This window comes from Anaeromassilibacillus sp. Marseille-P3371 (assembly GCF_900169665.1).
In the GTDB taxonomy this organism is placed as follows: domain Bacteria; phylum Bacillota; class Clostridia; order Oscillospirales; family Acutalibacteraceae; genus Anaeromassilibacillus.
Map to the genome: position 1 here is coordinate 2,985,533 of NZ_LT835157.1, position 57,671 is coordinate 3,043,203.

Annotated in this window: 44 protein-coding genes (1 of these 44 cut by a window edge); 19 read left to right on the forward strand and 25 right to left on the reverse strand. The window is 48.0% G+C overall.

All coding sequences use genetic code 11. The annotated features are described in order from the left end of the window. The coding region (locus B9Y59_RS16070) for a hypothetical protein (protein WP_207651502.1) at positions 1 to 266 on the forward strand (266 nt) is incomplete at its 5' end. Positions 267 to 1,233: 967 nt separating this feature from the next. Here the strand turns inward: B9Y59_RS16070 and B9Y59_RS12560 are convergent. The 9 genes from B9Y59_RS12560 to B9Y59_RS12600 form a co-directional block, all read right to left on the reverse strand. After that, positions 1,234 to 5,499 (reverse strand): family 43 glycosylhydrolase, encoded by a 4,266-nt coding sequence (locus B9Y59_RS12560; RefSeq protein ID WP_085533831.1) that lies wholly within the window; start codon positions 5,497 to 5,499, stop codon positions 1,234 to 1,236. 87 nt (positions 5,500 to 5,586) lie between these two features. Then, a complete protein-coding gene (locus tag B9Y59_RS12565; RefSeq protein ID WP_085534636.1) occupies positions 5,587 to 6,903 on the reverse strand; it encodes an ABC transporter substrate-binding protein in 1,317 nt (438 codons plus the stop codon). 209 nt (positions 6,904 to 7,112) lie between these two features. Next, positions 7,113 to 8,888: a cache domain-containing sensor histidine kinase gene (locus B9Y59_RS12570; RefSeq protein WP_054323179.1), complete on the reverse strand. Its 1,776-nt coding sequence runs from the start codon at positions 8,886 to 8,888 to the stop codon at positions 7,113 to 7,115. Continuing rightward, positions 8,873 to 10,444, reverse strand: coding sequence for a response regulator transcription factor (locus B9Y59_RS12575; RefSeq protein WP_158089034.1), 1,572 nt, complete (start codon positions 10,442 to 10,444; stop codon positions 8,873 to 8,875). The genes B9Y59_RS12570 and B9Y59_RS12575 overlap by 16 nt, the downstream gene beginning before the upstream one ends. 1,141 nt (positions 10,445 to 11,585) lie before the next feature. Then, positions 11,586 to 15,155, reverse strand: a complete 3,570-nt coding sequence (locus B9Y59_RS12580; protein ID WP_085533835.1) for an FIVAR domain-containing protein — start codon at positions 15,153 to 15,155, stop codon at positions 11,586 to 11,588. A gap of 338 nt (positions 15,156 to 15,493) precedes the next feature. Further along, positions 15,494 to 17,131, reverse strand: a complete 1,638-nt coding sequence (locus B9Y59_RS12585; RefSeq protein WP_198945623.1) for a class I adenylate-forming enzyme family protein — start codon at positions 17,129 to 17,131, stop codon at positions 15,494 to 15,496. Positions 17,132 to 17,143: 12 nt separating this feature from the next. Then, positions 17,144 to 18,379 carry a beta-ketoacyl-ACP synthase II gene (fabF, locus tag B9Y59_RS12590; RefSeq protein WP_054323183.1) on the reverse strand — a complete coding sequence of 412 codons (1,236 nt, stop codon included), beginning with the start codon at positions 18,377 to 18,379 and terminating at the stop codon, positions 17,144 to 17,146. 452 nt (positions 18,380 to 18,831) lie between these two features. Beyond that, complete coding sequence (locus B9Y59_RS16650) at positions 18,832 to 19,038, reverse strand: tyrosine-type recombinase/integrase (RefSeq protein ID WP_411655257.1); 207 nt, start codon at positions 19,036 to 19,038, stop codon at positions 18,832 to 18,834. Positions 19,039 to 19,904: 866 nt separating this feature from the next. Then, on the reverse strand, positions 19,905 to 21,182 hold the full coding sequence (locus B9Y59_RS12600) for a PepSY1/2 domain-containing protein (RefSeq protein WP_054323184.1): 1,278 nt from the start codon (positions 21,180 to 21,182) through the stop codon (positions 19,905 to 19,907). Between the two features lie 171 nt (positions 21,183 to 21,353). Between B9Y59_RS12600 and murD the strand changes: the two genes are divergently transcribed. From murD to B9Y59_RS12625, 5 genes are all read left to right on the forward strand, one after another. Continuing rightward, a complete protein-coding gene (murD, locus tag B9Y59_RS12605) occupies positions 21,354 to 22,748 on the forward strand; it encodes a UDP-N-acetylmuramoyl-L-alanine--D-glutamate ligase (protein ID WP_085533836.1) in 1,395 nt (464 codons plus the stop codon). Between the two features lie 179 nt (positions 22,749 to 22,927). Next, on the forward strand, positions 22,928 to 23,947 hold the full coding sequence (locus tag B9Y59_RS12610) for a M42 family metallopeptidase (protein ID WP_242967311.1): 1,020 nt from the start codon (positions 22,928 to 22,930) through the stop codon (positions 23,945 to 23,947). A 1-nt stretch (position 23,948) separates the two neighbouring features. Then, positions 23,949 to 24,974: a M42 family metallopeptidase gene (locus tag B9Y59_RS12615; RefSeq protein ID WP_054323186.1), complete on the forward strand. Its 1,026-nt coding sequence runs from the start codon at positions 23,949 to 23,951 to the stop codon at positions 24,972 to 24,974. Continuing rightward, on the forward strand, positions 24,971 to 25,720 hold the full coding sequence (locus tag B9Y59_RS12620) for a GNAT family N-acetyltransferase (protein ID WP_085533838.1): 750 nt from the start codon (positions 24,971 to 24,973) through the stop codon (positions 25,718 to 25,720). The genes B9Y59_RS12615 and B9Y59_RS12620 overlap by 4 nt, the downstream gene beginning before the upstream one ends. Then, positions 25,717 to 25,902, forward strand: a complete 186-nt coding sequence (locus B9Y59_RS12625; RefSeq protein WP_085533840.1) for a DUF6440 family protein — start codon at positions 25,717 to 25,719, stop codon at positions 25,900 to 25,902. The genes B9Y59_RS12620 and B9Y59_RS12625 overlap by 4 nt, the downstream gene beginning before the upstream one ends. Here the strand turns inward: B9Y59_RS12625 and B9Y59_RS12630 are convergent. Continuing rightward, positions 25,871 to 26,317, reverse strand: coding sequence for a hypothetical protein (locus tag B9Y59_RS12630; RefSeq protein WP_143255316.1), 447 nt, complete (start codon positions 26,315 to 26,317; stop codon positions 25,871 to 25,873). The genes B9Y59_RS12625 and B9Y59_RS12630 overlap by 32 nt on opposite strands. A gap of 448 nt (positions 26,318 to 26,765) precedes the next feature. Here B9Y59_RS12630 and B9Y59_RS12635 point away from each other — a divergent pair, with 448 nt between their 5' ends. Continuing rightward, positions 26,766 to 28,043 (forward strand): methionine gamma-lyase family protein, encoded by a 1,278-nt coding sequence (locus B9Y59_RS12635; RefSeq protein WP_085533843.1) that lies wholly within the window; start codon positions 26,766 to 26,768, stop codon positions 28,041 to 28,043. A gap of 455 nt (positions 28,044 to 28,498) precedes the next feature. On the opposite strand, the gene B9Y59_RS16655 is transcribed toward B9Y59_RS12635, so the two are convergent. The 3 genes from B9Y59_RS16655 to B9Y59_RS12655 all read right to left on the reverse strand — a co-directional run bounded on the left by B9Y59_RS16655 (position 28,499) and on the right by B9Y59_RS12655 (position 31,181). Next, positions 28,499 to 29,566 carry a BclA C-terminal domain-containing protein gene (locus B9Y59_RS16655; RefSeq protein ID WP_198945624.1) on the reverse strand — a complete coding sequence of 356 codons (1,068 nt, stop codon included), beginning with the start codon at positions 29,564 to 29,566 and terminating at the stop codon, positions 28,499 to 28,501. Between the two features lie 856 nt (positions 29,567 to 30,422). After that, positions 30,423 to 30,776 (reverse strand): helix-turn-helix domain-containing protein, encoded by a 354-nt coding sequence (locus B9Y59_RS12650; RefSeq protein ID WP_085533847.1) that lies wholly within the window; start codon positions 30,774 to 30,776, stop codon positions 30,423 to 30,425. A 147-nt stretch (positions 30,777 to 30,923) separates the two neighbouring features. Continuing rightward, entirely contained in the window at positions 30,924 to 31,181 is a 258-nt protein-coding gene (locus tag B9Y59_RS12655; protein WP_085533849.1) for a helix-turn-helix domain-containing protein, read from the reverse strand. A gap of 201 nt (positions 31,182 to 31,382) precedes the next feature. Here B9Y59_RS12655 and B9Y59_RS12660 point away from each other — a divergent pair, with 201 nt between their 5' ends. Further along, positions 31,383 to 32,585: a hypothetical protein gene (locus tag B9Y59_RS12660; protein ID WP_085533852.1), complete on the forward strand. Its 1,203-nt coding sequence runs from the start codon at positions 31,383 to 31,385 to the stop codon at positions 32,583 to 32,585. A gap of 639 nt (positions 32,586 to 33,224) precedes the next feature. Here B9Y59_RS12660 and B9Y59_RS12665 read toward each other — a convergent pair. The 11 genes from B9Y59_RS12665 to B9Y59_RS12720 form a co-directional block, all read right to left on the reverse strand. Beyond that, entirely contained in the window at positions 33,225 to 35,012 is a 1,788-nt protein-coding gene (locus B9Y59_RS12665; protein WP_085533854.1) for an AAA family ATPase, read from the reverse strand. Next, entirely contained in the window at positions 35,009 to 35,329 is a 321-nt protein-coding gene (locus B9Y59_RS12670; RefSeq protein ID WP_085533856.1) for a hypothetical protein, read from the reverse strand. The genes B9Y59_RS12665 and B9Y59_RS12670 overlap by 4 nt, the downstream gene beginning before the upstream one ends. Further along, entirely contained in the window at positions 35,311 to 36,390 is a 1,080-nt protein-coding gene (locus tag B9Y59_RS12675; RefSeq protein WP_085533858.1) for an ABC-three component system protein, read from the reverse strand. The genes B9Y59_RS12670 and B9Y59_RS12675 overlap by 19 nt, the downstream gene beginning before the upstream one ends. A 164-nt stretch (positions 36,391 to 36,554) precedes the next feature. After that, positions 36,555 to 38,165 carry a recombinase family protein gene (locus B9Y59_RS12680; protein WP_085533860.1) on the reverse strand — a complete coding sequence of 537 codons (1,611 nt, stop codon included), beginning with the start codon at positions 38,163 to 38,165 and terminating at the stop codon, positions 36,555 to 36,557. Positions 38,166 to 38,180: 15 nt separating this feature from the next. Next, the gene (locus B9Y59_RS12685; RefSeq protein ID WP_085533862.1) at positions 38,181 to 39,011 is read right to left on the reverse strand and encodes a recombinase family protein; all 831 of its coding nucleotides are present in this window, start codon (positions 39,009 to 39,011) and stop codon (positions 38,181 to 38,183) included. A 2-nt stretch (positions 39,012 to 39,013) separates the two neighbouring features. Continuing rightward, positions 39,014 to 40,555 (reverse strand): recombinase family protein, encoded by a 1,542-nt coding sequence (locus tag B9Y59_RS12690; protein ID WP_085533864.1) that lies wholly within the window; start codon positions 40,553 to 40,555, stop codon positions 39,014 to 39,016. Between the two features lie 86 nt (positions 40,556 to 40,641). Further along, positions 40,642 to 40,821 carry a hypothetical protein gene (locus B9Y59_RS12695; RefSeq protein WP_085533866.1) on the reverse strand — a complete coding sequence of 60 codons (180 nt, stop codon included), beginning with the start codon at positions 40,819 to 40,821 and terminating at the stop codon, positions 40,642 to 40,644. 7 nt (positions 40,822 to 40,828) lie between these two features. Then, positions 40,829 to 41,263 carry a recombinase family protein gene (locus B9Y59_RS12700; protein ID WP_085533869.1) on the reverse strand — a complete coding sequence of 145 codons (435 nt, stop codon included), beginning with the start codon at positions 41,261 to 41,263 and terminating at the stop codon, positions 40,829 to 40,831. A gap of 15 nt (positions 41,264 to 41,278) precedes the next feature. Then, positions 41,279 to 43,234 (reverse strand): ATP-dependent DNA helicase, encoded by a 1,956-nt coding sequence (locus B9Y59_RS12705; protein WP_085533871.1) that lies wholly within the window; start codon positions 43,232 to 43,234, stop codon positions 41,279 to 41,281. 545 nt (positions 43,235 to 43,779) lie between these two features. Then, the gene (locus B9Y59_RS12715) at positions 43,780 to 44,205 is read right to left on the reverse strand and encodes an RNA polymerase subunit sigma-70 (protein ID WP_085533875.1); all 426 of its coding nucleotides are present in this window, start codon (positions 44,203 to 44,205) and stop codon (positions 43,780 to 43,782) included. 441 nt (positions 44,206 to 44,646) lie between these two features. After that, positions 44,647 to 45,081, reverse strand: coding sequence for a winged helix-turn-helix domain-containing protein (locus tag B9Y59_RS12720; RefSeq protein ID WP_085533877.1), 435 nt, complete (start codon positions 45,079 to 45,081; stop codon positions 44,647 to 44,649). Between the two features lie 526 nt (positions 45,082 to 45,607). On the opposite strand from B9Y59_RS12720, the gene B9Y59_RS12725 reads away from it, so the two are divergent. The 11 genes from B9Y59_RS12725 to B9Y59_RS12775 all read left to right on the forward strand — a co-directional run bounded on the left by B9Y59_RS12725 (position 45,608) and on the right by B9Y59_RS12775 (position 55,856). Beyond that, positions 45,608 to 46,234: a TetR/AcrR family transcriptional regulator gene (locus B9Y59_RS12725; RefSeq protein WP_085533879.1), complete on the forward strand. Its 627-nt coding sequence runs from the start codon at positions 45,608 to 45,610 to the stop codon at positions 46,232 to 46,234. Next, a complete protein-coding gene (locus tag B9Y59_RS12730; RefSeq protein WP_143255317.1) occupies positions 46,234 to 46,437 on the forward strand; it encodes a cysteine-rich KTR domain-containing protein in 204 nt (67 codons plus the stop codon). The genes B9Y59_RS12725 and B9Y59_RS12730 overlap by 1 nt, the downstream gene beginning before the upstream one ends. An 80-nt stretch (positions 46,438 to 46,517) precedes the next feature. Next, the gene (locus tag B9Y59_RS12735) at positions 46,518 to 48,275 is read left to right on the forward strand and encodes an ABC transporter ATP-binding protein (protein ID WP_085533881.1); all 1,758 of its coding nucleotides are present in this window, start codon (positions 46,518 to 46,520) and stop codon (positions 48,273 to 48,275) included. Beyond that, positions 48,268 to 50,028 (forward strand): ABC transporter ATP-binding protein, encoded by a 1,761-nt coding sequence (locus B9Y59_RS12740; RefSeq protein WP_085533883.1) that lies wholly within the window; start codon positions 48,268 to 48,270, stop codon positions 50,026 to 50,028. The genes B9Y59_RS12735 and B9Y59_RS12740 overlap by 8 nt, the downstream gene beginning before the upstream one ends. Continuing rightward, positions 50,025 to 50,969, forward strand: coding sequence for an ABC transporter permease (locus tag B9Y59_RS12745; RefSeq protein WP_085533885.1), 945 nt, complete (start codon positions 50,025 to 50,027; stop codon positions 50,967 to 50,969). Before B9Y59_RS12740 ends, B9Y59_RS12745 begins: the two co-directional genes overlap by 4 nt. Beyond that, positions 50,959 to 51,777 (forward strand): ABC transporter permease, encoded by an 819-nt coding sequence (locus B9Y59_RS12750; protein WP_085533887.1) that lies wholly within the window; start codon positions 50,959 to 50,961, stop codon positions 51,775 to 51,777. The genes B9Y59_RS12745 and B9Y59_RS12750 overlap by 11 nt, the downstream gene beginning before the upstream one ends. Positions 51,778 to 51,779: 2 nt before the next feature. Then, the gene (locus tag B9Y59_RS12755; protein WP_085533889.1) at positions 51,780 to 52,562 is read left to right on the forward strand and encodes an ABC transporter ATP-binding protein; all 783 of its coding nucleotides are present in this window, start codon (positions 51,780 to 51,782) and stop codon (positions 52,560 to 52,562) included. Next, a complete protein-coding gene (locus tag B9Y59_RS12760; RefSeq protein ID WP_085533892.1) occupies positions 52,556 to 53,335 on the forward strand; it encodes an ABC transporter ATP-binding protein in 780 nt (259 codons plus the stop codon). The genes B9Y59_RS12755 and B9Y59_RS12760 overlap by 7 nt, the downstream gene beginning before the upstream one ends. 23 nt (positions 53,336 to 53,358) lie before the next feature. Further along, the gene (locus B9Y59_RS12765) at positions 53,359 to 55,017 is read left to right on the forward strand and encodes an ABC transporter substrate-binding protein (protein WP_085533894.1); all 1,659 of its coding nucleotides are present in this window, start codon (positions 53,359 to 53,361) and stop codon (positions 55,015 to 55,017) included. A gap of 69 nt (positions 55,018 to 55,086) precedes the next feature. Further along, on the forward strand, positions 55,087 to 55,449 hold the full coding sequence (locus tag B9Y59_RS12770) for a metal-dependent transcriptional regulator (protein ID WP_198945625.1): 363 nt from the start codon (positions 55,087 to 55,089) through the stop codon (positions 55,447 to 55,449). Between the two features lie 5 nt (positions 55,450 to 55,454). Continuing rightward, entirely contained in the window at positions 55,455 to 55,856 is a 402-nt protein-coding gene (locus B9Y59_RS12775) for a winged helix-turn-helix domain-containing protein (RefSeq protein ID WP_242967385.1), read from the forward strand. A gap of 94 nt (positions 55,857 to 55,950) precedes the next feature. Here the strand turns inward: B9Y59_RS12775 and B9Y59_RS16300 are convergent, their stop codons facing one another. After that, positions 55,951 to 57,671: the 3' portion of a peptidoglycan DD-metalloendopeptidase family protein gene (locus tag B9Y59_RS16300; protein ID WP_242967312.1), read on the reverse strand. It continues 40 nt past the right edge of the window; 1,721 of the gene's 1,761 nt are visible here — the last part of the coding sequence; its start codon lies off the right edge, out of view — the gene reads right to left on this strand; the stop codon is at positions 55,951 to 55,953.

The window sequence follows — 57,671 nt, forward strand, 5'->3', positions numbered from 1 at the left end:
CAGAATCCCCGCTCCGGTTTCCCGGAGTGGGGATTCTGCTCTTTGCGAAAGGGGCTCCCTTCGCTCAATTTACTAAGATGTCCGCCAAGGATGGCTGGGCCATGCTCCTGTGGACGCACAGCGTCTTCCGCGCCTGCGGCGTCTCCTACGCAAGCTTTCTGCTATCAGCTGCCGGGTGCTTGATCGAATATGTACACGTTTATACCTTACACAAATTGCCCGGCGTTCAGCCAATGGTTACCGTGCAATGCAGCTTCGCATTCTGACCCGGCAAGGTGGTGTAAACACCTGTGCTCTGGTCCGGCGGACCACAGCGCCTTTCGGCCTGCAATCTTTTGCTTCCTTTTGGAAATTCCCATACATTTTATCTTTCGCTTACATCCCAAGTACACAAAGTCTCAAAGCCACAGAATCCCCGCTCCGGTTTCCCGGAGCGGGGATTCTGCTTTTTGCGAAAGGGGCTCCCTTCGCTCAATTTACTAAGATGTCCGCCAAGGATGGCTGGGCCATGCTCCTGTGGACGCACAGCGTCTTCCGCGCCTGCGGCGTCTCCTACGCAAGCTTTCTGCTATCGGCTGCCGGGTGCTTGATTGAATATGTACACGTTTATACCTTACACAAATTGCCCGGCGTTCAGACAATGGTTACCGTGCAATGTAGTTTTGCATTCTGGCCCGGAAGTGTGGTGTAAACACCTGTGCTTTGGCCCGGCGGACCACAGCGCCTTTCGGCCTGCAATCTTTTGCTTCCTTTTGGAAATTTCCATACATTTTATCTTTCGCTTGCATCCCAAGTACACAAAGTCTCAAAGCCGTAGAATCCCCGCTCCGGTTTCCCGGAGCGGGGATTCTGCTCTTTGCGAAAGGGGCTCCCTTCGCTCAATTTACTAAGATGTCCGCCAAGGATGGCTGGGCCATGCTCCTGTGGACGCACAGCGTCTTCCGCGCCTACGGCGTCTCCTACGCAAACTTTCTGCTATCGGCTGCCGGGTGCTTGATCGAATAGTACACGTTTATACCTTACACAAATTGCCCGGCGTTCAGCCAATGGTTACCGTGCAATGTAGTTTTGCATTCTGGCCCGGAAGGGTGGTGTAAACGCCTGTGCTCCGGCCCCGGTGGACGCACAGCGTCTTCCGCGCCTACGGCGTCTCCTACACAAGCTTTCTGCTATCGGCTGCCGGGTACTTGATCGAATAGTACACGTTTATACCTTACACAAATTTCCCGGCGTTCAGCCAATGGTTACCGTGCAATGCAGTTTCGCATCCTGGCCCGGAAGTGTGGTGTAAACACCTGTGCTCTGGCCCGGTGTGCCAACTGCATAAACTCTGTAGTAGTAGTCATTGCCGATCTGGGACACAAACTGCGTCTTCAGAACGCTTCCGTTGCCCACTGTGAAGCTCGGCGCCAGTCCGTTTCCATTGACTACGGTCATCTTGAAGGTGTACATGCTTCCTCTGTTCAGCGTGATGGCATTTGCCGCATCACTGCGCACACTTGCCGCTGCACTCTGGCTTGCGGAAACCACACCCGCTGCTCCATATGTGTTGCTTACATTTCTCGATGTGGAGCCGCTCTTCTTCGCTGTCGTCGTCTTTGTCTCCAGGTTCTGGATGCTTGCTTCCAGTGCTTCTACGGCACTCTTGACCTCTTCTTCGGTCGCTGCTTCATTGTTCAACACAACCTTTGCGTTGCTCAATGCCTTCTGCATCGCTGCCACGCTCTTTGCTGTGTACTTGCTGGTGTTCACTGCCTCTGCTTTTCCAATCAGGTCTTTCAAAGCGTCCTTGTTCGGAATCATACGCAGTGCTGTAATCGCATTGAGCAGTTCTTCGGCCTTCTCATCCACTGCCTCCTGGGTTGCATTGTCATTTTCCAACAGAGTTTCTGCATCGCCTAGGACGGTTTTAAAGGTAGCCCATGTTTCATCCTGGATGTACTTCGAAGCATTCTCTACAATTTTCTTGCCTTCTGCTACCAAAGCTTCCAGATCCGTCCTATCTGCACGGAAGACCAGTTTATTAAGCGCTTCATACAGTGCTTCTGCCGCTGCCTGGATGTCTGCTTCCAGTACTTCCTCGTCGTCCATCAGGTCCTCTGCCGCCTTGTATGCGTCGTCCAGCGCCTGTACGCTCTCCGGCGTGAAGTTCTCTCGATTGATGCTCTCTGCAATCTCCATCGGGATTTCCAGCTGGCTCTTGTCGCCCGCTGTAAAGCTCAGATACTGCAATGCCTCGATCAGCTCAAACATCGCGTTGTTGATCTCGTCCTGGCTTGCGGTCTTCTTTTCTTCGATCGCTTTCGCTGCCTGCAACGCATTCTTGTACTTCTTCTGTACCGACGGGACTGCCGCCGCTACCTGCGCTTTCACGCTCTCGCTCTCTGCGATCGTGATCACTTCGCGCAGATTTTCTTTATCTACGATCGTGAAGCCCAGTTCAATCGTGGTGTCTGCATTCGGCATTGCCAGGCTGTATACATACTCATTGACATCAAACGCCTCTACCGGCTCGCCATTGACTGTCACGCCTGCGATCTCTCTGCCTTCGACTCTCGGCTCAAAGGTCAGGTCGAGATTCGTGTTTGCCATTACGACGTCTTTATATGCACCGATCAGGTTTGCAATCGTCTGCTCTTCCCCGTCGATCGACAGCTTCACCGTTGTCGGATAGCTTACCGTCAGCATGTGTTCCGCTGGTTCTTCTTCAACTTCGCCAGTCACAGCAATCCAACTTAAAACCGGATCCGGATTGTTCGAATTCTGTCTCTGTACACTGATGGTGACATCGGCGTCATTTTCTACCGTAAACGGGAACAAATAGGCTTTTTCTCCGGAATTGGTAAACTGGCCGATGGTCGTTTCAATCTTCTGACCATCTTCCCCCTCATAGGAGACAACAATTTTCATCGGGCGGGATGTGCTCCACCACTCCTGGAAGCCAGCAGAAAGTTGATACTCGCCAGCCTTTAACGGCAGCTTATAATCAATATTCTTTCCGCTCTTTGCCCAGAAACCGCTCGTATATGCATCGAGACTTGTAGGATTCTTCGGCGCAATATCCTCATCCGTTCCGGTATAGCCCCAGCTTCCTTCCGTATAAGCCTGATCGTAGGCCTCTGTATTGACCAGATTCGGGGCCATTTCCTTAATTACGTCATATAGCTCGGAACCGCTAGATGCACCGCTGTCAATAAAATACAGCAAGTTGTCGGGAATGTCTACTACATTAGCGGTCACTGTCAAATCGTCCAATCCTTCCAGTGTACCGACTACATCTCTTTCTGCACCGGGAATCAGCGTGCTGAAGTCCCATGTGACGTTGACATCTTTCGTCTCCCAATGATCGTTCTCACGAATGCTGACATTTACCTTTTCGGGTAGGTTTTCAACGCCGTAGTAAACATCGTCCATTTCTGTGTTCAGCTTGATATTGTTGATGGAATCAAATACGCTCAGATCCCAATCATTGTATTCTTCGAGGCTGATATTTCCTCTGGCGTCGATCTGTACCGGCAGCCAAACGTAGCGGGAATCTGCAAGGGCTTCTGCACTAAAGTCCTCTACTTTACCATAGCCCCAACGGTCGCCCATATAGATGAACTTGCCGTTCTCCGGGTCTACCGGAATCACATTGGTGCTCTGGGTCCAGAAGGTTTTTCCATCGGTATCTCCGATACACGGATCGCCCATATCCGTCCACTCGCCCAGGATCTCATCCGCCTTCCAATAACGGGCCGGGTTCGGGCTCCAACCGGTTGCTCCGGAGGTAATCATATAGTAGGTTCCGTCATACTTGAACAGGGCAGGCGCCTCACGCTGACCGCCCGGGAATAGACGGACAAAGTCCACGCCATTTTTGGCGAGGCCGACTGGCTCCTGCGGAACATCGAGATCCGTGTATTCGTCGTTCAAACGGGAGATAAACATCGTGCGGTTCTCTTCGCTGGAATAGATGATGTAAGCTGTGCCGTCATCATCAATAAACAAATTCATGTCGCGGGCAAAACCGCGGTTCTGCGGCTCCTCATACCAATCGAGTACGCCGTTGTCCTCTAAGTACTCTTCATCTGTCAGCTGGTGCAGGCGGGAACGGCGGATAAAGGTAAACGGTCCATTCGGCGTATCACTGATCGCCATACCTGCGGCAGCAGCAGCATAGCTACTATCGGATTCTTCGGTAGGTCCGTCCGCATGGAACCAGATGATATACTTCTTGGTTTCCTCATTGTAGATCATCTTCGGACGTTCAATGATGGCATTGGTCTTGTTGATACAGAGGTAGACATAGTCCTTCTCTTCCTCTGTCAGATCGCCGTACAGAGCGGTAAAATAAGGATCGGTGTCCAGCGCCTCGCGGCTCGGGACAGAACGCATCACATAGCCTTCAAAAGTCCAGTTGTACAGGTCGTCCGAAGAATAGGCGCTAATGCCGTTGCTGTGGCTTCCAGTCGTCTTATCTTCGCCGACCCACCACCATTTTTCCGTTCCATCCGGCATGGGCAGCTTCTGCACCTGGCCGCCATGCGCCTGAATCGGCTTGCCGTTGGTGTCCTTCCATACATCGCCATTGACGCCAGAGAAGGAATCATAGGTTTCAAGGGAGCGCAGGTCGGAATATACCGTATCCAAATGCTCACATGTTTCCTTTACTTTCGAAGGGCTCAACTGATCCTGCTCCGCCAGCTCTTTGGCAGAAGCAAGGGCGGCATTCAGCGCTGGAAGATTGTCTTCTTTGTTTTCTTCGCCCACATAGAGCTCTCCCAGAGGCTCTTCTGCATAGACAACGCCTGCGGCTTGGTCAGCAGTCACTTTCTCTTCGATTTCCGCAATTTTATCCGTCAAGGTCGTCTTATCGTACGTCTGGCCGCGTTTGACCAGAATGTAACTGAGAATCGGGTCGCCATTTTTATCTGCGCGCTGTGAATTGTGAATAAACACATTCAGCTCGCCATCTTCTACGATGACCTCAGACTTGCTCTCAAAGGTGGCATTGCTTGCAGCGCCACCCGGCACGCTGGCCTGACTGGTGGTACGAACTCCTTCCAGATCAATGTCAACCTTTCTCGCGCTCCACCAACCAGGGATCTTGATTCCGACGGTCACTTCATAGCTACCATCTTCTACAGCAAAATTGTAACGGAATCCACTGGTTTCCGAGTCATACTCGATACCATCGCTGGTATACCAATAGGTATCGGTCTTGACCACACTGTCCGCATTACCGCCGCGAACCATGTCGTCATCTTGGACATACCCCCAGGTATATCCGGTTTCGGCATCCTCCCCATAGGGCTGGTCTGTCACAGATTGATACTCGCCCATGGCATCTCCAGACGCCACTTCCTTCGTTTTGGTCGCGGCGCAGTTGACGAAGTAGAGTAAGTCTCCGGGGGCTCCATCCTTCGTTGCGGCCAGTGCCGGTGCTGCCATAAATGTTTGCAACAGCAAGCACAGGCAGAGCATTAAAGAAAGCCCTCTGCGTTTGGTTTTCTTCATGGTTTACGTTTCTCCTTCCTATAATCTCTCTTCTATCCTGGCTTTTCGCCTTCTACAGACCGCTTTGCAAGCGGTTGTATCCAAAAGTTATGAGTGGAGAACCGATGCACGCGCTTGTGTCTGCGCGTTTTTCAGCGTCTCATCCATATCTGCCCCCTGCATGATGGATTGCAGGCTCTGGGCAATGATGTCCTCCATCGTATAGGTATACAAACCATAGTTCACAGGAGGCGTTTGTTCCGCCCATGTAGCAAAGTCCTCGTAAATACGCTGGCCACCAAAAAAGGCATTTGGTTCTCCGCAATGCTTTAAGTCCTTTGCTGATTTCATCGTACTTACCAGACTGATTTCCTTCACAAGGTCGTCAATCAGCTGTTCATTGGAAGCAAATGTTTTTCCCAAAAAGTCCACTGCCAAATCCGCGCCAGGAACCTTATCAATGACATACCAGCTTCCACCGCCGATGCTCGAAGCATTGATCGACTGTGGAATATCATCCAGCCGCGGGATTGGCGCCACTGCCCATTTTCCACTCTGTTCCTCCGCCTTGACAATGTTGGACATTGCCCAACAGCCGGTGGGAACGCTGGCTACTTCTCCCTCCTGAAATGCCTTTACAAATGGGTCCCAACCGGAAACCTGTAGCGCAATGCCTGCGTTGACCATCCGTTCGTAAGTGGACAACGCCGCTTTGAGCACCTCATTTTCAGCGATGTCAACGGTTTCTCCATCTTCTTTCATATACCAAGCGCCCGCGGACTGCATCATGATTCGGATCTGTCCCAAGTCGCTGGGATCGAGCGTCAGCATATATTTTCCGGTAGCCTCTTTGACGTCTTTTCCAATTTCTATGTATTCATTCCAAGTCAGATTCTGCATGTCCTGCTCGGTGTATCCCGCTTCCCGCAGATAATCCCTGCGATAAAACAAGGCGGCTGCACCACTGTCGAACGGCACTCCGTAGATCTTTCCTTCCTCCGTCATGACACGGAGTTTATACTCCATAAATCTGTCGGGATCTACAATGGAGGAAAGGTCCCGAAGCTCGCCCGGATACGATTTCAAAAAATTCTGAATACGGTAATCCTCAATCAAAACAATGTTAGGAAGCCCTTCGTAATTAGACGAAGAAAATGCCGTATTGAGCTTTGTGATAATATCCGTTTGCGCCATGCTGACTACATTGACCTGAATTTCCGGGTTGATATTCGCATAATACGCCTTGGCCAAGTTGGCCGCTTTTACATTGAAGGTGTCGTCCCATGCCCATATGGTCAGAACATTGTCACTTGTTTCTACGGTTGCCTGTGTATGCGGCTGCTCTTCGGTTTGATTCGAGCAAGCGGTTAGCCCCCATAACAAACAAATACTCAACAGCAGGGCCAACACCCGAAGACTACGCACGCCCATCCCTCCTAAGTCGATTTCACCTGCATCTTACGATGCTCATTTGGGTCCGTGCAGTTTTAAGTGAATTTTTCTCTCCTGTCCACTTTATTTTACTAAAAACGCAGGCCAAAGTATTAGCAATTTCTTTCTCTCATTTTGTACTTTTTTTGGATGTTTTTTCACCGATAATGGTACTTTTTTTATAAATTAGTAGGATTTTTAGGTCAATCCATCCTTTGTATGGGAATGGTCACAGTGACCGCGGTTCCTTTCCCTGGCGCGCTGGAAATGGTAACTCCATACGGCGCCCCGTAAAGAAGTTTGATTCGGTCGTCCACGTTATTGATGCCAATTCCGGTAAAATGATCTGCTTTTCCCCCTTTGGAAAGGGTACGTCCCACTTCTTCCTTCTTCATTCCAGAACCGTTATCAATGATTTCACTCACCAGATCATTTCCCCTGCGCCGAATGCAGACAAAAATACTTCCCTCCTCAGCCCCGCTGAAAGCATGGAAAAAAGCATTTTCGACAAACGGCTGTAGGGTCAATTTCGGCATCAAACAATCCTGGCAATCTTCCGCCAGTGAAAAGCGAACCTGAATCTGTTCTCCAAACCGTAGATGTTGTAAAAAGACATAGTCTTTTAAATTATCGATCTCCTCTGCTGCGGTAATCCGTTCCTCCCGTTTGCTAATCGTCCCTCGCAACAGACGGCTAAACGAATCGATCGCCTGCACAGCGCTCTCTGAATTCCCCTGCCAGATCATCCACTTCAAGGATGCAAGCGTATTATAGATAAAATGTGGATTAATCTGCATTTGTAACGCCCGAATCTCTGCTTCCCGCTTCTCGTCCTCCATGGTCATAATTTGTTCCATATAGCTGTCGAGTCCATCCAACATATAATTAAACGCGGTTGCAAGTTCCCGCACTTCATAGTTGCCCTTTACAGGAATATGGCGGCTAAAATCGCCCTGCGTCACTTTTTTCATCTCATTGACGAGGGAATTGATCGGCCGTGTCGTCTTTCTTACCACAAAAAACATGATGGCAAATACGCACAACACGACTAAAAGGGTCATAATTTCAATGGATTTATGGCGGTCGACTGCACGCAGGATACTCTCCCGATCGATCAAACCTACGAGATGGAACTCCCAATGGGGAATTTTCTGCGCCACCACCGCCATCTGACGATCCGACTGGACCGTCTCGCCGTAGGGCAAATCCTCCTGTTCTACCTGTTGTGCGATGCTCAAAAGATCCAAATCCTTAAATCCAATGATTTCCTTTTGCGTGGAGGAAATAATGCGTCCATCGCTGTCCAATAGCATCAAACTATTGGCATCACTGCTGAAACTGCTGTAAAAATTGCGCAGAACCTCCTGCGGGATGATGACATATGCGTAACCATAGTTGGATTGCCCACCCGCATAATTTAAACCCGTACTGGCAACGATGGCGCTATCCCCCTGAGTCAGCGTAGTGAATCCATCGTCGACAAACTGATATAGGATGCGATTGGGCTGGCGTCGTGTCTCTTCTGTGACGCGGCTGTTCAAAAGCTCCTCCACCGGGATCGTCAAGCCCGCATCACTGCTCAGGTAGGTACTTCCATTGACTCCTACCAATACAATGCTCATTTTTTCAAAGTAGTCCGGTGGCAACGCATGTTCCAAGTTCCACACCATGCTGTATTGCGTATAAGAAGCCGTCGCGGAACTGCGGTCATCACTGGTGAGGTAACTTCGGAACGCCCAGTTGTTTTTGACCACGCTCATGATCTCTGAAATTTCGTCGTTAAACCGGCTCATGTTTTCCCGAATCTGTCCAATAATCTGGGAATTTGACTGCGTAAAGGTGTCCACATAGACATCCTCAGACGCCCGAATAGAAATACTGAGCGTCAACGTAGCAACGCATACGACGCTCAGCAGCATAACGGATAATATCTTTATCAATAAACTATTGGACCGCAGTTTATCTAGGAATTTTTCCATCGTTTCCCTCCGATCGGCGAAACAGCGCCGTACTGCCGGCGGAATTCGCTCGGCGTCTTCCCGGTAAATTTCTTAAATACTTTACAGAAATAGCTATGATCGCCATAACCAACCATTCCACATACCTCGGAGACCGGAATATCTCCCTTTCGCAGAAGTTCCTCTGCCCGGCGAATCCGTGCGCGGTTCAAGTATTCGCTAAATCCTTCGCGACTGTTTGCACTGAAATACGAGGATAAATAGGAATAATTAAAGTTAAAGGTCTTTGCAACATCGTTCAAGGTCAGGGGTTCCGCACAGTGTTCCTCCACATAATCGAGAATCTCCTGGACCGAACGCCGGCCCTGTCGCGGCGTCTGCTCCTCGAAGAGCTTGACAAATTCTACTTGAATACAATGAAATGCCTCTAAAAGATCCTGGGCAAACTTCGCCTCGCTGATCTGGATAAAACAGTCTCGCTTGAGGGAACTGATTCGTTCTGCATCCATGCCATTTTCTTCCCAAGAAGAAAGAACTTGATACAGCGCATCTTGAACCAAAGATTTTAACTCAAATTCGCCGGGCGCTTGCCGCTCAACCGCCCGCTGTAACCACGCTTCCAACTGTGTCAAAGCGCCTGTGATGTCAGAGCTATGCACTTGTGTATTAAACGATGCAAGATCGAAGGGTTCCGCGGGGACTGGGGTAAACGCATCCTCGCCCTGAATAAATTCATCGCGGCAATAAAAGCGCTGCCGGGAGAGCGCAGTCAGCCGGTTATATGTCTCTTTCAGCATCCCCAACCCCTGAAATTCATTGCTATACACATAAAAAATACGCGGTGTCTTTACCCGGAGAGAAGCAACCAGTTTTTTGGCACGCTCTGTCAAAGAGCGGTAAGGTTCTGCAGCATAGTTGACAATCATCAAAAGAAATTTCCGATCAACCGTCACCACTCGTGCTGTTACCCCGGGTAAAAATTCCTCTGCACCCGCGGCCAAGGCGCCTGCCTCACGGTTTAAGTTGGCTGCATTGCCCAATACATAGGGGACGTTCATCCCCATCAAGAAAAAGCGCGGATAGGGAAACACCTTGTGCAGCTTATCCAGGGCATCCGGCGCAGGAAACCCCGACAGGGCCTGATTGAGGATACTTTCGAAGGAATCCCCGCCTCCGCGGGTAAGCACAAAATCCGGGATCTGCCCGGCGGCCTTTCGAAGCGTTGCCAACAGCTCGTCTTGGTTTAAGGTAGGCTTCAAAATGTAATCCACAGCGCCATGTTGAAAGGTAGATTTTACATACTCAAAGTCGCTGTACCCACTCAATACGATCACGCGTGTTTCGGGATAGCGCTCCTGAATTGCCTGCGTCAAAGCGATTCCATCCATCACAGGCATCACCACGTCTGTCAATACAATATGTGGTTTCAATTCCTCAATCTGTGCCAAAGCTTCCGCACCATTGGATGCTTCCCCAACAATCTGGAACCCTTCCTGCTCCCAATGAATCAGCCCCTTGACCCCCTGACGGGTAAGATATTCGTCCTCCACAATCAGGATGCGGCAATAGGTACACATAATGTTCCCCCTCCCCACCATCCGGCGGTTTTTCTGTCCCTATTATAGCGTATTCGCGCTTTTCCAACAAGCGCCGAAGTTTCTCCACTTTTATCAAAAGATCTATACAAATCTTCCGGATGGCAACGTATCAGATGTCTTGGCGCCAATCATGTGCCTGTACAGATCCTCTCTGTCTGGAATATTGCTTACATACCATTCCACACAATGATTTTCTGTAAACAAGTATAAATGTACCATGTTTAAACATTTTCCTATTAATTAAAATAGAAGGACTTTCCTTACAAAATCTGAACCAATTTAAAAATCATTAGAGTTCCAATGGCCACACAGCATTTTTATACCTACGGCATGGGCCATATAAAGAATCCGTACAAATTTTGCTTTTCGTTCTACATGGAAATTCTGGATAGGCAAATGAAGAGCGCTCAAAAAGCAGAACCCCCCGGCTCTGTCTCACATATTCAGAAATAGAAGGGCAAAACACAGAAGACCCAACCTTGGGGAAATCCCCAGGGTTGGGTCTTTACTGTTTATCGGGCAAAATCCTTCCCTTTTATCTTGGCTTACATGAGTCAATCATCACTGGACACGCAGTGTCTTCCCTCCCTACAGTATTTTCTACGGAAGCAAAGCGCAAAAATTTTTTGTTTTGATCCATAAGGGAGAGGCCCTAGGTGGTTTAGATAATCGTTCCTGTATAGTGCTCCACTAAATGTGCAACGCCTTACATGCCTATGGCGGACGTACAGTGTCTTTTCGCGCCTACGGTGTTCCCTAAGAAAACAAACTGCTAGGAATTTGCTTTCCACTCCACGGGAGAAGTCTTACAGAAGCAGGCAAAAATTTTCATGAAGAAAAAAGCACAACCTTATCACATGCAAAAAGCGGGTGAATAACACATAGAAGGACCTGATCCTGGAGATCTCCAGGATCAGGTCCTTCGTTTATTGAGAAGAAGAGAAGCCTTTTCTTTTATTTCGCCATTTCCGACTTAGCCAACCTTCCCTGCACAGTGCTTTACCGGACGTGCAACGTCTTACGCGGACCTCCGGTCCGGGCGCGCCTACGGCGGCAACCATGGAAGCAAACCGCGATTGGTTTGCTTCCGTGCTCCACGTAGGAAGTCCTCCGAAAACACTCAGCCAATCGTCACTACACTATGTTTGACTGGAGCATTGCCCGGCAGGGTGGTGTAAACGCCCGTACTCTGGCCCGGCGTGCCAATCGCATAGACTCTATAGTAGTAGTCGTTGCCAATCTTCGCCACAAACTGTGTCTTTAACACATCTCCATTGCCGACGGTGAAGCTTGGCATCTGATTCGCACCATCGACCACCGTCATCTTAAAGCAGTATGCCTGGCCGTGTTTCAGCGCAAAGTTCACTGTCGTGTCGGAAACCACATGCGCCTGCTGGCTGGTCACGCCCTGAGTTGCAGAGGCAATACCCGATTTACCGTATGCGTTGCCCACGTTGGCAGACGTGCTGCCCTTGCTGCTTCCGCTGCTGCCCGCGCCCGGCTTCTCCTCCTTGACCAGGCCGTTTGCAGCCTCTTCCAGATTGACATATGCCTTTGCAACCGCCTGTTTGTCTGCATTCGTGTCCACCGCAACCGCCTTCGCAACGCTCAATGCTGCCTTAAAGGCTGCCACACTGCGGTCGGTATAGCCAACCAGATCCTTTTGCTCCATCTCAGCGATCAACTTGTTCAACTCGTCCTTGTTCGGAATCTTCCGCAGGGCTGTCATTGCTTTCATCAGCTCTAACGCCTTCGCATCCACATCCGCTTGGTCTGCGTTTGTGTTTAGAAGCAGCTCTTCCGCTTCTGCCAATACCTTGGTAAAGGTATTGAATGCCTCATCCTGTATGTAGCTATCCAGATCGAAGGTGTTCGCCTCGTCTACCAACCCCTGCAGTTCGCTTGCATCCGCACGGTTTTCCAACTTCTCAATCGCTGCCTGTAAGTTGCCATATGCCTCATCGACATCCACCTTCAGCGGATTCTCCTCGCCATAGACCTCCTTCGCCGCCTCGAGTGCTTCCTCGAAGCCCGCCGTTGTACTTGGCTTGAACTCGTCCAGGCGCTCCGCCAGCTGCTCTGCAATGTTGATCAACGGCAGCAGTATTTCCTGATCGCCTGCTTCGAATTCCAGCAAATGCATCGCGTCCAGCAGATCACTCCATGCCTTGTTGACCTCTTCCTGGGTAGCGCCCGCATTGTCATAAACCGTCTGTGCATCTGTCCGGGCCTCCGTAAAGAATTCCTTCACCTCGGGCACCAGGCGGTCAATCACATTCTGTGGCACGGCGTTGGCCTGCTCCAGAACCACTTCCAGGATGCTCTTGTTAACTTTGGCAAATATAAAACGCAGGCTCGTACTCTCGTTTGGCATTGTAAAGGTATATGTGCAACCATCCGCTCCAAACTCGATGTCCTCGCCGTTGAGCTGCGCGCTTGAAAATACACCTTCGGTCGGGGTAAAGGTGAAGGTCAGCTCTTCGCCCGGCTGCACTTTTGCGCCGTAGATCGCGTCCGTGGATAGGATCTCTTCCGCATTACCCTCGATTCTCATCGATGCGTTACCGCTCCACTGCACCGTCAGAAGCTGGGATTCCACCTCTTCGCCCGCGTCGAGATAAATTTCAAGCGCTTGGAGCGCCGCCTGAATGCGCTCTAAAGAACCGCCGTCCACACGCAATTCCGTCTGCAAAGCGGTTACCTTTTCCTGCAAACCTTGATACCATGCTTCCGAACAATCCTCTGGAGAAATTGCCTGCGCACGCTGCAAAGCACTCAAGTCGATGGACGTATCCAGCGCAATCAAACGACCCTCGCTCCCCACTGCATTATAATAATGGTAGACAACCCCATTCTTTTTCACAACACAGGGCTTATGGGCATAGGTAGAGCTGTAGGTATTGTTGCGCTCCGTCAACGGAATATACGATTTTTCCCAATGAACCATGTCCTTTGAAACAGCGAACGAGTCGATAATACCGCCGGGAGAGCTGGTAAAGTAGAACATCACCCAGTAATCCCCAATTTTTACAACATCCGCGTCGGCATTGTGGCTGTCTCCCCAAATCGCGCCGCTGGGAGAAATATCCTGATTCAGCACGGGATTGGTTGCCTCACGTTCCCAGTGAAGCAAATCTTGGGAATACGCTTGGCACATAACCTCAGGACCGCTCGCTGCGTTGTAAAATCCCACATAGCGACTGTTTTCTGCGTCCCAAATGGCTTGTAACTTCCAAATAATTCCCTTTTCATAAGGATAAGCGCCGTCATTCGCATCCAGCACTGGATCTGGAGCGCGTTCCCACTGGGAGAGCGACCCATCCGGCTGGAAAATGCTGTCTGCAAACGCCACGCCAGCGCGTTTGATGCCCGCCTCATAACCAGGGGTATCCGATGCCAAATAGGTCATCGCCAGCCGGCCATCCTCTGTCACATGTGGAGTGGGAAGTTCGCCCCATTCATGGTCGCGGACGATATAACCCGCTGCATTGTATTCGTCCCAAGCGCCGGGTTCACCATTCTCCAAAATCTTCCCGACTTTCTCCCAATGAAGCATGTCCATACTGCGGGCCAGGCCCGTGCGGTATCCGGTCCCATCGTGCCCAACATATGTCATATAGACATAAGTGTCGTCGCCCGGAATGGCAAAGACATTGGGATTGTCGATCAGGTCGCTGTCAAAAGTGTCCGTCCCGACTCCCGAATAGGAGAGCACAATTCCATATTCGTACGGCGTTTTGACTTCCTCATAGATCGATTGGAAAAGATCCTCGGACAAACGTTTTGTCAAGAAAACGGTCCTTCCTTCCGAAAAATCCTCCTGCAAAGAAACCGTCAGTTGGATGCGGCCCTCCACGGCCTCTGTCAGATCCAAGGAAAAATCCGCAGTCTGCTTATTTGCCGGGATCTCCTCCATAAAGACCTGTTCGGCACCCGCGCTGTCCACCATCTTGATGTAGACCGGTTGGCTCTGCTCTTTAGCCTCCTCCAGCATGACGGAAAGCGGCAACTGGTTGTCTCCCGGTACCATTTCCGGCACAGTTATTTCAAAACCATGCAGCATCTCTCGGACGCCCCATACACGCAGTTCGGATGCACCGACCGACTTTCCGTCCTGGGGGATCATAGTCACCCGTACATTGGCGGTACGGAACACATCGAAGTTGATCGTGAAAGGCACAATCCAGGTGTCGTTCTCATAGGTCCCCACCGTGACCTCTTGGTTTGCTGCTTCCTGCCACTGGCTCCCGTCCCAATATTGAACGCTTACAGCTTTGGGGGTCGGCACGCCTCCAAAATCGTTGTATGCGAACAGTTCTACCTGGTGGACATCCTGTTCGGTTTCAAACTGCACCTCGACAAACGCTGTCTCCTGTCTGTCATAATTGGTCCAGCGGTTCCGCGGCCCTTCGTCAATCGGCGGCCCCTGTTTACTAGAAATGATCCCATCTGCTAAATCTTTAAGATTGTCGCCTGCGTTGGTGTACTCGGTAAACAGTTTTGGAAAGCCCACCCCCGTCGGATTCAGTGCCAGATTGACAAGCCCTTTCGATGCTGTCCGGTCAAGAATATGTTCGGAAAAAGCCAAGGCAGACCTTTCGTGTTCTACGGGGATGGCAGCCCATGCCGTCGTGACTCCTGAACATAAAATAGTAGCACTGAGTAAATACGCAGCCAGTTTCTTTTTCATATCGCTCCTCCTTTTACTTGGTTTTCAAAATCCGCCGCTTAAAAACGTTCCCCCCTTTCCTGGACCTATCCCTCTGCTTCTGTCGAGTTCATTGTATCACTCCGGTTACTCAGTGTATTTATAAAAATTCGTGTAAATAATACAATTTTTTAACCAAAATAGCGCATATTTCTAGCGGTTTAAATACCAATATGGAACAAAAAAATCGCCGCCCAACTTGGACGGCGATAAACTTCTAAATGGTTATTCAGAATCCATACATATCCAAAAGATGCGTATAAATTCCTTTTTTGACTGGACTCCTTTTTTAAAAGGAAAGGAGTCCATCCATTCCAAAACTACTTTTGGGCCTGCTGGCGCAACTTGTAATGCATCAGCTTTCCCGTCGCAGTATGCGGTAGTTCGTTCACGATATGGTACTCGCGAGGCCATTTGTACGAAGATAACATGGGACTATGCATACAGTAGTCCTTTAACTCTGCCACGCTCAGGCTGTCATCCGACGGGACAACATAAGCCGCTACAACTTCGCCGCGCAGTTTATCCGGAATTCCAATTACCGCACTCTCAGCAACCTTAGGATGCTCGTTCAGTACAGCTTCGATCTGCGTCGGATAGATGTTCTCCCCCGCCGACACAATCATATCGTCCTTGCGCCCGGACACGGTAACAAATTCATTTTCATCCCAAGTTCCCACATCGCCGGTGTACAACCACCCCTTATAGAATTTTTGGGCAGTCATTTCCGGATTGTTAAAGTAACAGAACGCACTCTTTGCAGGCGAGGAAATAATGATCTCCCCAGCGGTCATTCCGTCGCGCGGAACCATTTCATCCGGTTCCGCATGGGTGCCGTCCTCATGCAGGGCAACAAGACGTACGTCGTCGTCCGTGCAGGAACGGCCGGCAGACCCCGCCATATCCGGCAAATCGAACGGCCGCAGGAAGGTGTTCCAGAAGGTCTCCGTCGTGCCATAGCCGTTGAAAATATTGGGAGTTAAAAGCTGCAGGTATCTTTCGCACGCGGCCTTCTCAAAGGGCGCTCCCATCGTAACGATGCCGCGCAGAGCGGACAAGTCCGCATGCGCGCGCTCTTGGGCGCGGGCAAGCATCGCGATAATCGTCGGGACGCCGATCAAAAAGGAGATCTTATATTTTTCCGCATATTCCAAGCATCTCTTCGGGCTGAAATCGCGCAGGATCACCACTTCGCCGCCCGCATACAGCGTGGGGCAGGGTCCTCCCGAGTGAATACCGCCGCGATGGAACCACGGGGTCATATTCATGGTTCGGTCTGTCGGACCGAGCGGGAAGTGCATCATCACATCGTGCGCTGAAAGCACCTCGTTTACATTGTTGACCGGAACCCCTTTGGGGCGGCTGGTTGTCCCCGATGTATATAACCGGGTCGTTTCATCGTAAATATGCGGATGAAAATCGACTGGGGGATCGTCTTCGGATTGGCCGGATACATAATCCTTGTAAAGGATGTGCCCCTTTGGCACCTGTGCGCCGCCCTTATAATCCACCATCACGACCGTGCCCGGCTTATGCTGGCACATATTCAATGCACCGGCGGAAAGCTCGCCAAACTCTGCATCGTATAAAAACGCTTTCGGACAACTATCATCAATAACAAGCGCAATTTCACCTGCTCCCTGCCGGTAATTGACCGGGCAGGCGATGGCTCCGACCTTGTGCGCTGCAAGGTAACAAAATACGAATTCAGGGGAGTTCAGCAGCGTGAACATCACAACATCATTTTTTCCCACACCGCTTGCCCGCAGGGCGTGAGCCAAGCGGTTGGCCTCAATGTTTAGCTCCTCATAGGTCCAGCGGCGTCCAGAAAGCGGATCGGTCATCGCTGGACGGGTTTTAAAGCGCGATACATTGCGCATAAAACCATTCAAATAAGTAAACCGCGTCTCAAATGTATCGCGGAACATGGCGACGTCATACGTATAATTGTTCTGCAATAGGTTCTCGCCTCATTTCTCATATCTGGAAAGAATAATACTGGAATTTTGCCCGCCAAAACCAAGCGAATTGGACATGGCCGCATGGATCTCCACCTTGCGGGCTACATTTGGCACATAGTCGAGATCACAGTCGGGGTCAGGAACATCCAAATGTAGGGTGGGTGGCAAAATCCCCTCTTGTATTGCCTTGATACAGGCAATCGCTTCCGTCAAGCCACCCGCCCCCATCAGATGGCCCGTCGCAGATTTCGTGGAAGAAACCGGAGGAGCTGCTTCACGCCCTCCGAATACCGATTTGACCGCAAGCGTTTCAGCCTTATCGCCGAGTAAGGTCGAGGTTCCGTGGGCATTGATGTAACCGATGTCGGATGGCTGCATTCCAGCACGCTTCAGCGCGCGCTGCATGCAGACAGCCGCGCCTGCACCATCCGGGCAAGGGGCGGTAACGTGATGTGCGTCCGACGTATTCGCCCATCCCGCCAGCACCGCATGAATCATCGCGCCGCGTGCTTGCGCATGTTCCTCCGTTTCAAGCAACAGGGCCCCTCCGCCTTCCCCAATGACAAACCCATCCCGGTTCTGGTCAAAGGGACGACACGCATGGATCGGATCATCGTTACAGCGGGAGAGCGCCTTTGCCTGCGATAGGCCGGACACCACAATCGGGCAGAGGATGCTCTCGCCGCCAACAGCCAAAATAGCGTCCGCCTCACCGGAACGCAACAGCATAGCAGCCGTCATCAGCGCGTCCCCACCCGCCGAGCAAGCGGTATTGAGCGTCATACTGGGACCACGAATCCCCTCTGCAATCGCAATCTGTGCGGCTGCAATATTCCCGATCGCCATGGGTACAAAGCGCGGTCCTACGCGGTGGCCCGCATCGAAAGACGCCTGTGTCTGCGCCACCGTGGTCACTCCAGCCATCGCCGTTCCCATCACAATGCCGACCCGGTCGGGTTCGGTCTCCACGCGCAGGCCACTGTCTCGCAACGCCTCTTGTGCAGCGACAAAAGCAAACTGCATGAATGGGTCCATTGTACGGGCAAGCGTTTTGGGCATGTAATCTGCGGGGGCAAAATCCTTGAGTTCTGCCGCGATCCGCACGGGGAGGTTGGATGCATCGAAGCGCGTGATCGGGCCAACGCCGCAACGGCCGGCGACCAGCGCATCCCAGTAGGCAGGTACACCCACTCCAACCGGTGTTACCGCCCCCATACCGGTGATTACCAATTTCTTCTCTTTCATGCCGGTTCCCCATTCTTTGAAAGTTTCCGCAGCCCGCCTCAAAGGCAGATGTCCCGCCGTTCACCAGCAGTACTGCGATCGAAGAAGCATATTGCAGCCTTCCTGCGGTTCATCCCCCCTCAACGGTATGTATGAATAAAGAAAGCACCCCGCATAGGGCGCCGCAGGCAGTAAGCTGATAAATAATACTCTTTGGTTATTATACCAGAAAAGTATAAAAAAGGAAAGGATGAATGTCGAATAGCCTCCACAAAACAAAAAACCTTCCCGGAAACCAAAAAACTACTTCACTTTTTATAGGAAAGATAAAATAAATATTTGAGAAATTTCTAAAATTCTCTTAAAAGTCCTTAAACCCTTATTTTATGCGACCTTAAGACTTTTGCGTACGGTAGATAGTATTTTAAACAGCCTTAAACTTCCTTAATCTTTCCTCATCTAAAGTAGTATGATTATACCATCAATCTTTGCATTTCTGCTTGTGCCGACTGATAACTGCGATGTGCATAATAGCCAAGTGTCATCGTGACATTTTTATGCCCCATTCCGTATCGAAGGTTGTTCGATGTTATTTCCCTGTTTGCCATGTTCGTGCAAAAGGTGTGTCTTAAAAGATTGCGGTGTGATGTTCGGCAATTCCTTTTGCATAACTTTTCTATATTTCTTCACAAGATTTCTGAATGAAGTTGTATAACAAGCGTTATATATGGGCCGTCTTGCTTATTGAGAAAATAAAATTCTATTTCCAGAGATTTTTTACTCCTTCCTTAAGAACGCGGCTCCATTCCCCGACGGTTGTGAAATCCAGCGCTACTTCATTTGTAATGATACATTGTCACACCAAAATTGCAGCATTCAGGTATCCGCTTCTATTGCTTTCTGAATGTTGAATCTCTGGCCGGCTTGACCTTCTTACAGCAGACTGGATAAATAACACAGAATTTCCGGCTGAATCCAGCCATATCAAAAATGAAATGGAAAATATCTTAGGCAGAGAATTCTCACACGGTTTTGGCGCACTTGCCAAAACCATTTCGAACGATTGACCTGGAAAAACAGCCAAGCTTTTTGTTGATTGGTTGGGGTGTACCCTTTTATAGAAAGAATATCCCCGCTGTCATCCCCAAAGGACCTATAAATTGTTTCTTGTATCGGGGTTGGTCTATTGTGGTTGTCCTAGTATTGTGTCTCAAAAAATTTCTTACAGCCAAATTGGGCAGTCCTACCTTCTCCTTTCCTTTATATTCCTTGACATACGTTTATCCGTGGGCCGGTGAATCCACTTCTCTGCGTGCTGTAATGGTTCTATTTTTAAATGTGTCGTCAAACAACTCTAAGCGGGGCTTTCAAATGTATCCTCCATAAACCTCTGGCTGTTTGTCTAAACACAAGAACACAATGGGAGTGATCGAACCGGATCGGGCAAGCAACACACTTATTCATAAACTATCACGTTCCATCTTTTGGAAGATCGAATCCAGAAAAGAGAAGGAGCGCGTACAAGGTCTTGCACGCGCTCCTCCACTCATTTTACCAAGACTCCAGAATCCGATTGTAGCAAGATGAAAATCTGCTCCTCCATCCCTGTGGAGGCGTTGATATAGACCAAAACGCGGTCGCCGTTTTCCCCGGTGCACTGAAACTCATAGCACAACACTTCATTGAGCCCTGGTGTCGGGATCAACGCCAAAGAACCGCCCTCCACTTTCAGACGGGGGCTGACGGACTTCTGCGCTTCTTCCTGTGTAATCTTCGGCGTTAGGGTTCCACGATCGGTATGGTTCATAATATAGCCGGTTGCGTTGTATTCCACAACCCCTCCTGTGTCCAAAGCCACGGCGACTTTCACCAGGTCGGGATAACAGGTCACACCATCCTGTGAATATGCGTAGTTGATGGTACAAATGCCATCGTTGATGACATAGTAGCTCTCCTTCATATTGTAAATGCCCTTTGCTTCCAAAAAGCCTTGCGCCGCAGTGCGGGCGCCATCTGCATCCAAGCGCGTACCGCCGATTTCCCGGCCATCCGTCATGGCGCTTACAATCCCGCCCGCTTTGGTCACAGAAATTCGTATGGTTCCGCAGTCAAAGTTGTAGGTGGGAAGGCCGCCCTCGCTATCCTGGGTGTGGGTCAGTTTGTCCTGGGTAACCCCCAAAAACGACGCTGCATTGTTCTGTGCGTTTCCTTGGGGTACTTCGGCCTGTCCCTGCAAAAGTTTCGGTTCCTGTTGCCCAATATGATCGGAAAACGGGCCGTCATAGATCAAGGACGGATAATCCGTAAAATCGTCCGCCGCCTGCTGGAAACTGGCATTCACCGGTCCAGCATCAAAATCCGGTTGAATTCCGTTCAGCCCCTCTTTGAGTTTTTTGGCATACTGTTCCAGATTTGCCATAGAGGCATACTCCTCCTCGCTGATGCTGCCGCCTGCGGAAATTTTATTCGACAGCGCCATTGAGAAATCGCCCACCTGCGAGATAAACTTATTTACGTTGGCAAGGTCGCCGCCCTCCAGCGGCAATACGCCCAGCGCTGCTTTTGCCATACTGGTTTCGCGCATCAACTTCGCCGCCAGGCCGTTCTGTTGAGTAGGCGTATTGGCATAGATACTCTTGTTCAGCGTACTTTCAATATTGTCCACACAATCGCCCAAATCTGTCACGGCACGCTGATAATTGTAATTCAGGTTCATCTTGTATTTCGACGCCTGTACATAGCCGCTGACCGTGGTCCCTCCGAGCACCAGGATCACTGCAACCAACGCCAGGGACAAAAATAGCACTTTTCGGTTCTTTGTCATAAAATTCGACCGCCCTTCCTGTTTTGTGGTCATGGGATGTGGTTATTTTTAGCAACGTCTCGCCCGATTATACGGAATTTGGATTGCGAAACGATTTGCCGCGCGCTATAATACTACTGCTGAACGATTTCTGGATAAAACGGTGCAAAATGATAAGACGGGGGCGGTTTGATGGACAGCAGAGTGGAAGCATTTTTTCAATCGGTCAAAGGAAAACGTGTGACGTTTTGCGGTATTGGCGGCAGCAATCTGCCGTTGATCGCATTATTTCAGGAAAAAGGGGCGGTCGTATCCGCGCGGGACCGGCGTACCAGAGAAGCGCTCGGCAAGACGGGCGACAGCTTGGAAGCCCGCGGTGTGACGCTGCATCTGGGCGAAACCTACCTGCAAAACCTGGATGAAGACATCATCTTCCGAACACCGGGCATGAAATTCACCTTGCCAGAGCTGGAAGCAGCACGTGCACGCGGTGCAGCTGTCACTTCTGAAATGGAGATCTTTTTTGATCTGTGCCCCTGTAAAATTTATGCCGTGACAGGCAGCGACGGCAAGACCACCACTACCACCATTATTTCGGAATTTTTAAAAGCGGCGGGGAAAAACGTCCATTTGGGGGGGAATATCGGCCGGCCGCTTCTTCCGGAAATTGAGCACGTTGCCGCAGACGATGTGGCGGTTGTAGAACTCTCCAGCTTCCAATTGATTTCAATGCGCAAAAGCCCGGACGTGGCGGTTGTGACCAATCTGTCCCCCAACCATCTGGATATCCACAAGGATATGCAGGAATACATTGATGCAAAGAAGAATATCTTCTTGCACCAGAATGCCTTTGGGCGCACAATCCTGAATATGGACAACGCCATTACCGCGGGATTTTCCTCCGAAGTCCGCGGGCAGCTCTATACATTTAGCCGCCGCGGGCGCTGCGCTTATGGCGCTTGGGTTAACGAGTCTGGACGTATTATGCTTTCCAGAGGAGCGGAGGACACCTATGTGATGGATACGTCAGAAATTAAGATTCCAGGCGCCATTAATGTAGAAAATTATCTGGCGGCTATCTGTGCTGTCTGGGGAGACGTGGATGTTGAAACCATCCGCATCGTGGCCCGCAACTTTGGCGGTGTAGAACACCGTGCAGAACTGGTGCGCGAGTTGGACGGCGTTAAGTGGTACAACGATTCCATCGGAACGAGCCCGACACGCACGGCGCGCGGCACCCTGTCCCTATATGACCACAAGATCATTCTGATCGCCGGCGGTTATGACAAAAAGATTCCATACGATGGCCTCGGCCCGGTGATCGTGGGGAAGGTCAAAACTCTGGTCCTTATGGGAGCAACCGGTCCAAAAATTGAAGCGGCGGTGAAGGCTGCCCCTGCCTATGAAGAAGGCTGCCCAAAAATTCTTCACGCGCGCTCGATGGAACAAGCGGTGGAGATCTGCCGTGCTGAAGCCCGAGAAGGCGATATTGTATCGTTATCTCCGGCGAGCGCAAGTTTTGATCTATACGTCAATTTCGCAGAGCGAGGGAACCATTTCAAACGCCTTGTGAACGCTTTAAAATAATACTTGTTGGATTATTTTTTTGTTTTATACGATTCGTTGTCAATTAATATAACAATTCGAACCTTGTCCTCTTGTGACAAACCGAATCGATTTCGCTGTATATATTGTCAATATATACAAATCGTTGTTTTGTTTTTAAATTATACTAATCGTGTTTTGATAATTTGAGGAGGAACGCTATGATAGAGGATCTTCAAGAATTACTCTTTGCGCTCTGTGCAGAACCGGGTACGCCGGGCGATGAATCGGAGGCAGCCCGACGCGCGGCGCGGGAGCTTTCGGATTGCGGCGAAACCGAAATCGATCGAATGGGAAACGTCATATGCCGTATGGGAAACCGCGGCGCTCAACGGCAGATACTTCTGGATGCTCATTTAGATCAGGTGGGTTTGATTGTTACCCAAATCGAAAAGGATGGTTTTCTCCGCATCGACCGTTGTGGCGGAACGGACCGGCGGGTTCTTCCCGGTAGCCCTGTCACTGTATATGGTAGAGAACCGTTGACAGGCGTTATGTGCTGTATGCCTCCGCACCTCGTCGAGGGAGGAGAGGACAAAGTGGAATCCATCGATCGGATGGCTGTGGATGTTGGCCTCTCAAAAGAGGAAGCGGAAGCGCTCGTCTCCCCCGGAGACCGAGCCTTGATCCGTGCGCCACAAAAACGTCTGTTAGGAAGCCGCATTGCATCCCCTGCATTGGATGACCGTGCCGGATGCGCAGCCTTAATCCGTTGTGCGCAACTTCTGCACGGTGAGAATCTCTCCTGTGGACTTACCGTTCTGTTGAGCAGCCGTGAAGAAGTGGGCGGACAAGGGGCGCAGACGGGAACTTTCTCTTTGGAACCCACAGAGGCCATCGTGGTGGATGTCAGTTTTGCTGCACAGCCTGGGGTTGACCCGGCAAAATGCGGTAAACTCGGCGGTGGGCCGATGATCGGCATGGCGCCCATTCTCAACCGTCCGATGGTTCATCGCCTGAAAGAGCTCGCCAAGAAGAACGAGATTCCTTTTACAATGGAGATCATGGGCGGAGAGACTGGTACGAATGCGGATGGAATCGCTGTGTCACGCGCCGGCGTACACACAGCGATGGTTTCGATCCCTCTGCGTTATATGCATACGCCTGTCGAGGTCATCGATGTCCAGGACGTGGAATACACTGCACGCCTCCTGGCGGAATATGTGAAAGGGGTGGAATGAGATGGCGGATATTGAATTGTTAGAGCGCCTCTGTTGTGCCCGTGGAATTTCTGGCTTTGAGGAAGCGGTCCGTGAGATTATCCTGAAAGAAATCCGCCCATACGCCGACTGTGTGGAAATCACGCCGCTCGGCAACATCCTAGCCTTTAAAAAGGGGAAAAGGCGCGCCAAAACAAAGCTGATGCTCAATGCCCATATGGACGAGGTGGGGATGACGGTCACATACATCGAAGAAAACGGTCTGCTCCGCTTCTCTACGGTCGGCGGAATTGACCGCCGGGTCTTGTGTGGAAAACCGGTCACTGTGGGGGAACATATCCCCGGCGTGATCGGAGCAAAACCGATTCACCTGCTCACAAGTGAAGAGCGCGAGAAAGCTGTACCGGTCAAAGACCTCTACATCGATATTGGCGCGCTAACCCGTCAAGAGGCGGAAGCGGTTGTGTCGCCGGGAGATCCCGTGACATTTGACTCTCTCTTTGATACTACTCACGGTATGATAAAAAGTCGTGCTCTGGATGATCGCGCCGGATGTGTCATCCTGATCGATCTGATCAAAAAGTCTTTGCCCTATGACATGCTGTTTGCATTTGTCGTACAAGAGGAAACCGGACTAAACGGCTCCAAAACAGCTGCCTATATTGCAGACCCGGAAGCCGCTATTGTGGTGGAAAGTACGACCGCTGCGGACATAGCGGGCGTTCCCGAGGACAAGCGGGTTTGCCATGTCGGCGCCGGACCGGTGATCTCCTTCATGGATCGCCGGACCATCTATGACCGTGCATACTACCAGATGGCTTTTGACGCTGCTCAGGAGACTGGCGTTTCCTGTCAGACCAAACAGGCTGTGGCCGGCGGCAACGATGCAGGTGCAATCCATGTTGCGCGGGGAGGGGTGCGCACTGTAGCGGTGTCCCTGCCCTGCCGATATCTACACTCCGCTGTCAGTATCATCTCCCAAAAGGATTTCCACGAGGCGGAGACGCTGATTGAGCGTCTAGCGGAAAAGATTGCAGGCGGCGAATGATCCGGTCTGTGGAATGTAAAGATGCGCTCGTTCCCTTCACAGGAAACGCTTTTGCCTGTCGGATTCGTGCTACAGCCAATGCCTATGGCTTCATACATCCTTTCGCGCGTTTCTGGGTCCAAGCAAGACAAGCGGCAATGTGCCTCTTGGACGATGCCATGATCCTGGATGCGCATCCGGATGCGGACTTTGACGAGCTGGCCGAATTCTTTCCCGCTGTGGGCGCACGAATTCTTCTCTGTTCTGGGGCTGCCGCACGCTCGCTGCCCTTTCCGTGGAAACAGGCCGGAGAGGTCATGACGCTCCATGCACCGCAGCCATTTAAAGGTGAAGGGATTGTCTGGAATCCCAGCCCGCGCCTGCTGTATCCTTTGTTGTGTGCATGTCAGGCAGCGCAGTTCCACCCCCCCGCGTTTGAACCCTTTTATCTCGACCTGTCCCATCGCACCCGCCATGGTACCGCCTGTTCCGCTGCTATCCAGGAGGGGAACTCCCTCGTTGCATGTGCAATCTGTTCTGCTTGGACCGAAGATGCGGCTGTGTTGTCTGCTGTCGCCGTCCAACCAGAAGCTAGGCGCCGCGGATTGGGAACGAATATTGTACGTACATTGGCTACAAGCCTTCCGGTCAAAACCTTTTATATTTTCCGGGCTGCTGGCGAAAACGAAGAATTTTATCAATCGCTCGGCTTTACAAGGCACTGTGGGTTTGCCGAATTATCTTTACAAGAAAGGGATGCTCTATGAAAGAAAAACGTTTCGAAGTCATTTATTCACAAGGAACGATGGATATTGTCCGCATCCTTGTGGACCAAAGGACCGGTGTGAACTATTTGCAGGTCTGTGACGGATATGCAGGCGGCCTGACACCCCTGCTCGACCGCGAAGGAAAACCCGTCATTTCGCCGGTAAAGCCATTTCCGGGTTGATTGAAAGGGTATTGCGAACGAAGTCAAAATTTTGGGAAGGCCCGGTTTCATCCCCATCCAACGATCGTGTCCCTCTGATTTTCAGGACAATGGATTGGTAATCCAAAAAGGCAAGTTTCTCCCGTGCCTTTTGGGGATATGGCAGGATGTTTGAGCGGCAGCTGTCTAAAATCTTCTTGGGCAGCCCCCTGACGCAGAGCGTATGAATCAAAGCGCTTAGGATTTCGAACGAGTTAATGGTGCTGATATGCCCCTGCATGAAGTGCTCTCCCAATAGATGCAAAAGCATCCCTACACAGGCACTTCTGCGCTTATCCACACTGGTGGCCGCATGAACCCATTCTACGCTGTATAGGGACAAGCGCCCCATCGATGGGACTTGGCGGCGCCTTGTTTTCTCGACCGTGTATTCCATCCAAAATTCGCAGATGGTGAGGTTCTAAAATCATCCAATCGCGGCGAAGTGTTTTTTGTGTGAAATAATCAGATGGCTACCCGCCATTGCAACCTATATAAAAGTGAATGAGTATTTTCCCCGTTTGTACGTTCTTCATCGGAACGCATTCCGTCCTATTATTCGCGATGTCTAAACGGTCTGTAACTTATGTTGTTTCAAGTAAAGCGGCAGTCCGTCTTATCTTTACGTCCCAGGTAACGGATGGGCCCTGGTAATGGGCCATACGAGTCCACCTATAGCCTGTTATTTGGCGCACAAAGGTCCATAAAAATGCAATGCTTACAGTCGATTATAGAATCTTTTTCGATCAACGATCGACTATACATCTATAAAAGGTGCACTTACAACGGAATTCACGAAAACAACTTGTAGTGTGCCGGGAACTGGAAAAAGGAGAACAAATCCCATGATATACCCCGCATTTCAAATTGATGAACGAATCCAAAGAGCGGCTCGGCATGCTATGGAGGAGATCGCTCCTGTGCTCAAGCACATTGACGAAATCACCGATTACAACCAGCAAAAGATGTTGGCTGCATTTATTGATTCCGGTGTAAGCGAGAGTCACTTTGCCGCTTCTACCGGCTATGGCTATGGAGACCGCGGGCGCGAGGTGCTCGACCAGGTGTATGCGAAAGCGCTTGGTGCGGAAGATGCGTTGGTGCGCTACAACTTTGTGAGTGGTACCCACGCGCTTACTGTCGCGCTTTTTGGCGTTTTGCGCCCGGGAGATACCATGCTCAGTGTTACCGGTTTGCCTTATGATACTCTACGTGGGGTGATCGGGCTGACCGGAGATGGAAATGGTTCCTTAAAGGAGTTTGGGATACAATACCAGCAAGTGGATCTATTGCCGGATGGGACGCCAGACTACGAAACGATTGCCCAACGTATAACTCCTGCGATCAAAATGGTTTACATTCAACGTTCGCGCGGATACAGTTTGCGTCCCTCCCTTTTCGTAGAGGACATTGAGCGCATAGCCAAAATCGCAAAGGAAAAGGCGCCCGATTGTATCGTTATGGTGGACAACTGCTATGGGGAATTTGTTCAGCGCGACGAGCCGGCCAGCCATGGTGCTGATCTGATGGCGGGATCTCTGATTAAGAATCCCGGAGGCGGTGTGGCCCCGACAGGTGGTTACATTGCAGGACGTAAGAATTTGGTCGAAAGCTGTTCTTACCGCCTGACCACGCCGGGAACTGGAAAGGAGATCGGTTGTACACTTGGAAACAATCGGGAACTATTCATGGGCGCGTTCCATGCCCCCCATGTCACAGGGGAAGCGCTCAAAACGGCGGCATTTACAGCGGCACTTTTCCATTCGTTTGGCTATGATGTGACGCCTAAGCCAGATGAACCGCGTGCGGACATCATTCAAGCGGTTCTGCTCCGCCAGGAGGAAGCATTGGTTGCCTTTTGCCAAGGCATCCAAAAGGGAGCTCCGGTGGACGCATTTGTCACTCCGGAACCTTGGGATATGCCCGGTTATGACTGTAAAGTCATTATGGCTGCCGGTGCTTTCACTTTGGGTGCTAGCATTGAGCTGTCTGCTGATGCGCCTCTGCGTGAACCGTACGCTGCCTGGATGCAGGGAGGGCTAAACTTCCATAGCGGCCGGTTAGGCGCCATGTTGGCTGCACAATCCATGCTAGAACGTGGCATTTTGGACATCACCCTTTGATACATTTAAAATACCACCAATGAGTTCTTTCCTGTCCAACGGAATAATGGATGGGATATGTAACTGCCGTAAGGAAAGCTTTCTGACCGATCAAAGGCCATTCTCAACAAAAGTGGTACGTTAAAACAAAGAAGACCATCTTTTGATCGAATTATAAGAGGCATAATAGACGGATTCTTACGGTGATGTACGAAGAAAAAGCCAAGGATTACATATCCTTGGCTTTTTCTATGATAGTCTTTTAAGAGTAAATCTAAAACTCTTTTCATGAAAAGGTGTCCTTACAAGGAAAAAATACAACCTAGTTGATTCCCATTTCTGGACTCGAAACGATTCGAAGCATGCCAACTCTTTCAATAAAGTCTTTCGAATGAATGATCTTACAGTATAAGTTTGTCTTAAAATATACAGGAGTCTTTTTCATACATGCGTTCGCGCGTGATTTAATGGTTGAATCATGCGTCGTTTGGTATAGAATCCAGCTTTTTAACCGTCAATGTTGCATTTGCATTTCCATTGATTATTGCATCCAAATTATCGGGCAAGGTACGCAAAATCGAAATCACCAGGTCCAGTGTATCTCCGGCATTTAGGTGTACAATGGTCGAACAAACTAGGCGCCCATCGTAGGATATCCCGGTTGTATCATCGGTAGCCAATGTCTGTGATCCTCTAGTTTGTTGCACCATAGTACCGTTTTGACGCACTCCAATCGAGACAGTGACCGGCTTGGATGTATTTAATAGAATATTATAGTTGATTTCGTAGTCCCCCTCGGTTTCTACGACCAGCGTATTGGCCGCTGGATAAGAAACACCTTTTGCAGGCATTGCTGTATTGAGGGACACGGGAATATACATATCTGCCTGAGTAAAGAAAAGCAGCTGTGTAGTGGTATTATATAAGCCACCATATGCTGCTAAGCCACTGGATGTAGAGCCAGCTGGCCCCGTCGCCCCCTGGGGACCGGTCGGACCTGTACCTCCTGTCGCCCCCTGGGGACCAGTCGGGCCTGTGCCTCCTGTCGCTCCCTGTGGACCAGTCGGACCTGTACCTCCTGTTGCACCCTGGGGGCCGGTCGGGCCTGTGCTACCTGGTACTCCCTGTGGACCAGTCGGACCTGTGCCTCCTGTCGCTCCCTGTGGACCGGTCGGACCTGTGCCTCCTGTCGCTCCCTGTGGACCAGTCGGGCCTGTGCCTCCTGTCGCTCCCTGTGGACCGGTCGGACCTGTACCTCCTGTTGCACCCTGAGGGCCAGTCGGGCCTGTGCCTCCTGTCGCTCCCTGGGGGCCGGTCGGACCTGGGCCTCCTGTTGCACCCTGGGGACCGGCCGGACCTGCACTACCTGGTACCCCTTGTGGGCCGACTGGACCAGTACTCCCCGGTAATCCCTGAATACCCGTTTGTCCTCTTGGGATAACAAAATCTAACACATGCTGTGGGCCCCCAGTAATATCATACACCCGTGCTTCTGTTCCAGGTTCCCCTGTAATGGTATTTCGGATAGCAATGGTTTCACCCATACCAGTAGGACCTTGTGGTCCCCGCGGTCCAGGAATACAACAGTAATACGGAAGTGGCACAGGACAGCCACAATCCTGGTGTTGTAAATCTTGATTCGGATATATTTTCATGAGTCTCTCTCCATCAATTGTAATTAGGCGGAAAGGCCTATCCCAATCTATGTTTTATTACGTCGGCCCGTGCGTAGCTCTGAGCCTAAATCACTCGACTTGGACATCGATTGAAAACTACCCACTTCTTATACTTCAAAAAAGACTTTGGCAGGCTGCAAAAGATTTTCTCTATTTAATTTAAAAATTTTTGTAACACCTTCCGTTCACGCATATACAGTTCATCTTTCTTGGCTGTTCCCGTTACATTTGTTATCTTAGGCATCTGCTTTTCAATGACCTCTTCCTGCATTCCTTAAAATAGTTTCTCGAATTATTTCTCTCAAGTAAACATGCCAAAGTCAAATGGTGTCTCAAATCGAACCAAACGACCTCTTACAAGATCTATCCTCTTATATTTGAATATCTCTCCTTATTTGTCCTCTGATGGGTACTGATCCGGTATGGGCTGTCCTTTCGAAATTTTGTCTCATAACCCTTTTCTCTCTTCACCTCTGCTTAATCTTCTCAATTACAGCAGCGTCTCCATAATTGTGCCTAAAAGTCGATGCAACAGAGATTAGGACATAAAAAAGCTACGTTCAGGCATGTATAACAGGCCTAAAACGTAGCTTTCTTGGTTGGTGCAGTTGAACAATCCAAATCCGAACCTGTTTTTCCTTTATCCAGCGCCGCTTTCAAGTCGTCAAAGGTGATGGTGTCCGTCCCGTCCTTAATTCTATATTCCGCAACCGATTAGACGCTATTACAAAACATCTGGTCCGTCTTGAGATACAGCACAATCAATAGCCGCCTCAATAACTTTAATAACATATTTTCTTTTTTCCTGCGGTACAGCGTTCAATTTATCGAAAAGAAATTCAAAGCTTTCTGATACACTGCCAAAAAGTAAGCTATCAGATGAAACTTTAAGTGCGATGGCGAAAGCACGCATAGATTCAGAAGATAACCCAGAGCGGCCACGCTCTATTTCCTGAATAAAGTTAGCGCTATATCCTGAAAGCTGTGCCAACTGCTCACGAGTTAAATTCTGAGCAAGCCTTTGTTGCTTGATTCTGTTACCAACTTCAATGTTTATATTTTTCAATATTCTTGGCATAGCATTACACCGCCTCTATATAAGAGTGTAGCCCCCAACACTCTCACGAAGAATACATACAAGTTGATGATAAAAACCGTAGCAATACACCTAGACTTATGGTAAAATAAAAAGAAAGACAGGCAACATCAACCAATGTGCCCGTCCTCAATCATCAGATAAATCTTCAAAAGAATAGTCATTTAAGGTTTGAAAATCCAAAAATTCGGCTACCGTCATGCTGAATGCAAGAGCAATTCGGTGAAGTGTCCGAATTCTGGGATTAAATGTCTTACCATTTACCAAATTATCAAGAGTTGACTGACTAACTCCACTCATTTCCGACAGTTTATTAATCGATATTCCTTTGGACTTACAGAGTGACAAAATTCGGTCAACAAGAATTCGTGCATACCCATAATCCATTACTGCTATCTGAAGTCCCTCCTTAGCCTAAGGATAGTGTCTTCATGATAGCAATAATCATACCCTCAATTACCCGAATTCGGGTAATTGAGGGAGAGAAAATTCATCTGTTAGTACCAATCGATATTCCCTATTTCATCTACTGAAGTACCAAAAGAAGAAATGATTTTATTGACAGGCGAAAAACGGAGGTGGACTGATGTGTGTGCAAAATCCAAACAGGGTATGACAGAACACGAGAAAGAAAAACAGCCAATAGCGGTTTGCTCATTCATAGGACATGAGGAAGTGTACGATGCAGACCTTGAACATAGGCTGCAAACGGTGGTCGAGCAAATCATAGAGTACCATGAGACGGTAGAATTTTTGATTTATCCGAGGGGTAGATTTTACTATCTTTGTATGTTGGCAGCATTGAGAGCCAGAACCTGCTTTCCTCAAAAAGTCACGATTACTCTGGTGCTTCTGGAGGATAATGCGAAATATACAAAAGTTCCTATTTTTATTCCCAATAAAGTAGTTACACTTCAATTTAGTCCCACAAAGAAATATGATGTTACCATACCTCGTAAGAAGCTATTGAAGTGGTCAGTGCAAAAATCCACGCACCTTATCAGTTACAACTATGGCAAGTTATACGATGCTGAAAGCCATATCCCCAAAGGACAAGCCGCACTGAACATCATCAGCTTGACAAGCCCCGAAACAGAGGAAGCCATTTTAGAGACTGCTCCGCTTATGACAGAAAAAGAACAAATTGTTTTTCAAAGCATGAACGAAGGCTGCTCACTGATAGAAGCTGGCACAGCACTGGAGGTTAGCCGGGAACGGGCACGGCAGCTCCTGCAACATGGATGCAGAACAATCCGTAAGCATCTGTCCCTGCGGTACAACAAAGCGATGGCCACAGAACAGAAGCAAAGAGAGCATACCTGCGGCCTCTTTATTTTGGGTGAGGCTACATACGGCTCGCTAAGCCGCTTCAAAGGTATTTTTGATTTTCTGACCTCGGCATATGGGATAAAGTGCATCCATGTGGAACAGTCATATATTCACTCCAGTTTTATGTTTGTATTGACCACCTCATACCACAACACACTCCATATCACAGGAATGATAAGCGGCAAGTCACTGGCCGAAAGCAACGGCGATTTAGACCATATGCTGGAACGGTTTTGCCCACCCTGCCATGCTGTGGGATGTGTAAGCCATGCGGGTTTGGAAAATAATGCAGACAGTCTTGATGTAATTATCAATATGCTTGAGCAAACAGATTTTTGCATTTGTGATTTGTCTGCCACGCCACATGCGGAAAAGATACAAAAATATGCTTCGCAAGTGAAGCGAACAGTGCTGTTGGATTTGAGCAGAACCGATGCCGAAGTGGATAAATATCGTGAATAGGCTAAAATATAATTGAAGAAGTAAGCAATAGACTATCAAATCTAATTGTTTAACGCATATTTTTCATTATATTTGAACTAAATCGGAACATTTCGTATATATAGATTTTAAAAGGAGATCCATCTGTCTACATTTCCCCTACGGCATCAATCTCCGTTAGCTACCCCTTGTCTATCACCTACTGCCCGATCTCCTTGCGGGCTATCCCACCCTCCGCAGGCTGTCCCGGAGCATGGGGCGCCGAACGTCTCCCCGGAATGGGCCGAAGCAGGAGGCCGAAACGAAGGAATGGCAAAAAGGGCGGGCGCAGCCGTTTACACGGTGCGCCCGCCCTTTTTACGTTTATGGAGCTGCTTTCTTCTTCCGTGGATCTCTCGGCTTAGAGGTGGGTTTGCGCCCACTCTGTTGCGGAAATGGGTGGTTTCATAGCGGTCAAAGAAAAGCAATAATCCGAACCCATCTCCTATCGGAAACAAGTTCGGATTATATTGGTTTGGGTTTACGCTACAAAAAAGATACCCCAAAAAGGAAAGCTTCTAATTTAAATATAGATAGCTTTCCTTTTGATATTAAGATTTTTGAGTGGTAGAGATATATGTATTGTTAGACTAAAGAAGATATAAACATTACTCTGCTTTATTACAAAGGAATAAAGCCTTTGTGAGCATTACCTTCGTGGGTGAATTCCACATAGTTATATTGATAGCCATATTTGATATCTTTATTCTCAAATATAATGACTTGATGCAGGCAATCTTCTTCCAAAATATCTTCAACCATTTTCTTTTCCATATAGTCATCAATCCATTCACCACTTTCATCCTTCTTGCGTTCCTTTAAAGAGACAAGCGGTGAATCTAGTATAACAAATCCGGGATGTAGGCGATTGTTCTTAACGCAATAGCGCATTAATCCGATGACCATGGCAGATAGAATAAATGCCCGATAGCCTTTTCCCCAGTCAGAGCGAGCTTTTCCATCAATCGATAGATCCAGCGTTTCAGCATCAAAAGTCACATCTACATTTTCCGGGAGTCCCCATTTCTTTAAAACGCTTTCAATTTCACTGCAATAGTCATTATAAAGAGTTGAAAGAGACTTGTTTGTAGATTGCTTTGATTTTTTGACTTTTTCGCTATACGCAATAATATCAAGTTCAACGGAAGATAAATCTTGCTGATAAATTTCAAGGGATTTTTTCATTGCATCGAGTTGTCTAATTGTTGCAATATTCCTGTTAAGCTTGGACAATGATGCTTGTTTTTCAGCAATCGTCTCCGATAATTTCTTATTTTCTTCTAAAAAGCATCTGATTGACTCTTTGTTGCTTTCAAGTCGCTCTTTGATGTCGTTTATGGAGTATGTTAGATCTTGAATTTTACTTTTTAGTTGAACAGCATGATCTTTGAAAAATTCAAATAGAGCTTCACTACTATCTGAGTCTATTAAACCTGCTGTAATTGTCTGGTGACAAACTGGACAGTCTAAGTGCGGAAGCTGCTCAAGGAAATCAGTATATGTTGAAACCATACCGTTTCGTTTCAGTTCTTCCGTATAATGTTGTTTTAGTATTTCAAATTCGGTAATTTTGGCATCATCTTCGAAGCACAGCTTTTTTAATTCATCAACTTTAGTTTGATTTTGAGTTATCTGTGCACTTAAAAGAGATATACTATTTCTCAGTTGACTTATCTCTTCAACCATCAACTGTGTTGTTTCTGCTTTAGTATATAGTTGATAGTTCGAGTCTTCTTCAATTGCTGTAATTTTTCTTTTTAATATATCTTTTTTCTTTACAAGAAACTGTACAACACCTGCTCGCCGAATGTTTTCGTTTTCTACATCATCAATTTCCTCAATATTTTGATCATCTGAGCCAGTTATTATATATTTGAGAACAGATTTTCTAGCGGTTTTTTCTGTGTATTGAATCGACTGAAACGATGACCCCTCTGCAATAATATCTGTTTCATCAACTGTTATTAAATGAACTATATCCCGAAACGAAAGTGTACGCTTTTGGTTCTGCTTATTCTTTTTCAAGTAAGCATTCTCAGAATGACCTTGTAACAATTGCAGTAGATACCTAGAAAGGTTCTTAGTGCTTGTTGGGTCATGCTTATAAGGCATTATTAGGTGTTCGCCATTGTGCACAATAGAAACTTTACTTGAGCCAATCGTTCTTTCAATTCTGTATAATTCATCATTGATAGTGAACTCCAAAGTAATCGTATTATAATCTTTGGCTTCAGTAATATTCTTGGGAGGATTTTCACCGCCTAGTATATAATTGATACATTGAAAGGCAAATGTTTTACCTGTGTCGGAATCTCCAGTAATTACATTTAAACCTCTTTCGAAGGTCAAGACTGCATCTTTTTTTCCGACTCCTGAGAGGGTTAGTTTTGTAAGTATCATTCTTTTCATAGCAAATACCCTCGTACTTTCTCACACAGTTCTCGTGCATATATATTTGTCTGACAAACCGTATTAAAAAAGTACTGTCCGAATTCTGTGATCTCGTAACCCACATTTTGTTTGTCATCAATATGAGCAGAAATAATACCATGAGACACTAGGTCTGCAGTGGCGACAAGTGGTGATAACTTTGAAATTTTCTCTTGATTACAAATTTGCTCAATAGTATCGATGGTCAATGTATTTGGGTGCGTGAAAAAAATCATTCCAACAACCATGTGTTCAAAAAGCTGGTCGAAAATATGCTCTAGTTTGTATTCGCCCATACAATATCACTTCTTTCATTAGCTAACTGATGACATATTCCCTGCCTATCTTGCGGGTGGACTAAATCATATTTTGACAAAAGATTATGTTTTAAGTCTATCCGGACTACTTGTGCCATAACATCATTTAGACGCTCGTATCCATCAGCATAGAGCTTCCCAAGCAAATCATATATTCCGTAATAAATATCGTCAACCAAGTCCTTGAAATAGTCATCAGTCAATAAATGCTTAGATGCAAATGTTTTTAAGTTTTCAGCTGAATAAAAGCGCTCTCGCTGAACTTTTAAATTCGCCATATATTTTGGAAATTTGTGTGCTAACTCTGATACAGTATCAATAGAAACCTTTTCTCTTTCAGAGACTGCAGCAAGATATTTTTGGATATATATTGTTTCGTATTTTTCTATTACATCGGGTACGGTAATATGTCTATCTCGTGTTACTGTTAATCCTCCGCCAAAGCGAAATGCATAAAATGCAGTAGATTTATGTTCTTCAATTACTTCCAGCATGGATTTTGTCTTTATAATACTAAAGTCAAAGCTTTCAATATACGACTTCAGCTCTGGACTGAGACCTATTGGTTCTTTTGTAATCTTAGTGCGACAATTACTATCCCATTTTTCAATGAGCATTCCATTTATATTAGATGGGGTATCAATTAAGTCATTAAGCTTGGCCCCAATATCCATTGGAGCTAAAATGTAGTATTCATGCGGAAGAGGAATTTCGTCAATGTACGTATAGTATACCAACTTGCCGAACTCCGGTAGCATATCACTAGGAGTTAAAGGATGATCATAGTGCTTACATTGGTAATATGAGTAGTGATTATTTCCATCTTTGGCCACAACATCGCGGCCCTTGTCACCTGCACCTCCGAAGCCGCGAACTTGATATTTGTTTTTTAATGATACAACCCATTCCCGTATAAACAATTCAAATTCCTTATCGTCATAACTTTTTACTCGTTCATATGGGACTCGAGTGTCGCCCTCCGCATCCTTAATGATAACCTTTTCTGGTGCAGGAAACGGTGCTAAACATTCAATATTCATATTTCTACCCCCTATATTCCGAGGAGCACGAATTTAAAAGTATATTTTACAACTTGTTTATTTTTAAAATTATATCACAAATTAATCGATTGCTCAACGAAAAAAGCAGGTACAGAGAAATACCGACAGCATATGGTCTGCCAGCATTTCTCTGTACCTGCTTCTTAGCGAAGTGGCTGTGTGATCTCAAATCCGCCTATGAAACGGATGCGGATTTCCTCTTTGGAAAGTACGGTGATTCTTTCAATGATGCGGTACACTAAGGCGTCGGAGTATTCTGTTAGGTCGAGATCCTCTGCGGAAATCAGCCCCATGACTTCTTTGGCTTTGGATTCCATTACTTCGGAACGCTCTGCGGTGTATTCGATCCGCTTTTTCTGCTGCTTCAATTTGAGGATGGTTCCGCTGATTTGTTTCAGCTTATAGTCAATGATGTCGTTTTCGTCAGCTGCCAGAACCAGCAGCCGGTCAAATTCGGTTTCCAGTTCCTTGATTTTGTTCTCTATGACAATGGGGCTGGTTTCTTCCTTTTCTCCGGCGATGCACTGTATCAGGGTATCCTGCAGCGCCGCAGCCATTTCTTCCTGCTGCCCATGAACAAGAGAACGGATGGCTTCCAGTATGGCAGTGTGGAGGGCGGTTTCTTCAAGGCTGGGTGATTTTCCACAGGATTTCGGCCCGAACTCCAGCCGGTTGATGCACCGCCAGACGATTTGCTTTCTCCCGTGAATGTTCCATGTTACCCTGCGGAAATAACATCCGCAGTCCCCGCAGACCAGCCTTTCGGATAGGGCGTATTTACTGGTAAACCTGCCACGGTTGGTTTTTGCTTTCTTGGTGTTGGCGGGCTTTTTGCTTCTTCTCCGGGCGAGTTCTTCCTGAATTTCAAAAAACATTTCTCTTGGGATGATAGCCGGATGGTTATCTTTGATGTAGTATTGCGGGAGCTCGCCGTTATTTTTCTTTACCCTTCCTTCCAAAAAATCGGCGGTGTAGGTTTTCTGCAGCAGGACGTCGCCTGCGTATTTCTCATTCTGGAGGATTCGCTGGATCGTCTGTGTTGTCCATTTCGGCTCTCCCGCAGGGCTTGGGATGCCTGCTTTCTCCAACTTTTCCTTGATTCCTTTCAGGCTGTCGCCGTTCAGGAATTCCCGTGCGATCATGAGAATGGTTTGGGCGTCCTTGGGGATGATTTCAGGTTCTCCGTCCAGCCCCTTTTGAAAGGCAAAGCCGGTGTAGCGGAAGGCAAACCGCCCTTGCTTGTATCCCATGCGGATTCCTTTGGTGACGTTGCCGCTGATGGATTCGCTTTCGGCCTGTGCAAAGGAACTCAGGCAGGTCAGGATCATTTCGCTGTTCATATTCGAGGTGTCGATGTTTTCTTTCTCGAATATCACGGGGATGCCCCAGCTTTTGAGGATTCGGACGTGCTTGATGCAGTCGAGGGTATTCCTTGCAAATCGGGAAATGGATTTTGTCAGGATGAGGTCTATTTTCTTCTTCCTGCAGAGCTCTATCATTTCATTGAATTGATCCCTTTTTTTGGTCCGTACCCCGGAGATCCCATCGTCTGCAAAAATTCCGGCAAGCTGCCAGCCATCGTGATGGGTGATCTTTTCGGTGTAATAGTCCACCTGCACTTCAAAACTGTTTTGCTGTTCTTCTTCCTCGGTGCTTACTCGGCAATAAGCCGCAACTCTCAGCTTCCGTTTTCGCTTTCGCAAATCGCCCAGCATAGGGTTTGCCGGGATTTCCATGACTACCTTTTTCGGCATGGAAGTTCGCTCCTTTCAAACTATTTTTCCATTCAGCAACTGAAACCGGATGGAACCATCCGGCTGCGGGATCACCTGCTTTACGGTCTGCTCGAAAAGTTCCCGATCCAGTCCCTCGTCGTTGCTATGCTCCTGAAAAAGAGCCTTTATTCTGATGGTGAGGTGGTCAGATTCCTTGATCCCGCAGGTCTTATACTTTTCGGCAGCGCATTCCAAAATCAGGGGAAGCAGCCTATCTGTATCTACTTCACGCTGATCCAGCAGTTGATTGATTTCGTTGGTCAATCGGGCCTCCTGTATGAATAGACTGTTATTAGTTGATCGTTCCGGCTCTGTCATCTGTGGGTTCCGGCAAATAGCCCTCAGCTTTTCTGTGATTGCCTGCTGCAGTTCATTGTCGGAAATGGGGCCGAAGCGGTTTTGGCAACCTTTGCAATCCCAAAATATAACAGGGTTCTTCTGGCTGTTTCGGTTCAATCGCTTCCCGCAGACTGGACATATCATCTTCTTTTGAGCAAATCGGATATTTGAGTATGGTGTGGCTTTACTCTTTTTTAATTGGAGGACTTTCTCTGCAAGTTCCTTGCTTATAATGGGCTGATATTGCTTTCCGTTCCAATAGCGTTCATCCTCCAGTATCCGGGTAATCATATTCTTGTTCCAGCTATCTGAGTTTTCCCGATATGGGATTCCGCTTTGTTCCGCATACAGCGCCAATTGTTTGATAGACCAACCCTGCAGGTACCTCTGGTAAAGCTCCACGACAAGTTTCTTTTCAGAAGGGTTTTCTACGACCTTCCCTTGCGCAACCTGATAGCCAAAAAGGAGATACCGTATTTTCTTCATCTCTAACACCTCCCTTCGTCGAGCACCAGCCCGTTGATAAGGTGAAAACAAAACTTATCAGGGTAGGCTGTGATTTGCTTTATCATGCTTTTGAATACGGAAGGTTCAAATTCCAACATAGGCTGGGCTTCTTCCAGCAGATCCAGCAGCAATTTGGTACTGTCAATGAGGCTACTGGTTTGGTCTGGTCCTTGAAGCTGCCGCAGTTCTCGTCGTAGTTCCTCGATTTTTTGATTGTTGCGGTTGCTTCGCTCTATAAAAATAGCAGAATCAATGCACCCCTTGGTCTGTAACCTTGTGAGCGAATGATTCTGCTTGACTAATTCAGATATTTTTTCGTTTGCCGCTATGATATCCGGTCTTGCGAATGCGGTCTTTGCTTGCAGTTCCAATAGCTGGTTCAGCATGGTTTTCAAAACGAAATCCCTGTTGTCCAACAGTTTATTATACACTCTTAAAAATGCCTGGTAGATTTCATCTTGGGAAATTGCCTTGGTAGGGCAGAGTTCTTTACCTTTTAAGTGCTGATAACAAATCCATTTTATAGACTGATTTTTCGGCTTTCGGTAAAAAGTAGAGCCACACAAGCCGCATTTGACAACTTTACTTAATGGAAACTGCTGAATTTCATTTTTAGGAGCATGTGTGAAACTCCTTTGTTTGAGAAGTTTTTGTACTGCTTCAAAAACTTCAATAGGGATTATACCTTGATGGGAGTTTTTGATATAATACTGAGGCAGTTCTCCATGGTTTTGCTTTCGCTGAAATGGCAGTTCCTCTGTTGTAAATCTTTTTTGGACTAATGCGTCTCCGATATACTTTTCGTTTTTTAGAATGTTGAGTATTGTGACAGATCTCCAACATTTGGCGTCCCCATCTTTATTCCTTATCTCCATTTCAGTGAGTTCCGATGCAATTTCAACAATTCCTTTTCCTGCAAGGTAACTATTAAAAATGTACTCGACTATGGGAACTTCCTGTGGATTGGGAATTAAAGTCTTGTTTTTCAGAATATATCCAATGGGTGCGCTGCAGGTAATAAAATCGCCGGATTTCATCCGGCGTCGATAGCTCCATTTGAGGTTTTTCGAGATAGAGAGGGATTCTTCCTGAGCTGCCGATCCCAAAATACTCAGCAGCATTTCGCTTCCCATCTTCCCGGTGTCGATGTCCTCTTTTTCAAATTCCACCGATATGCCAAGCTGCCCCAGTTCCCGCACCGTCTGGATGCAGTCGATGGTATTCCGGGCAAATCGGGAAATGGACTTTACAAGGATGCGGTCGATTTTTCCGGCGCGGCAGTCGGTAAGCAGCCGCTGAAAATCACTCCGCTTGTCGGCTGTGGTGCCGGAGACCGCTTCATCCGCATATAAACCGGCGAATTCCCATTCTTCTTTCGACCTAATGTAACCGGTGTAATAATCCACTTGGGTGGCAAAGGAGTTCATCTGGTCGGCTGAATCGCTGCTCACACGGGCGTAAGCTGCAACCCGCAGCTTTTTGGCCTGTTCTGCTATTGGCTGTATGACTTTGACCTGCGGCACCTTTGCCACCTCCTTTCCGGTTGGACATCTTTTTTGTCACACCAAAGACTACCACAACCGGTTTGGGATAGCTATCACGACAACCACTAAATATGGAGTTGTGAAACGCCGTACTTTTCGGCAATAGCAACATTCGCCAGCCGGCAGTTTTCCAATGTGATTTTTTCTTGTTCTAACAACCGTTTTAATGCGGAGAATGCTGCGAAGTATTTGATTTCATTGATCACCTTTTCGCTTGGGGTCTGCAAGGTATAGGGTATGTCCATGATACTTTCACCATGGCAAATGAAGGCCCTTTTGGGCCGCCCTCTGGAAAAAGCGGTTTTCCAGCCCTTTGATGTGAAGCTCATACCGCAGGTCGCTTTCGGTGGTGATCAGTACCGTGTCGTGGTCCTGCAAAAATTCCAGTATTGGAATCAGGATGGCGGGATCGTGGCTCAGACGGGTTAAATCCCGAACAAGCACAGCGCGGACAAAGCCGCCCTTCACTGCCTGCATCATCTGCTTCAGGCCCATGCGGGCCATGCTTCTGCCGGTGCCCATATCCTGAGAAGTCCCTACAACGGTGTATTCCCGATGATTGGCTTCCTCTAAGAGATTTCGTATTTGCTCAAAAAGGACAGATGGTTTCTTATCGCTGCTGCGGCTATATAACCACATGGGGCGGTCTGCGCAGGGAAATTCCGCCGTTTCTGTTTTTCTGTTCATCTATGGTAATCTCCTTTATGGCATAAAATAATCTGGGCCTTTCTTTGCCCGGATGAATGCTTCTACATCTTCGATTTTTCTGGTGAGCCGAAGGTTCGGCAGAGTTTCCAGCACAGCCCGGTGATACCGTTCTCCGGGGGCTGCCCGGTAGTCCAAAATGCTCACCACGCAGGTGTCGGCTTCGGTGCGGATGGCCCGCCCAAATCCCTGCCGCAGCTTTACCTGCATATCCGGTATGACTACCATTTTGATGTAATCCTGCAAAGTAGGATATTGTTCCCGTTCCGCTTCGCTCAAAGGATCAGGAACAGGGAACGGCAGCCGCACAATGATGAGGGACGACACCATATCGCCGGGGAAGTCCACCCCTTCCCAACAGGAGCCTGCCGCGAACAGCACGGCGTTCTGCGCCTGCTTGAACCTATGGATGACGTCCTGCGAATGCCGCCATACTTCCATAAGCGGAAAAGACAGCCGGTCCTTTACCTGATTGTAAACAGCGCCCATGAGGGAATAGGAAGTAAAAAGCACCAGAGTGTGGCCATGAGTGGTTTTTACCAACCGACAGATCTGCTCTGCCAGACACTTAGCTTCCTGTTCGCTGCCTATTTGTGTTTTGGGCAGGTCGCTGGGAATGTAGAGGAGACAGTTTTCCTCGTAGTTAAAGGGCGAAACCGCAATAAAATTCTCCAGCCGGTTGTTCTCGGACAGCCCCATGAGCTGCCGGGTTCTGTCAAAACTGCCGCCAGCCATGAGGGTACCGGAGGTCAGGATGGCTGGGATGTCCTTCAGCCACAGTGCCCGGCGCAGCTGCTCCGGCATTTCCCGGCTGGCGGCGCAGAGGCTGGGGCTTCCGTCCCTGTCGTACTGGATGTAGAGGATGTATTTTCGGTTCCCGGTAAAAAACAGGCCGAGGGCCTGTTCTGTTGTTCCCAGCCGGTAAAGAAGCCACCGTGGGAGGTGCGGGGCAAGCTGTTTTTGAAGCTGCCGGAGGAGGGAAAGGCAATCCCGAAGGGCTGCTTCCCGATCCGGCGTTAAAATAAAGGCGGTGCGCTGCGCTTCTTCCAGCAGTTCGCCCCGGCACATGGCTCCCATGAGGGCAGTAAACTTTTCTTTCAGCCGATGGGCCGCAAGGGTATATTTTTCTTTTGCCAGCAGGTCGCAGAGTTCACGGAAATCCTCCGCCGACAAACTCTGCCCGTACATTTGTCGGGCTGCGTCCGGCAGCTTGTGGGCCTCGTCAATCACCAAGGCTCGGTAATCATTGAGAAGGGGCCGCATTTCCTGCAAACGGTGGGCGGCGTCAGCCAGCAGATAGTTGTGGTTGCAAATCTGGACGAAAATTTCCGCGCTTCTGGCTTCCTTCAGGTATTGATGGTACCGGCAGGCATTCCGCAAAGGGCAGGTTTTCTCGCAGACCTTGGGGACGCACACCTGCCGCCTGTCAAACCCGCTGAGGCCGGTTACGGCGTCTAAATCATAATAGGCGCGAAGGGAAAGCATGGCTTTCATCTGCTCCGCATTCTTTTTCTTATGTTTTACGGCTTCCAGCCGCCCTGCAAGGCGGACATCGCAGACAAAGCGTTCCTTGCCTTTTCGCACCATCGCCCGGATGGGCTTTTGAATAATACGGTTCTCCAGAAAAATCCGGGACAAAAATGGGATGTATTCCCCGATGATGGAGTCCTGCAGGGCAACGCTGGAGGTGGAGACCACCACCGGCTGGGAACCGGCAGGCCCATGCGGGGCAAACTTTTTCAGTAAAATACAGGCGGTCAGGTAGGCGTAGGTCTTGCCGATCCCGACGCCCGCGTCGCATAAAGCGATATTATTTTTGAGCAGGGTATCCAGCATGGCGTGGCAGAGGGTAATCTGTTCTTCCCGCACGGCCAGCCCGTTTTGAGGTAGGAGGATTCGGAAGATCCGTTCGATCTCCCCATGGGCCTGCTCCTTTAAAGGTGGCTTGTTCATTTCGGCACATTCTCCTTAGAGCAATTTGCTCTTGTGCGTTGGCGGCAAACTAATGCGGCGCAGAAAACCTGCGCCGCACGGATTCGCCGTCAACGGCAATCTGAATTAAAAAAGGTTGATTTTGATGTGCCGTATTTGCTGCTCGCCCCCCGGCAACCTTGGGAACCATGCGGGCAGGCTTGCAGTTGACAAGCCGTTCACTGGCTCCCCAAAGGTCTTGCTGATTACAACCCAAGGTCGGCCAGCCCATCTGACGTGTGGGCAAACGATAGCGCGTATCATAATACCCCGCCCAAGGTCGTGGCGAAAAGGGCAACTGATCCCTCTTTCCGGTCAAAATGCATCGCTCAGAATCAACAAGACAAGCTGCCATCCCTTTTCAGGGAGGCAGCCTGCTTGCGGCTCGTCATGGCGCTTTTTCCTGTGTCGCTCGCTCAGGCGGGAACGTACCCGCATGGCTGGTATTCACTTTTCAAGCTGCAAGGCGAACGTTTCTTTTTCCCCGTTCGCCCCATAGCCCAGGAAAAAGGCTGGAATCTTTCCGCTTATAAAAAGTTTTTTAATTTTTTCTTGAGCTTGAAAATCCGCAGATCAATGGCGTTTACGGAAAGGCCGGTTTTCTCTGAGATTTCCTTGCTGCCGTATCCGTCCATTTTCATGAAGAGGATTTCGAGGGTGAGCTTGTCCACATTGTGCAACAAAGAAAAAAGCTCCATATCCTCGATGCTGTCCAGCAGGGCTTCGGTATCCTCGACAGGCAGTTCCAGATCCTGCGCGGATATTAGCTCCACATAGGGAGACCATTCCACCTGCCGCTGCAGGTACTGCCGTTCCTTATTGAACTGCGCCCAATCGTATGTATGAAGGCGCTGGATGGTGTCCTCATCCACGCCGAGTTCTCTGAGTTTTCTTTCTTCTGCTTCTTTCCATTTGAGCCACTGTTTTTCGGCTCTGGCTTTGTTGTAAGCCATGGCTGTTTCCTCCGATCAATCTGAAATTTGAGAAATTCAGATTGTCGGGGCGGCGGCCTGCCGCTATGGGTTCTGAGCCATAACCTCTTTTTGAAAGCATGAAAAAGGCGCACCCGTCCGCAGGCGAATGCGCATAGTGGGGTTATTTTCTCGAAATTGGCATTTAATGGTAAATCAAAACAGGATAATGTCGAACAAAAAAGGGCTGCAGCTTCGTGTGAAGCTGCAGCCCTTTCTGTGTGCGGTGGTTTTCGCCGCATTGTCGCCATCCCCTCTGCATGGGGAAAGCGGATATTATTTTATTTCCAGATTTCCCCATATAAATTTAGATGGGGACAGTATAAAAGAGAAAAACTACTTTTCTGATTCGATTCTCCTTCTGTTTGCATATTTCGTAGTGCTTTTATCTACATTCCACGACAAAAGAACAGGGATATTTATTCAATCAACCAAAAAGGTAAAACAACAGTCTTTTTTCTCTGCACAGGTATCTTCGACGATCCGGCAGATGGGATTCGATTGATACAGGCTGAGTTTTTTCTGTATGCTTCGTGCATAGGCGGCAGCTTCTTCCTCTCCATGCTCCGAGTCTGGATGAAGCCAGACGGCATTGTGGAGAAAAGAAGCAGAAAGGGCCTGATTCGGATGGGAAGCAAACAGGCCGAGAATTTCAAACTCTCGCTGGCTCAGTTTTACGTCATTCCCATGGAGGGTAACTTCCCGCTTGGGCTGGTCGATCCGCAGCGGGCCGAATTCATAAACCTTTCCCGGCCCTCGGAATGGTTGGCATTCGTGTTCGGTAACAATGCCCTTGATCTGCTCAACCAGACGGTCAGCTTCTTCATCACTGCATTCAATAATCATTACTTTTGGCATTCGGATGCTCCTTTCAGCGCATGAATTCTGGATATGGATTTTTCCTGTATGAAGGCTTTGGGCATACTCCGCCGTAACGGTGTGTGCTATGCCTGTTCTAACCTTTTTGAAACCGTTAGCTTTACAACAGGTATATTTTACAACATTCGGCAAGGTGATTGCATCATAAAAGATTGGAAAATACTTTTCTGTGTTGCTACTACAGAGAAAATAAAGGGCTGTAAGCCTTCTCACCACAGAGCCAACAGCTTTGCTCCAATCCCTCTTTACGAACAGTCTGTTCTATTTCCTTTGGGCGGTTTTATACCAAAAAACCTTTTCTATGGGCCGAGTAAAATAATTTTATTTGGCTCTTTTTATATGTGCAAATTGTATTATTTTACAAGGTTAGAAACAACTAACTTTGTGAGATAATTAACTTGACAGCTTTCAGAAAATGCAGTATATTAAAACCGTTGGATTGAAACCGCAAGTTTTAATGTGTTCACAAAAATCAACCTGACAATTCGAGTTTGGAGTTGATAGAATGGCAAAACGTGTAGAAGGTGTTACCGAGAAGCTGCTTGAATCGGCAAAAAATGAGTTTTTGAAGAACGGGTATGAGAACGCCTCTCTGCAGTCGATTGCGGAGAAAGCAGGCTCCAGCAAAGGCGCTATCTATATCCGTTACCCTGATAAGAAGAGCCTGTATTGCGCTTTAGTGAAACCGACGGCAGATGAATTCTGCAATTTGCTCGAAGGGGAATTCTACCGTTTTGAGATGCTCCCATCGGAGAAGCAGAAAGAAAAGATTATGACCTTTGGAGACGATGGCTTTTCTAAAGTGATTGCATATATCTACGATCATTTTGATGAATTTAAGTTGATTCTGACCAGTGGAGAGAACAGTACCTATCAGGAATTTATCCACCGGATTATTGAATTGGATATTTCCTGTACCATGCAGTTTATTGAGCAGACAGGAAACAATGCGCTTTCCTCCGGGCGGCTTACACCGGAACTGGCACATCTTCTTTCCAGCGCCTTTTACGCTGGAGTGTTCGAGGTGGTCATCCATGATATGCCTCAAGATCAGGCTGTCGAGCATATCCAAAGAATGAGAAGGTTTTATAATGCCGGATGGAAAACAATTTTTGAAGGAAATGCGGGGTGATGTTTTTGAGTGGGTGGATTGATTCGTCCGGCTGGGTTCATTGTCCTGTCTGCGGCAATAAAACGAGAACAAAAGTAAACAGAGATACAGTATTAAAACGTTTTCCGTTGTTTTGCCCTAAGTGCGGACATGAACACATCGTAGATGTTCAAGAAAATAAAATAGTATCGTTAGAGCCAGACGCTAAGACGCAGAGCCGATAATTTGTAAAACGGGGATTTTACAGATTATCGGCTTTTTCAGATATACAGGTTAGCTTTAGCTAACGAAAGGAGGATTTTTTATGAAACAAACTTCAACTGTTGGGATCATGGACTTCATCCGGCCGCATAAGGGTGGATTCCTTTGTTCCGTGGTTTTATCTGTGTTGGGGGTTGCCAGTGGTATCGTACCATATTTTGCAGTCGCAAAGATGATTAACTTGCTGATTGCAGGTGAACAGGATTTTTCTGTATACCTGTTGTGGTGCTCTATTGCTTTGGTCGCTTTCATCCTGAAATCTGTATTTCATGGTTTTTCGACAAAGGCTTCCCATGAAGCGACGTTTGCAGTTTTATCTGAAATACGGCGAAGGATTGCCTCGAAACTGACAAAGGTTTCTATGGGGTATCTAACCGATACACCATCGGGAAAACTGAAAAGTTCTATGGTAGAGCGAGTGGAACAGATGGAGGTTCCATTGGCGCATATTATTCCCGAAATGACTTCTAACCTTCTGGTTCCCATCGCGGTTATTATCTACTTGTTCGTTTTAGACTGGCGCATGGCTCTCGTTTCTCTGATTACTATTCCGATTGGTATCCTGTGCTATATGGCACAGATGAAAGAATATCCTAAAAAATACGGAGCAGTCGTACAAGCGGGTAAACACATGAGCGCTACTACGGTAGAATACATCAATGGGATTGAAGTCATAAAAGCGTTTAACCAGAGCGCGGCGTCCTATGGGAAATTTACGCAGGCTGTTCATAAAAACGCAGAATTGATTCTTGACTGGATGAAATCCACGCAAGGATACTCGGCTCTTATGATGACCATCTGGCCAGCTGTTTTGATTGGAGTACTCCCCATTGGCTGTATTTTCTATATGAACGGGAGTCTTAACACAGCTACTTTTATCACTATTATGATTTTATCGCTGAGTATCGTAGGCCCGTTGGTATCTGCAATTTTTTTGACCGACGACTTTTCCAAAATTAGTACCATTGTTGGAGAAATCAGTTCTATTTTATCAGAACCAGATTTAGATCGTCCGCTCCAACATAAAAACTTAAACGGATTGGATATTACTTTAACCGATGTAAAATTCGCATATAAGGATACTCAAGTCTTAAAGGGTATAAATTTAAAAATTAAACAGGGAACTACAACTGCTTTGGTAGGTCCTTCTGGTTCCGGTAAATCTACCATCGCAAAATTGATTGCTTCTTATTGGGATATTGATGAAGGGACAATTACGATTGGTGGGGTTGACATTAAAAAAATTCCCGCAGATCAGGTGATGGATTTAATTGGATATGTATCCCAAGACAATTTTCTATTTAATGTGTCTGTACGAGAAAACATTCGTATGGGTAATCCCAATGCATCAGACCAAGAAGTGGAGGAAATCGCCAAAGCTGCAGGCTGTCATGAGTTTATTATGAGCCTCGAACACGGTTACGAAACCCTTGTGGGAGGAGCCGGAAGCCATTTGTCCGGTGGAGAACGCCAGAGGATTGCCATTGCCAGAGCTATGATGAAAAACGCGCCCGTCGTTATCCTCGACGAAGCGACTTCCTATACTGATCCGGAAAATGAAGCGGTTATACAGGATGCAGTGAACCGGCTTACTAAAGGAAAGACCTTGATTGTTATTGCGCATAGGTTATCGACGATTATCCAGTCTGAGCAGATTGCAGTAGTGGAAAACGGAAAAATCGCCGCAACTGGAACTCATGAAGAACTTCTGAAAAATTGTCCACTTTATACAGATATGTGGAAAGCGCATATACAGGCAAAAGACTCTGCCAGTATGAAAGGAGGCGCTGAGAATGTTTAACGCATATAAACGTTTTTTTGCTTTTGCTGGAAAGCAGAAAAAGACGTGGTATAAGGGAATGGGTTATGAACTGCTTCGCAGTATTTTTGAGGCTATCCAGTTTATTGCTTTGCTGGTTGTGCTGCGAGCCTTGGTAGAACAAAATGTTACAGGAGGAACAGCATTGGCCGCACTGGGTGTCATGCTGATCAGTGTAACAGGCGCTGCGGTTTTCTGGTATCTGGCCCACAACAGTGAAGGACAGGCCAATTACCATATGTGTGAGGAAAAAAGAATCAAAATTGGCGAACGTATGAAGTACATGCCGATGGGCTATTTCAATAGCCAAAGTTTGGGAAGCCTTACGGCTGCAGCCACTTCTACAATGGAAGATTTGGAAAGTATGTCGTTTGCCGTCATTGCACGAACGATGGTGGGGATTATCCGTACTGTTGTATTTTCTATTGCGATTTTGTTTTTTGACTGGCGTATAGGGCTGATTTTCTTATTAGGAGTACTGTTGTTTTTATTTGTTAATTCACGACTTCTGAAAAAATCCCGTCAGCTTTCTCCCGGACGCTTGCAGGCACAAACCAAATTGGTAGATTCCGTTCTTGAATATATTCAGGGAATGAGCGTTGTTCGTGCGTTTCATGGCGATAAGGCGGCGAATCAAACATTAAATAAAACCATAGAGGAGACGGAATATCAAAACTTTAAGCTGGAGCGCAAGCGCATCCCATACAATGTGCTGGAGCAAATTGTGTTGCGAATTGCTGCGGTAGCGGCTGTGCTTCTTTCTATCTGGCTATATTTAAGTGGAGTTATGACTTTATTTACCTGCTTGATGATGGCGGTTTCCGCTTTCCTTGTTTACAGCGAGCTTGAGTCAGCCGGAGAAATGTTCTTTATGCTTCCAATGATCGACGCTTCCATAGACAGAGTGGAACAGATTGACCATGCTCCTCGTATGGATGAGCAAGGTAAAAAACAAGAAACGAAAAATAGAGATATTACATTTGAACATGTCAGCTTTTCTTATGGTGAACGGGAAATTATTCATGACGTCAGCTTTTCCATACCGGAGGGGACTACTACTGCAATTGTCGGACCTTCCGGATCAGGAAAAACAACTCTTACCAGTTTAATGGCCCGTTTCTGGGATGTGGACAGAGGAACAGTCAAATTGGGCGGGACAGATATCAAGGAATATCAGCTGGACAGCCTGATGGCAAACTTTAGTATGGTATTTCAAACGGTCTACCTCTTTAATGATACGATTGAAAACAATATTAAATTTGGAAAACCCGGCGCCACTCACGAAGAGGTTGTAGCGGTTGCCAAGGCAGCCCGGTGTCATGACTTTATTTCTGCCCTTCCGGATGGTTACGACACGGTGATTGGAGAAGGCGGAGCTACTATTTCCGGTGGAGAGCGTCAACGCCTATCCATCGCACGCGCCATGCTGAAAGATTCCCCGATCATCATTTTGGATGAGGCTACCGCCAACGTTGATCCGGAAAATGAAGCTGAACTTCAGGAAGCGATTGAAGCGTTGACGCATAATAAGACGATTATTATGATTGCCCATAGGCTCAAAACCGTTCAACATGCGGATCAGATTCTTGTTCTGGAGGCTGGCCGTATCATACAGCGCGGCAAGCATGAGGATTTGATAAAACAGGATGGAATCTATGCAGATTTCATCCAAAGCAGGAAGAAAGCCGAAAGCTGGAGTATTGTTGGAGAAGAATCGCTGGGAGTTGAAGTATGAGCAAAAAAGTATTGACGCGCCTTGCTTTATTTCTCCTTGTGCTGTTTGGCGTTACAGTTTTGACTTTTATCTACACAAATTTATCCCCTGTAGATGCGGCTGAAGCTTTGGCTGTGCGCCGGTATTCAAGGCCCACTCCAGAACAAGTTGAATTAGTACGGGAAGAATTGGGCCTTAACAAGCCACTGGTCCAGCAATACGGTTCATGGCTGTGGAACGCATTACATGGAGATTTTGGGAATTCCTACAATACAGGCCGCCCTATCATCGAAGAACTGACAGCCTCATTAGGACCAACCGTCACGATGGCGTCATTGGCGCTGTTGTTTGCGGCTATATTCAGTATTCCACTGGGTGTACTGTCTGCCAGTAAGAAAGGCGGATTATTTGATAAGACAATTTACCTGTTCGGGATCGTTTCTATGTCTTTGCCCAACTACTGGATTGGGTTTATGCTCCTGCTGGCCTTTTCTGTTCAGATTCCGATCTTCAGCATTATGGGGGCAGACAGCCTGAAAGATTTTATCCTTCCAGCTTTGGCTCTGGCAATCCCAGTTGCGGCAGGTAATATCCGTGTGTTTCGTTCTTCACTTTTGGAGGGATATAGTCAGGATTTCGTATTATATGCCCGCTCACGCGGGGTTTCGGAACGCAGAATCGCTTTTATGGTAAGCCGGTTTGCCCTGCCCCCTTTGGTAACAATGCTCGCCCAAAGCTTTGGGTTTATGATAGCAGGCAGCGCAATGGTGGAATCAGTCTTTTCTATTCCGGGAATCGGTTCCATGTTGGTAACAGCGTTAAATGCACGGGACACGATTACAATCAACGCATGTGTTCTGTTAACAGCCGCCATTTTTGTTCTGGTTAATTTCATAGCAGATCTGGTCAATATCGCTTTAAACCCACACGGAAAGGCAAAGGAGAAGGTTTATGATTCATAAAATTTTACATAAACCACAGGCATTGCTTGGGTTGACCATGATTTTAATTGTATTTTTTGTCGTAGTATTCGCACCTTTTATTGCGCCGCATGATCCATCAGAGCTAAACGTCGCGCATGCTTTGTCTGCACCTGATTCAGAATATCCTCTTGGAACAGATGAAATGGGGCGCTGCGTGCTTTCACGATTGCTTTATGGCGCACGGTCATCTATGTCTATTGCTCTGCCCTCACTTATCATTTTGGCGCTTGCCAGTACGGTCATAGCCACCGTCTGTGCTTATATGGGCGGTGTGCTTGACCGAATTTTCGATGTTGTTTCTAATATCTTCATGGCATTTCCCCCCTTCCTCGTGGCAATTACTCTGGTGGGATTATTTGAATCGAAAGTGTTCAGTATCATTTTATCCATTGTAATTGCCATGTGGGTGTGGAATGCACGAGTGGTTCGCACCTACGTTCTCAGAGAAAAGCAAAAACCTTATGTTATTACCTGCCGGATGTCCGGCTGCTCAGAACTAAGAATTATATTCTGGCATATTATTCCAAACGTTCTGCCACATCTCTTGGTGATATTCAGTACAGGGCTGTCCTCCATTATCATTATGATTTCCAGTTATGCCTTTCTTGGGCTTGGCTTGGAGGCAGGGACAGCAGAATGGGGCGCCATGTTTGTGAATGCCAAACAGTTGATTTTCAGCCAGCCGCAGCTTCTGGTCTATCCGGGGCTTTGTATCCTGTTTACAGCCGGTGGATTTAATTTGTTCGGTGAGGCTTTGCGGGATATTTACGCGCCGAGGGAGGGGTAGAGATGCTTGCTATCAATCGTTTAACCGTTCGTTCAAAGCTGACAAAGGAGGAACTGCTTCGCTCCGTCAAGTTCTCCGTAGACGACGGAGAAACCTTTGGCCTGATCGGAGAAAGCGGTAGCGGGAAAAGCATGACCAGCAAGTGCATTATGCGGCTGTTAAATTCCCGTGCTTTTCAGATCCAAGGAGAAATTCGCTGGAAAGGCAGAGACGTCTTTTCCATGAATGCAAAAGAACTGGCCGACTATCGTGGAAAACAAATCAGTATGATACCGCAGAACCCCATGACCGCATTTGCTCCCATGGTGAAGTTGGGAAAACAGCTTGAAATGGGCTTTCAATTCAGTTCCAAAGAAGAACGGCATAACTTTTCCAGAAAACTTACGAATACGTTAGCCAGTGTAAACTTGTCGGATGCGGAAAAAATTTTCAACAGTTATCCGGATGAGCTTTCTGGCGGCATGCTGCAGAGAGTGATGATCTCTCTTACTATGCTGCAGGCTCCAAAATTGATTATTGCGGACGAGATTACTACCGCCGTAGATGCGGCCAGTGAATATCAGATTTTAAATCAACTGGAAAAAATTAAAGCTTCAGGAGTATCGCTGCTGGTTATCACACATGATTTTGGTGTGGTAGCGAAGTTGTGTGATCGTGTTGCGGTGATGAAATCGGGAGAAATCATTGAACAGGGCAAAACCCATGAGGTGCTGTCCACACCACAGCATGATTACACAAAACAATTGATGGAAGCAAGTATACTGTTTCAGGAGGCGCTATGCTAAAGGCAGAAGGAATTATAAAAAAATATCGGATACCGGGTAGAAAAAAAGAGCTGTTGGAAGCCCTGTCAGGCGTATCTATCGAGCTTGCCGACAACAGTATTACGGCTATCGTAGGAGAAAGTGGAAGTGGAAAGAGCACCCTTGCCAGAATTTTGTCCTATATCGAGCGCCCTGATGCTGGAAAGGTTACTTTGGATGATTTAACTCTGACAGACGCCAAGACGAAAACACTTCAAAAGGTGCGAGGGAAAGTGCAGCTTGTCATGCAGGATGCCGTTAGTTCTCTTGATCCTCATCAAAATGTATTACAAATTTTGGATGAACCTCTCCATCTTTTATTGGATATGGGAAAAGAAGACAGAAAAAAGAGAGTCGAAGAGTTGCTGGACATGGTTAATTTAGGGGAGGATATATTAAATCGCCGCCCTGATGAACTTTCTGGCGGTCAGCAAAAGAGACTTTGCGTAGCGCGGGCTTTGGCAACAGAACCACAGCACATCATTTTCGATGAATCTTTTAGTGGACTTGATGTCACTTTAAGAAAGCAAATTTTGCATCTGTTGCGGAATTTGCGGGATGAGTTGAGATTAAGTTATTTGATTATTACCCACGATTTGGACATTGCGATGTATATGGCGGATACCATTCATGTGATGCGTTTCGGGAAAATAATCGAGACAGTTTACAAACCACAAAGTTTTTCGGATTTTCATGAACCATATTCTAATGAGCTTGTAAAGGCCGCCCTTTCAAAGAGGCAGGCTTTGCAATAAAAAATATGTAAAGGAGTACAAATATGAAAAAATTTTTATCCCTGCTTTTGGCTTGTGTAATGGGGTTGACGCTTCTTGCTGGTTGTAACAGCAATACAGATCCCTCATCTTCCAGTACCGGTCAAACAGACAAGAACGAATCTCATACAATCTCTATTGCGCAAAGTGCAAACTTTTCTATGGGCTTTGCCCCTGCGGTACAGTCCTATGAAGCTACATATTATATGAACAACTTTTATGAGCCCTTAATTAAATACAAGGACGGAGAGTATCAGCCCTGCCTTGCAACGGATTGGACACATTCCGATGATGGACTCACCTATACGTTCCATCTGCGTGAAGATGTAAAATTCAATGATGGAACCCCCTTTAATGCGGAGGCTGTGAAACTCTATTTCGACAATATGAAGTCTGTCATAGGAACCAGTTCCAATTACGGGCAGCTTGATATGTTGACATCCGAGATCACAGTAGATGATGAATACACGGTTTCCTTTCATTTGACTCGTCCTTATTACAATGTTCTTAACGATTTGTCCATGGTAATGCCGAGAGGGATTCTTTCAGCTTCTGCTTTCAATGAGGACGGTTCTTTGAACTCAGAATATCTGATGAATCATACGCCGGGTACAGGTCCCTATATGTTTGAGAGCGTGAACGACACCGCAACGGAATACACTTTTGTACGCAATCCCAATTATTGGGGCGAAGAACCGGATGTAGATTCCTTCACAGTAAAAATTATTCCGGAATCCAAGGTCGCTGCAATGAGGGCTGGAGAAGTGGACTTCATTATCGGTTCTGACACATTGGATGCTGCTTCCTATCAGGAACTGTCCAGCACGGAAGGCATTACGGGCGTAATTTCCGATTTTGATTTTGTCACAGAGTTTATCGCGCTTAACGACGAAGTGGCTCCATTGGATGATATCAATATCAGAAAAGCGATCCAGATGGCTATCGATAAAGAGTCTATCGCTCAAAATATTTATTCGGGCTTGAGAACGGAAGCAAATTCAGTTATGCCTGCGGATATGCCCTATTGCAAGGCGGATGTGACAACTCCGAGTTATGATATGGATGCGGCCATTGAACTGATGGACAAGTCCGGCTGGACTGATACGGATGGCGACGGTATCCGGGAAAAGGATGGTAAAAAGCTTTCCTTTACGATTACTTATCCCTCCACGGGTGTGTATGATAAGGTAGTGCTTTTCTTCCAGGATTCGATGAAAAAGCTTGGCATTGAAATCACGACGAATCCTATTGACCTGATGGCGTTTATGCAACAGGTGTTTACAGAAGGGAATTACGAAATCACCGCGTATATGAGCTATTGGTTCCCCTATGATCCGTACACATTTGTCGCCAATATGTATCCTTCCACCGATTATACAGATGCCAGCGGAATTTATTCGACTGATCCTCAGATCGCCAAAGCACTCGCCACAATGAGTGAAGAGGAGGCGAAAGAATTGATTGCCGGTCTTTACAAAACAGATGACCCGGATACGGTTCAGAATATCTTTACCACTGCCCTTAATTCCGCAAATGAGAGCAGTGTTGTGATTCCGTTGAACTACAGAAACGAATATGCGGTGTTCAATAATGAAGTGATTGAGTCCTATACATTCAACAGTATTCCAAATCATGTTGATGTTGCGGCGATTAAATTAAAGTAATTTTTCATAGATTATCCCTTTTGCTTTTAATAGATAAGGGAGGTATGCCAACTGAATTTAACATCATCCATGGAGGATTATCTGGAGGCCATATATATCCTCTTTCAAAAACAGGGATATGCCCGTTGTGTAGATGTCGCGGAATATTTGGGAGTGACAAAACCTTCTGTAAGCCGCGCTGTAAAAGAATTAAGCAAGGCAAAATATCTGCGGAAAGATTCAAACAGCATACTCTCCCTGACATCTTCAGGAGAACAGGTTGCCGCAACGATATATGAGCGCCACCGCTTCTTCATGGAACGGCTGATCGAGGCGGGCGTAGATCCCAAAACTGCGGAAACGGACGCCTGCCGGATGGAACATGGAATCAGCGCAGAAGCCTTTGAAAAACTCAAGTATTCCGTCGAAAGGCAAGGCGAAGAAGTCAAGTGAAAATCATGCTTTTGATCTTTGAGGATGGAGATGAGGAAGCGTTTCTCAAAGTTCAGGGGCTGGCCCAATCCGCTTCTCGTATAGAGCCGTTGGAGTTCAGGTCACAGCGGAGTACCTCTGCTTTGGAAATCAGGGAAAACCAGCGCCGGGTATTCTGCAAGGGGCGGGAGATCCCTCTCACGAAAACCGAGTATGAGATTCTCCTGTACCTGTTTCAGAACATGAACCAAGTGCTGACACATGACCAGATTTATGAAAAAATCTGGAAGGAGCCAAACTATGGCGAGGCCCGGAAGCTTGTCAGCCATCATGTACAGTCCGTTCGCCGCAAGCTGGATTTGAAAGAAGATTCCAGTATCCATCTGCGCTGTATCCGTGACGTGGGATACAGCCTTGAAACAAAGTAAAAGCCAGTAGCTTGCAAAAACAGGCTGCTGGCTTTCCATATATATAACAACCCTCTGCCGCTTCCGGTTGTGACATTCTTCTAACCTGCGGGCGCTATTCCTTAACCTTAAAAAATCCGAGGGCGTCGGTTCGCTCCCCATTCTGCCACACCTCGAAGTGCAGGTGGTTTCCGGTGGAATTGCCGGTGGTGCCGACGTAGCCGATCACCTCGCCCTGCTTCACTTCCTGCCCAACTGTCACACAGATGGAGGAACAATGGGCGTATAAGGTGTCGAAGGTATCGTTGTGGTTTACCTTGATATGGTACCCATACCCGCCGCCCCACGAGTCGATGGCGTTGGCTATGGTGACGGTCCCGTCTGCCGCGGCAAGGATGGGCGTACCTTCCGGCGCGGCGATGTCGGTCCCGCTGTGGTAGGCAATCTCCCCGGTGAAGGGATCTTCCCGGTAGCCAAACCATGAGGTGATGGTGTAGCTCTGCGGCAGGGGCCACTGGAAAATACCCGTCGCTACCCAATCGGCGTCGGGGTTCACGATCTGCCCGCCGCCGCTTGTGTAACCGCCCAGCAGTTCCGCCCACAGGCTCTGGTTTTCCGGCTCCGACATCAAGGCGAGGTATTCGTTCTGCCTTACGTTAAAGCTGTATTGCCGGGCCATTTCCTCCGGGGTTTTGTGCGTGATGGTAATCTCCAAAATGGTTTCCGTCACCATTTCGATATGGGTGGTTTCATTGCCATCCTCATCCACTTCGGTGACTTCCACCTCATGGCTTTCGGTGCGGGTGCTGGAGGCAACCGCATTCATCTCCCACATAACATTCCGCAGTTCATCCACCTGAGCGTCATCCAGCGAAGCGACCTGCGCCCCATCCTCCGCACCGGTAACCTTGGCGGAAAATACGGCGAGGACGTCCTCCCAATTGATGGAGAGTACCCCGTCGTTGGAGGTGGTTTCCATCCGGTCATGGGGATTGGCGTCCTCTATCTCCTGAATGTGGGCCAGATATTCCCCGTTGAGGGCAGACACCGCCTGCGTTACGCTGGTACCGGTTCCCGTGGAGTCGGAGCCGAAAAACAGGCCGAAGCAGGAACCGACAATCAGGGCGATTAAGCAAATCAACAGGATAATGACCACGGCAACCCAGCCCCCGGCGGCGATCAGGGCGACCAATCCCTTTATCGCTGCCGCGGCTGCTTTGATGGCAGTGGCGGTTGCCTTGACCGCCGCCTTTATGCCGGTCACCGCTGCTTTCGCTGCGGCTTTGGCGGCCTGAGCCGCTGCCTTAGCCGCCTTTGCGGTGGCCTGCGCTGTTTTCTGCGCCGTTTTCGCCGCCTGCTGCGCTGTCTTTGCTGAACGCTGCGCGGTCTTGATCCCCTTGGCGCTCTGCTTTACGCCCTTCACAGACCGGCTGGCTGTTTTCACTGCTTTCCGCGGCTTTCCCTTGACAGCCTTGGCCACGGTATTCTTCGTCCGTATTTTAGCAGCGGTATCCTTCGCGGCTTCCACTGTTTTGCCGCCAGTGTTTTTCGCTTCCGACAGGGCGCGGGAAATCTCTCTTTTTTCTTTCACCTTCCGGGCCGTGGCCTGCGCCAGCTTTTTCCCGCCCCGGTAGGTCAGGTCCGCCCCCTTTTTGGCAGTGCTCTCTATGCCGGACAGCATCTGATCCCCGGCGCTGTTGGCAGGGGCGTTGGAGGATTCCCCACGCTGGCTGGCGAAGGGCGTTTCCTTGAGTTCTGAGATGGATTTGTCCTTGGATTTCAGCCATAAATCCTTCATGGCTGTTTTCGGAGCCTTGGCGGCTTTGTCCAGCAGTT

Bases quoted from the DNA above. Each gene is read 5' to 3' on its own strand.
- B9Y59_RS12725 (WP_085533879.1), top strand. From the start codon at position 45,608: ATGGCAAAACGTGTAGAAGGTGTTACCGAGAAGCTGCTTGAATCGGCA.
- B9Y59_RS12750 (WP_085533887.1), top strand. From the start codon at position 50,959: ATGATTCATAAAATTTTACATAAACCACAGGCATTGCTTGGGTTGACC.
- B9Y59_RS12695 (WP_085533866.1), bottom strand. From the start codon at position 40,821: ATGGACATACCCTATACCTTGCAGACCCCAAGCGAAAAGGTGATCAAT.
- B9Y59_RS12755 (WP_085533889.1), top strand. From the start codon at position 51,780: ATGCTTGCTATCAATCGTTTAACCGTTCGTTCAAAGCTGACAAAGGAG.
- B9Y59_RS12675 (WP_085533858.1), bottom strand. From the start codon at position 36,390: ATGAATATTGAATGTTTAGCACCGTTTCCTGCACCAGAAAAGGTTATC.
- B9Y59_RS12570 (WP_054323179.1), bottom strand. From the start codon at position 8,888: ATGGAAAAATTCCTAGATAAACTGCGGTCCAATAGTTTATTGATAAAG.
- B9Y59_RS12580 (WP_085533835.1), bottom strand. From the start codon at position 15,155: ATGAAAAAGAAACTGGCTGCGTATTTACTCAGTGCTACTATTTTATGT.
- B9Y59_RS12715 (WP_085533875.1), bottom strand. From the start codon at position 44,205: ATGGCTTACAACAAAGCCAGAGCCGAAAAACAGTGGCTCAAATGGAAA.
- B9Y59_RS12575 (WP_158089034.1), bottom strand. From the start codon at position 10,444: ATGTGTACCTATTGCCGCATCCTGATTGTGGAGGACGAATATCTTACC.
- B9Y59_RS12560 (WP_085533831.1), bottom strand. From the start codon at position 5,499: ATGAAGAAAACCAAACGCAGAGGGCTTTCTTTAATGCTCTGCCTGTGC.
- B9Y59_RS12625 (WP_085533840.1), top strand. From the start codon at position 25,717: ATGAAAGAAAAACGTTTCGAAGTCATTTATTCACAAGGAACGATGGAT.
- B9Y59_RS16655 (WP_198945624.1), bottom strand. From the start codon at position 29,566: ATGGGTGAAACCATTGCTATCCGAAATACCATTACAGGGGAACCTGGA.
- B9Y59_RS12670 (WP_085533856.1), bottom strand. From the start codon at position 35,329: ATGGGCGAATACAAACTAGAGCATATTTTCGACCAGCTTTTTGAACAC.
- B9Y59_RS12635 (WP_085533843.1), top strand. From the start codon at position 26,766: ATGATATACCCCGCATTTCAAATTGATGAACGAATCCAAAGAGCGGCT.
- B9Y59_RS12665 (WP_085533854.1), bottom strand. From the start codon at position 35,012: ATGAAAAGAATGATACTTACAAAACTAACCCTCTCAGGAGTCGGAAAA.
- B9Y59_RS12615 (WP_054323186.1), top strand. From the start codon at position 23,949: ATGGCGGATATTGAATTGTTAGAGCGCCTCTGTTGTGCCCGTGGAATT.
- B9Y59_RS12680 (WP_085533860.1), bottom strand. From the start codon at position 38,165: ATGCCGAAAAAGGTAGTCATGGAAATCCCGGCAAACCCTATGCTGGGC.
- B9Y59_RS12735 (WP_085533881.1), top strand. From the start codon at position 46,518: ATGAAACAAACTTCAACTGTTGGGATCATGGACTTCATCCGGCCGCAT.
- B9Y59_RS12700 (WP_085533869.1), bottom strand. From the start codon at position 41,263: ATGAACAGAAAAACAGAAACGGCGGAATTTCCCTGCGCAGACCGCCCC.
- fabF (WP_054323183.1), bottom strand. From the start codon at position 18,379: ATGAAAGAGAAGAAATTGGTAATCACCGGTATGGGGGCGGTAACACCG.
- B9Y59_RS12705 (WP_085533871.1), bottom strand. From the start codon at position 43,234: ATGAACAAGCCACCTTTAAAGGAGCAGGCCCATGGGGAGATCGAACGG.
- B9Y59_RS12685 (WP_085533862.1), bottom strand. From the start codon at position 39,011: ATGAAGAAAATACGGTATCTCCTTTTTGGCTATCAGGTTGCGCAAGGG.
- B9Y59_RS12620 (WP_085533838.1), top strand. From the start codon at position 24,971: ATGATCCGGTCTGTGGAATGTAAAGATGCGCTCGTTCCCTTCACAGGA.
- B9Y59_RS12775 (WP_242967385.1), top strand. From the start codon at position 55,455: ATGCTTTTGATCTTTGAGGATGGAGATGAGGAAGCGTTTCTCAAAGTT.
- B9Y59_RS12745 (WP_085533885.1), top strand. From the start codon at position 50,025: ATGAGCAAAAAAGTATTGACGCGCCTTGCTTTATTTCTCCTTGTGCTG.
- B9Y59_RS12600 (WP_054323184.1), bottom strand. From the start codon at position 21,182: ATGACAAAGAACCGAAAAGTGCTATTTTTGTCCCTGGCGTTGGTTGCA.
- B9Y59_RS12650 (WP_085533847.1), bottom strand. From the start codon at position 30,776: ATGCCAAGAATATTGAAAAATATAAACATTGAAGTTGGTAACAGAATC.
- B9Y59_RS12765 (WP_085533894.1), top strand. From the start codon at position 53,359: ATGAAAAAATTTTTATCCCTGCTTTTGGCTTGTGTAATGGGGTTGACG.
- B9Y59_RS12610 (WP_242967311.1), top strand. From the start codon at position 22,928: ATGATAGAGGATCTTCAAGAATTACTCTTTGCGCTCTGTGCAGAACCG.
- B9Y59_RS12630 (WP_143255316.1), bottom strand. From the start codon at position 26,317: ATGGAATACACGGTCGAGAAAACAAGGCGCCGCCAAGTCCCATCGATG.
- B9Y59_RS12730 (WP_143255317.1), top strand. From the start codon at position 46,234: ATGTTTTTGAGTGGGTGGATTGATTCGTCCGGCTGGGTTCATTGTCCT.
- murD (WP_085533836.1), top strand. From the start codon at position 21,354: ATGGACAGCAGAGTGGAAGCATTTTTTCAATCGGTCAAAGGAAAACGT.
- B9Y59_RS12760 (WP_085533892.1), top strand. From the start codon at position 52,556: ATGCTAAAGGCAGAAGGAATTATAAAAAAATATCGGATACCGGGTAGA.
- B9Y59_RS12720 (WP_085533877.1), bottom strand. From the start codon at position 45,081: ATGCCAAAAGTAATGATTATTGAATGCAGTGATGAAGAAGCTGACCGT.
- B9Y59_RS12770 (WP_198945625.1), top strand. From the start codon at position 55,087: ATGGAGGATTATCTGGAGGCCATATATATCCTCTTTCAAAAACAGGGA.
- B9Y59_RS12740 (WP_085533883.1), top strand. From the start codon at position 48,268: ATGTTTAACGCATATAAACGTTTTTTTGCTTTTGCTGGAAAGCAGAAA.
- B9Y59_RS12655 (WP_085533849.1), bottom strand. From the start codon at position 31,181: ATGGATTATGGGTATGCACGAATTCTTGTTGACCGAATTTTGTCACTC.